The sequence below is a fragment of the Pseudomonas sp. H11T01 genome, from assembly GCF_048515765.1.
Lineage (GTDB): Bacteria > Pseudomonadota > Gammaproteobacteria > Pseudomonadales > Pseudomonadaceae > Aquipseudomonas.
Genome location: NZ_JBLYED010000033.1, coordinates 1 through 57,090, shown reverse-complemented (window position 1 = coordinate 57,090; position 57,090 = coordinate 1). Strand labels below are relative to the sequence as shown.

At 57.7% G+C, this 57,090-nt stretch carries 50 protein-coding genes and 3 pseudogenes (1 of these 53 only partly in view); 13 read left to right on the top strand and 40 right to left on the bottom strand.

The annotated features are described in order from the left end of the window. The 3 genes in view from ACN1C3_RS29195 to ACN1C3_RS29185 are tightly spaced (at most 7 nt apart) and all read right to left on the bottom strand, a layout consistent with a single transcriptional unit that may run on beyond the window. A protein-coding gene (locus ACN1C3_RS29195) for an ABC transporter permease (RefSeq protein ID WP_419119181.1) crosses the window boundary here: on the bottom strand, positions 1-730 show its 5' portion. Its footprint begins 20 nt before the window's first position; only the first 730 of its 750 coding nucleotides appear in the window; it begins with the start codon at positions 728-730; the stop codon falls past the left edge of the window. A gap of 7 nt (positions 731-737) precedes the next feature. Next, entirely contained in the window at positions 738-1,739 is a 1,002-nt protein-coding gene (locus ACN1C3_RS29190) for an ABC transporter substrate-binding protein (RefSeq protein ID WP_419119180.1), read from the bottom strand. Then, the gene (locus ACN1C3_RS29185; protein ID WP_419119179.1) at positions 1,736-2,575 is read right to left on the bottom strand and encodes an ABC transporter ATP-binding protein; all 840 of its coding nucleotides are present in this window, start codon (positions 2,573-2,575) and stop codon (positions 1,736-1,738) included. The genes ACN1C3_RS29190 and ACN1C3_RS29185 overlap by 4 nt, the downstream gene beginning before the upstream one ends. 136 nt (positions 2,576-2,711) lie before the next feature. Between ACN1C3_RS29185 and ACN1C3_RS29180 the strand changes: the two genes are divergently transcribed. Beyond that, positions 2,712-3,461: a GntR family transcriptional regulator gene (locus tag ACN1C3_RS29180; protein ID WP_419119178.1), complete on the top strand. Its 750-nt coding sequence runs from the start codon at positions 2,712-2,714 to the stop codon at positions 3,459-3,461. A 24-nt stretch (positions 3,462-3,485) separates the two neighbouring features. Here ACN1C3_RS29180 and ACN1C3_RS29175 read toward each other — a convergent pair whose 3' ends face one another. The 15 genes from ACN1C3_RS29175 to ACN1C3_RS29105 form a co-directional block, all read right to left on the bottom strand. Beyond that, entirely contained in the window at positions 3,486-5,771 is a 2,286-nt protein-coding gene (locus tag ACN1C3_RS29175) for a molybdopterin guanine dinucleotide-containing S/N-oxide reductase (RefSeq protein ID WP_419119177.1), read from the bottom strand. A 225-nt stretch (positions 5,772-5,996) separates the two neighbouring features. After that, positions 5,997-7,322, bottom strand: coding sequence for an LLM class flavin-dependent oxidoreductase (locus ACN1C3_RS29170; RefSeq protein WP_419119176.1), 1,326 nt, complete (start codon positions 7,320-7,322; stop codon positions 5,997-5,999). A 31-nt stretch (positions 7,323-7,353) separates the two neighbouring features. After that, entirely contained in the window at positions 7,354-8,295 is a 942-nt protein-coding gene (locus ACN1C3_RS29165; RefSeq protein WP_419119175.1) for an aliphatic sulfonate ABC transporter substrate-binding protein, read from the bottom strand. A 79-nt stretch (positions 8,296-8,374) separates the two neighbouring features. Next, entirely contained in the window at positions 8,375-8,590 is a 216-nt protein-coding gene (locus tag ACN1C3_RS29160) for a TOBE domain-containing protein (RefSeq protein WP_007904463.1), read from the bottom strand. A gap of 430 nt (positions 8,591-9,020) precedes the next feature. Further along, positions 9,021-9,737, bottom strand: coding sequence for an ABC transporter ATP-binding protein (locus tag ACN1C3_RS29155; protein ID WP_419119174.1), 717 nt, complete (start codon positions 9,735-9,737; stop codon positions 9,021-9,023). After that, a complete protein-coding gene (locus ACN1C3_RS29150; protein ID WP_419119173.1) occupies positions 9,734-10,582 on the bottom strand; it encodes an ABC transporter ATP-binding protein in 849 nt (282 codons plus the stop codon). Before ACN1C3_RS29150 ends, ACN1C3_RS29155 begins: the two co-directional genes overlap by 4 nt. Next, a complete protein-coding gene (locus tag ACN1C3_RS29145) occupies positions 10,572-11,426 on the bottom strand; it encodes an ABC transporter permease (RefSeq protein ID WP_419119172.1) in 855 nt (284 codons plus the stop codon). Before ACN1C3_RS29145 ends, ACN1C3_RS29150 begins: the two co-directional genes overlap by 11 nt. Next, a complete protein-coding gene (locus tag ACN1C3_RS29140) occupies positions 11,423-12,457 on the bottom strand; it encodes an ABC transporter permease (protein WP_419119171.1) in 1,035 nt (344 codons plus the stop codon). Before ACN1C3_RS29140 ends, ACN1C3_RS29145 begins: the two co-directional genes overlap by 4 nt. Further along, positions 12,454-14,031, bottom strand: coding sequence for an ABC transporter substrate-binding protein (locus ACN1C3_RS29135; RefSeq protein ID WP_419119170.1), 1,578 nt, complete (start codon positions 14,029-14,031; stop codon positions 12,454-12,456). Before ACN1C3_RS29135 ends, ACN1C3_RS29140 begins: the two co-directional genes overlap by 4 nt. Before the next feature lie 169 nt (positions 14,032-14,200). Then, positions 14,201-16,966, bottom strand: a complete 2,766-nt coding sequence (metC, locus tag ACN1C3_RS29130; RefSeq protein WP_419119169.1) for a cystathionine beta-lyase — start codon at positions 16,964-16,966, stop codon at positions 14,201-14,203. A gap of 29 nt (positions 16,967-16,995) precedes the next feature. Beyond that, positions 16,996-17,592: a cysteine dioxygenase gene (locus ACN1C3_RS29125; RefSeq protein ID WP_419119168.1), complete on the bottom strand. Its 597-nt coding sequence runs from the start codon at positions 17,590-17,592 to the stop codon at positions 16,996-16,998. Positions 17,593-17,609: 17 nt separating this feature from the next. After that, positions 17,610-18,446 (bottom strand): amino acid ABC transporter ATP-binding protein, encoded by an 837-nt coding sequence (locus ACN1C3_RS29120; protein ID WP_419119167.1) that lies wholly within the window; start codon positions 18,444-18,446, stop codon positions 17,610-17,612. Continuing rightward, on the bottom strand, positions 18,433-19,221 hold the full coding sequence (locus ACN1C3_RS29115; RefSeq protein WP_419119166.1) for an amino acid ABC transporter permease: 789 nt from the start codon (positions 19,219-19,221) through the stop codon (positions 18,433-18,435). Before ACN1C3_RS29115 ends, ACN1C3_RS29120 begins: the two co-directional genes overlap by 14 nt. Beyond that, entirely contained in the window at positions 19,211-19,945 is a 735-nt protein-coding gene (locus ACN1C3_RS29110; protein WP_419119165.1) for an amino acid ABC transporter permease, read from the bottom strand. The genes ACN1C3_RS29115 and ACN1C3_RS29110 overlap by 11 nt, the downstream gene beginning before the upstream one ends. 85 nt (positions 19,946-20,030) lie before the next feature. Further along, a complete protein-coding gene (locus tag ACN1C3_RS29105; RefSeq protein ID WP_419119164.1) occupies positions 20,031-20,873 on the bottom strand; it encodes a transporter substrate-binding domain-containing protein in 843 nt (280 codons plus the stop codon). A gap of 262 nt (positions 20,874-21,135) precedes the next feature. Between ACN1C3_RS29105 and ACN1C3_RS29100 the strand changes: the two genes are divergently transcribed. Next, entirely contained in the window at positions 21,136-21,996 is an 861-nt protein-coding gene (locus ACN1C3_RS29100; RefSeq protein ID WP_419119163.1) for a LysR substrate-binding domain-containing protein, read from the top strand. Between the two features lie 17 nt (positions 21,997-22,013). Here the strand turns inward: ACN1C3_RS29100 and ACN1C3_RS29095 are convergent, their stop codons facing one another. After that, on the bottom strand, positions 22,014-22,469 hold the full coding sequence (locus tag ACN1C3_RS29095) for an Lrp/AsnC family transcriptional regulator (protein WP_419119162.1): 456 nt from the start codon (positions 22,467-22,469) through the stop codon (positions 22,014-22,016). Between the two features lie 114 nt (positions 22,470-22,583). On the opposite strand from ACN1C3_RS29095, the gene ACN1C3_RS29090 reads away from it, so the two are divergent. Next, a complete protein-coding gene (locus ACN1C3_RS29090; RefSeq protein ID WP_419119161.1) occupies positions 22,584-23,177 on the top strand; it encodes a LysE family translocator in 594 nt (197 codons plus the stop codon). Positions 23,178-23,249: 72 nt separating this feature from the next. Here the strand turns inward: ACN1C3_RS29090 and alr are convergent, their stop codons facing one another. The 6 genes from alr to ACN1C3_RS29060 all read right to left on the bottom strand — a co-directional run bounded on the left by alr (position 23,250) and on the right by ACN1C3_RS29060 (position 29,344). After that, on the bottom strand, positions 23,250-24,491 hold the full coding sequence (gene alr / locus ACN1C3_RS29085) for an alanine racemase (RefSeq protein ID WP_419119195.1): 1,242 nt from the start codon (positions 24,489-24,491) through the stop codon (positions 23,250-23,252). Between the two features lie 346 nt (positions 24,492-24,837). Then, entirely contained in the window at positions 24,838-26,265 is a 1,428-nt protein-coding gene (locus ACN1C3_RS29080; RefSeq protein WP_419119160.1) for an amidase, read from the bottom strand. A gap of 4 nt (positions 26,266-26,269) precedes the next feature. Further along, entirely contained in the window at positions 26,270-26,953 is a 684-nt protein-coding gene (locus ACN1C3_RS29075) for an amino acid ABC transporter permease (protein ID WP_419119159.1), read from the bottom strand. Then, positions 26,950-27,606, bottom strand: coding sequence for an amino acid ABC transporter permease (locus tag ACN1C3_RS29070; protein ID WP_419119158.1), 657 nt, complete (start codon positions 27,604-27,606; stop codon positions 26,950-26,952). The genes ACN1C3_RS29075 and ACN1C3_RS29070 overlap by 4 nt, the downstream gene beginning before the upstream one ends. Then, the gene (locus ACN1C3_RS29065; RefSeq protein WP_419119157.1) at positions 27,606-28,394 is read right to left on the bottom strand and encodes an amino acid ABC transporter ATP-binding protein; all 789 of its coding nucleotides are present in this window, start codon (positions 28,392-28,394) and stop codon (positions 27,606-27,608) included. The genes ACN1C3_RS29070 and ACN1C3_RS29065 overlap by 1 nt, the downstream gene beginning before the upstream one ends. Before the next feature lie 77 nt (positions 28,395-28,471). Then, positions 28,472-29,344, bottom strand: a complete 873-nt coding sequence (locus ACN1C3_RS29060) for a substrate-binding periplasmic protein (protein WP_419119156.1) — start codon at positions 29,342-29,344, stop codon at positions 28,472-28,474. Positions 29,345-29,442: 98 nt separating this feature from the next. On the opposite strand from ACN1C3_RS29060, the gene ACN1C3_RS29055 reads away from it, so the two are divergent. Further along, positions 29,443-30,531 (top strand): GlxA family transcriptional regulator, encoded by a 1,089-nt coding sequence (locus ACN1C3_RS29055; RefSeq protein WP_419119155.1) that lies wholly within the window; start codon positions 29,443-29,445, stop codon positions 30,529-30,531. A gap of 46 nt (positions 30,532-30,577) precedes the next feature. On the opposite strand, the pseudogene ACN1C3_RS29050 reads toward ACN1C3_RS29055, so the two are convergent. From ACN1C3_RS29050 to ACN1C3_RS29025, 6 genes and pseudogenes are all read right to left on the bottom strand, one after another. Next, positions 30,578-30,847 (bottom strand): annotated as a pseudogene (locus tag ACN1C3_RS29050) (ABC transporter); the annotation flags it as partial. A gap of 73 nt (positions 30,848-30,920) precedes the next feature. Then, entirely contained in the window at positions 30,921-32,252 is a 1,332-nt protein-coding gene (locus ACN1C3_RS29045; RefSeq protein ID WP_419119154.1) for a dicarboxylate/amino acid:cation symporter, read from the bottom strand. Between the two features lie 105 nt (positions 32,253-32,357). Then, the gene (locus tag ACN1C3_RS29040) at positions 32,358-33,299 is read right to left on the bottom strand and encodes a D-2-hydroxyacid dehydrogenase (RefSeq protein ID WP_419119153.1); all 942 of its coding nucleotides are present in this window, start codon (positions 33,297-33,299) and stop codon (positions 32,358-32,360) included. Next, a complete protein-coding gene (locus tag ACN1C3_RS29035) occupies positions 33,296-33,691 on the bottom strand; it encodes a VOC family protein (RefSeq protein ID WP_419119152.1) in 396 nt (131 codons plus the stop codon). The genes ACN1C3_RS29040 and ACN1C3_RS29035 overlap by 4 nt, the downstream gene beginning before the upstream one ends. After that, entirely contained in the window at positions 33,688-34,656 is a 969-nt protein-coding gene (locus ACN1C3_RS29030) for a hydroxymethylglutaryl-CoA lyase (protein WP_419119151.1), read from the bottom strand. The genes ACN1C3_RS29035 and ACN1C3_RS29030 overlap by 4 nt, the downstream gene beginning before the upstream one ends. Positions 34,657-34,671: 15 nt before the next feature. Then, a complete protein-coding gene (locus ACN1C3_RS29025; protein ID WP_419119150.1) occupies positions 34,672-35,862 on the bottom strand; it encodes a CaiB/BaiF CoA transferase family protein in 1,191 nt (396 codons plus the stop codon). Between the two features lie 117 nt (positions 35,863-35,979). Between ACN1C3_RS29025 and ACN1C3_RS29020 the strand changes: the two genes are divergently transcribed. Further along, on the top strand, positions 35,980-36,882 hold the full coding sequence (locus ACN1C3_RS29020) for a LysR family transcriptional regulator (protein WP_419119194.1): 903 nt from the start codon (positions 35,980-35,982) through the stop codon (positions 36,880-36,882). Positions 36,883-37,064: 182 nt separating this feature from the next. On the opposite strand, the gene ACN1C3_RS29015 is transcribed toward ACN1C3_RS29020, so the two are convergent. From ACN1C3_RS29015 to ACN1C3_RS29005, 3 genes are all read right to left on the bottom strand, one after another. Then, on the bottom strand, positions 37,065-38,438 hold the full coding sequence (locus ACN1C3_RS29015) for an amino acid permease (RefSeq protein WP_419119149.1): 1,374 nt from the start codon (positions 38,436-38,438) through the stop codon (positions 37,065-37,067). 120 nt (positions 38,439-38,558) lie between these two features. Beyond that, positions 38,559-39,650 carry an ornithine cyclodeaminase gene (locus tag ACN1C3_RS29010; RefSeq protein WP_419119148.1) on the bottom strand — a complete coding sequence of 364 codons (1,092 nt, stop codon included), beginning with the start codon at positions 39,648-39,650 and terminating at the stop codon, positions 38,559-38,561. 23 nt (positions 39,651-39,673) lie between these two features. After that, positions 39,674-40,720, bottom strand: a complete 1,047-nt coding sequence (locus ACN1C3_RS29005; RefSeq protein ID WP_419119147.1) for a histone deacetylase family protein — start codon at positions 40,718-40,720, stop codon at positions 39,674-39,676. A 119-nt stretch (positions 40,721-40,839) separates the two neighbouring features. On the opposite strand from ACN1C3_RS29005, the gene ACN1C3_RS29000 reads away from it, so the two are divergent. Beyond that, on the top strand, positions 40,840-41,331 hold the full coding sequence (locus tag ACN1C3_RS29000) for an Lrp/AsnC family transcriptional regulator (RefSeq protein WP_419119146.1): 492 nt from the start codon (positions 40,840-40,842) through the stop codon (positions 41,329-41,331). A gap of 77 nt (positions 41,332-41,408) precedes the next feature. On the opposite strand, the gene ACN1C3_RS28995 is transcribed toward ACN1C3_RS29000, so the two are convergent. After that, positions 41,409-42,935: an MFS transporter gene (locus tag ACN1C3_RS28995; RefSeq protein ID WP_419119193.1), complete on the bottom strand. Its 1,527-nt coding sequence runs from the start codon at positions 42,933-42,935 to the stop codon at positions 41,409-41,411. A gap of 192 nt (positions 42,936-43,127) precedes the next feature. Between ACN1C3_RS28995 and ACN1C3_RS28990 the strand changes: the two genes are divergently transcribed. Further along, positions 43,128-43,988 (top strand): LysR family transcriptional regulator, encoded by an 861-nt coding sequence (locus ACN1C3_RS28990; protein ID WP_419119145.1) that lies wholly within the window; start codon positions 43,128-43,130, stop codon positions 43,986-43,988. 158 nt (positions 43,989-44,146) lie between these two features. Here the strand turns inward: ACN1C3_RS28990 and ACN1C3_RS28985 are convergent, their stop codons facing one another. Then, a complete protein-coding gene (locus ACN1C3_RS28985) occupies positions 44,147-45,229 on the bottom strand; it encodes an NAD(P)H-dependent flavin oxidoreductase (protein WP_419119144.1) in 1,083 nt (360 codons plus the stop codon). A gap of 214 nt (positions 45,230-45,443) precedes the next feature. Between ACN1C3_RS28985 and ACN1C3_RS28980 the strand changes: the two genes are divergently transcribed. The 3 genes from ACN1C3_RS28980 (at position 45,444) to ACN1C3_RS28970 (ending at position 50,464) form a co-directional block, all read left to right on the top strand. Next, positions 45,444-46,496 (top strand): GlxA family transcriptional regulator, encoded by a 1,053-nt coding sequence (locus ACN1C3_RS28980; protein ID WP_419119143.1) that lies wholly within the window; start codon positions 45,444-45,446, stop codon positions 46,494-46,496. Positions 46,497-46,745: 249 nt separating this feature from the next. After that, positions 46,746-49,574, top strand: a complete 2,829-nt coding sequence (locus ACN1C3_RS28975) for a 2-oxoglutarate dehydrogenase E1 component (RefSeq protein ID WP_419119142.1) — start codon at positions 46,746-46,748, stop codon at positions 49,572-49,574. Positions 49,575-49,696: 122 nt separating this feature from the next. Further along, complete coding sequence (locus ACN1C3_RS28970) at positions 49,697-50,464, top strand: metallophosphoesterase (protein ID WP_419119141.1); 768 nt, start codon at positions 49,697-49,699, stop codon at positions 50,462-50,464. Here ACN1C3_RS28970 and ACN1C3_RS28965 read toward each other — a convergent pair. From ACN1C3_RS28965 to ACN1C3_RS28955, 3 genes and pseudogenes are all read right to left on the bottom strand, one after another. Then, positions 50,430-50,930, bottom strand: a pseudogene (locus ACN1C3_RS28965) (restriction endonuclease); the annotation flags it as partial. The gene ACN1C3_RS28970 and the pseudogene ACN1C3_RS28965 sit on opposite strands and share 35 nt — an antisense overlap. 38 nt (positions 50,931-50,968) lie before the next feature. Beyond that, positions 50,969-51,718 carry a hydroxypyruvate isomerase family protein gene (locus tag ACN1C3_RS28960; RefSeq protein WP_419119140.1) on the bottom strand — a complete coding sequence of 250 codons (750 nt, stop codon included), beginning with the start codon at positions 51,716-51,718 and terminating at the stop codon, positions 50,969-50,971. Then, complete coding sequence (locus tag ACN1C3_RS28955; protein WP_419119139.1) at positions 51,678-52,412, bottom strand: aspartate/glutamate racemase family protein; 735 nt, start codon at positions 52,410-52,412, stop codon at positions 51,678-51,680. Before ACN1C3_RS28955 ends, ACN1C3_RS28960 begins: the two co-directional genes overlap by 41 nt. 154 nt (positions 52,413-52,566) lie before the next feature. Between ACN1C3_RS28955 and ACN1C3_RS28950 the strand changes: the two genes are divergently transcribed. Then, positions 52,567-53,469 (top strand): GntR family transcriptional regulator, encoded by a 903-nt coding sequence (locus ACN1C3_RS28950; protein WP_419119138.1) that lies wholly within the window; start codon positions 52,567-52,569, stop codon positions 53,467-53,469. A 189-nt stretch (positions 53,470-53,658) separates the two neighbouring features. Here the strand turns inward: ACN1C3_RS28950 and ACN1C3_RS28945 are convergent, their stop codons facing one another. Continuing rightward, on the bottom strand, positions 53,659-54,687 hold the full coding sequence (locus ACN1C3_RS28945; protein WP_419119137.1) for a LysR substrate-binding domain-containing protein: 1,029 nt from the start codon (positions 54,685-54,687) through the stop codon (positions 53,659-53,661). Between the two features lie 94 nt (positions 54,688-54,781). Between ACN1C3_RS28945 and ACN1C3_RS28940 the strand changes: the two genes are divergently transcribed. Together ACN1C3_RS28940 and ACN1C3_RS28935 are read left to right on the top strand one after the other, a co-directional pair. Next, positions 54,782-56,323 carry an HAL/PAL/TAL family ammonia-lyase gene (locus ACN1C3_RS28940; protein ID WP_419119136.1) on the top strand — a complete coding sequence of 514 codons (1,542 nt, stop codon included), beginning with the start codon at positions 54,782-54,784 and terminating at the stop codon, positions 56,321-56,323. A 553-nt stretch (positions 56,324-56,876) separates the two neighbouring features. Beyond that, positions 56,877-57,090, top strand: a pseudogene (locus tag ACN1C3_RS28935) (urocanate hydratase); the annotation flags it as partial.

Below are 57,090 nucleotides of genomic sequence, written 5' to 3'. Positions count from 1 at the left end.
GGTAGTGGCGCTCGATGCGCCTGAACACAAAACTCTCCATCAGCCAGGCAATCAGGCCGATCAGGACAATGCCCAGCAGCACCTGACTGCTGTTGCCGATCTGCCCGCCCGTCGACACCATCCAGCCGATGCCTTGGGACGCACCGATCATTTCCGCCGCGACCAATGCCCTCCAGCCCTGGCTGAAGCCGATGCGCAAGGCCGCTGTCACGAAGGGCAACGAGGCCGGCAAGTAGACATGAGCGAGCAGTTGCCAGGGATTGGCGCCCAAGGTGCGTGCCGCGCGGACTTCGCCGCCGCGAATACTCTGCACGCCCTCCTGAATAGTCACCGCCATGGGGAACACCGCAGCAATGAAAATCACCAGCACGATGGAGACATAACCCAAGCCGAAAATAATCATGATCAGCGGCGCCCAGGCGATCGGCGGGATGGCCATGAACAGGCTGTTGAGCGGTGAGATGAAATCGCGAAAACGCGCGGACAGCCCCCCGGCAGTCCCCAGCAGAACCGCGACGATCACCGCTGCGCAGAAGCCACCGACCTCTTCGAGGACACTCGCCCTGAGGTGCTGCCAGAGCGAACTATCGCCCAACCAGCGTACGGCCTCGCGGGCGACATCCCATGGCTGCGGCAAGATGTAAGTGGGAAAGCGGCTGGCCAGGGCCATCCAGATCAACAGCAGGAATGGCAGCGAAGCCCATCCCCAATTCGGTTTTGGCAAGGACATGACAGACTCAGCGCGAGGCTTTTTCCAGGTAGGAGGTATCCACGATCTGTTCGGTCTTGAGCGTGGCATCGATAAAGCCCAGGTCGTGGGAGTAATTCATCAAGCGCTGAATGAATTGAATATCTGAAGGCTGCAAGTCCGCCGACCAGCCCAGTCGCGTACGCGCTTGGGCGACGATGGTTTCTGGAGCAATGGGCTTGCCGTCAGCCCCCTGCACCGGCTCGAGTTTGAACGCCTCGGCGATGATTCGATTCGACTCGGAGGGATACTCATTGAGGAAGGCGATGGCCTTGCGGTGTGCGCGCAGCAGCTTCACCACGTCGTCCGGTCGCTCCTGCAAGGTTTTGGGTAACGCGATTACCACGTACCACGGGTAATTAGGCAGCGCTTGGTTCACGTCGAGCAAAATCCGGCTCGACCCGCGCAGCAACGATTGACTGACGAAGGGTTCCCAGGAAAAGGCTGCGTCGACAATGCCGCGTTCCAGTGCGGCGTTCATGTTGCCGGGCGGCATATCGATGATGTCCAGATCCTTGTCAGGGTTGAGCCCAGCCTTTTCTTTCAGGACATAACCGCGCAGCAGCACGTCCATGCCACTGCCCTTCTTGACCCCGGCCAGTTTTTTGCCCTTGAGCTCATCCAGCGTAGCAATCGGACTCTTGGCGTCGACGATCACCGCGGCCTGACCGTAATTGACCTTCGCCAGAATCCGGCTTTGCAGCCCGCGGGAAAACCATTGGTACACCGGCGGCGTACCGACATAGGCCACATCCAGTTCACCGGCGGCCAGCGCCTGCTGGATCACCGGACCATCGCCCAATGCCTTGAGATCGACATTCAAGCCTTGCTCACGGTAATAACCCTGCTTGTCGGCGATCAACGCCGGTGCATTGGCCATGGCGAAGACATAACCCACACGCAGGGGTTTCTCTTCGCCAGCCATGGCAAATGTGCTGCTTGCCAGTGCGGCAACAGACAATGAAAGAGCAAGCAGCGTACGTTTGATCATGCGGTTAACTCGAGCTGACGGGTTGGGTAAGCCGTGGCTTGCGACACTTCCATGACCTGGGAAATGCGCTCCATCAGCTCATTGCGGTAATCGAGGAACGCTGGCAAGCGACGGGTTTTCAGATTGGAACGAGGACGCGGCAGGTTGATCGCAAGTCCACTATGGATACCGCCAGGGGCAATGTTGAGCACGATGACCCGATCCGCCAGAAACACCGCTTCGTCGATATCGTGGGTAATGAACAACACCGTCTGGCCGAGCTCGGCCCAGATACGCAAGGTCTCTTCATTCATGCTGTTGCGGCTGATGGCATCCAGCGCGGCGAATGGCTCGTCCATCAGCAACACGCTGGGCTCGAGTGCCAGGGTTCTGGCCAGGGAGACTCGCTGCTGCATACCACCGGAGAGCTGATGCGGCAGCCGATGCGCAGCATTCTCCAGACCGACCAGACGCAGGTACTGCAACGCTTGAGTACGCTGCTGCGACTCGCTGGTCTGAGCCGTCATCCGTAAACCGAATCGGACGTTTTCCAACGCGCTCAACCAGGGAAACAATTGCGGAGCCTGAAACACATAGCCCAACTCCGGACGCTCCGGACGCACTGCCGTCTGGTTAATACGGATCTGACCGCTCTGCGGTTGCTGAAAACCTGACAACAAGTTCAGCAAGGTGGTTTTCCCACAGCCGGATGGCCCAAGGATCGCGACGAATTCGCCGGGGCTGGCGTTCAGGCTGAAAGAGGAAAATACCCGATGCCCATTGGGGTAGCTGAAGCTGATGTCATCGACCGTCAGCGTGTCGGCTTGCTGCTGTGCGTAGGGGATGGTTTCGAGCATGGCAAGTGTCGTCAGGTCGTTTACAATGGGAATACCTGACATAATACGTATTAATACAAGTTGTCCCAATAACCTATTTTTATAACCTTAGAAGTGAAGGCTCAGCCGCCCCACTCGAAGGTCACGGAACTCAACAGTGTCCACGTCTATTCTTCGCGACAGCACGACCTCGCTCTACGAACAGATCGCCAACCAGCTGCTTGAAGAAATTCAACGTGGCGATTACGAACCCAGCGGCAAGCTGCCGTCAGAAGCAGAGTTGGGCAAACGTTTTGCAGTCAGCCGCGTCACGGTTCGCCTGGCAGTGGGCAAGCTCAGCGAAGATGGGGTGGTGGAGCGTAAACAAGGGAAAGGCACCTTCGTTGCTGCCAAACAGGTCCGACACGGCCTCGATGCGTTGCGCAGTTTTCATGAAGCCTTGCTGCTGCAAGGGCTCGAACCGAGCATGCGCGTCATCAGCCATACCCTGCAGCCGGTTCCAGAGGCATTGCTTGGCGTGTTTGAAGAAGCGGACGATTGCCTGCTGCTGGAGCGACTGCATTTTGTCGATGACGAGCCCATCGCACTGGGACGCAGCCACCTGCCTGCAGAATTGGCCAGCGTGGTCTGGACCGAGGTCGAACAGCAACCGATCTACTCCATTCTCGAGTCGATCACAGGCTTGGCGGTCACCCGCGCCGACCTGGCGATCCGCGCACAAGAAGCCGATAAAAGCCTGGCCAGTGCCTTGCACGTCAAACGTGGCGCTGCGCTGTTGGTCATGGAGCGCACCTCTTATTTTGCCAACGGCAGGTGCTGCGACCGCACGACCTTCTATATCCGCCCGGAGCGCTATGCCTTTGTCCTCAGTGGCGTCTTCAAATCCAGACCCGCACAGGCAGATTGATCAGGTCCACTCCCAATACGACGGTTAAACCATCAACGGTGGCTCAAAGGCTGTGACGGGCGGCAACGCTTGATCCCACCTCACGATTTCCACAGAGGCGGTTTGCGCCGAGCACCCCTGTGACAGACTCGAAGACCCGATATCCACCGTGATCACGTTCGGGTTGCCATGTTTTTCCAGGCTGTTTCGCTCGCCATGAGCCAACGGATCGAACCAGGCTCCGGTGGCGATTTGCACCACGCCCGGGCGAATCCGGTCCGAAACAATCACCCCGGCCAGAAAGGCGCCACGTTCATTGAACACCTTGACCACATCGCCATCGACAATACCCCGAGCGCGCGCATCATCGGTGTTCAAGGTCAGCGGCTCACGCTGTTGGATTTTCGAGGATCGGCTGTACGCGCCGTGATCGTATTGGCTGTGCAGGCGAGTTTTCGGTTGGTTCGACAGCAGGTGCAGCGGGAACTGCGCCAACGGTTTGTCCAGCCATACCGGATGGCCGGGACAATCGGCGTAACCAAAACCCGCAATGCGCTCGGAAAAGATTTCGATCCGTCCCGAGGGGGTCGGCAGCGGATTCGCGTCCGGGTCTTCACGGAAGGATTTGAGCAATACGGTATCGGTGTCGGGATAGGCGATCTCGAATAAGCCCTCTCGCCAGAATTTATCGTAGTCCGGCAACTCAATCCCATGTTCCTGCGCCCTGCCCCGGGACTCGTCATAAATAAAGCGCAACCAGGCCCCGGCGTCGCGACCTTCGGTGAAGGCTTCGCCAAGACCCAGTCGCTCGGCCAAATCGGCCAGGATCGAATAATCATCGCGAGATTCACCCACCGGTTCGATGGCCTGCTGCATTGCGATCATGAAGCGGTCCGACGCGGAGCTGCCGATATCGTTGCGTTCCAGGGCCGTGGTCACCGGCAGAACGATATCCGAGTACTTGGCCTGGGCGGTCCAGAACTGCTCATGAACAATAATGGTCTCCGGCCGCTTCCAGGCTTCCAATAAACGATTGAGATCCTGATGATGGTGGAAGATGTTGCCCCCCGCCCAATAGACCAGGCGGATATCCGGGTAATGCCGCTGCTTGCCGTTGTAGTCGAAAGCCGCGCCCGGGTTGAGCAGCATGTCCGTTACCCGCGCCACCGGGATGAAATCCTTGACCGGATTGACCCCTTGGGAAAAGCGCGGCCCGGAAAACGCTTTACGACCGCTGCCCGTGTTGTTCATGCAGCCATAACCCAGGCCGAAGCCACCGCCTGGCAGGCCGATCTGCCCGAGCAGGGCTGCCAGGGTCACGGTCATCCAGAACGGCTGCTCGCCGTGCACCGAACGCTGCAGGGAATAGGCAATGTTGATCATCGTGCGTTGGCTGGCCATGCGCCGTGCCAGGTCAGTGATCTGCTGCGCCGCAATGTCTGTCAGCGCCTGCGCCCACAGTGGGTCTTTGGGCTGGCCGTCGGTGTGACCGAGCAGGTACTCGCGAAACCGCTCGTAGCCGACGGTGTAGCGCTGAACGAAGTCCTCGTTGTGCAAACCCTCGCTGACCAGCACGTAGGACAACGCCATCATCAGCGCGGTGTCACTGCCGGGGCGAACCGGCAGCCATTGATTGTTTTTCGGCCCGATCAGATCGTCGCGCAAGGGACTGACGTTGACGAACTGCACCCCCGCCTCTGACATCTCTTCCAGCGCGCGGGTCAGCAGATGTTCGCTGGCACCACCGGGGCTGGTCTGGGCATTTTTCGCCGGCAGGCCGCCGAAGGCAACGAACAGCTCGCAATGCTGCGCCAGGTTTTTCCATGAGGTATGCGCCGCCAGCAGCCAGTCCATGTTGCCGACGATGTGCGGCATCAACACCCGTCCGGCGCCGAGGCTGTAGCTGTCCATGCTGAACACATAGCCGCCGAAAAGATTGAGGAAACGGTGCAACTGACTTTGCGCATGATGAAAGCGCCCGGCACTGCCCCAGCCGTAGCTGCCGCCGAAAATCGCCTGATTGCCATGCTCGGCCTTGACCCGTTTCAGCTCCCTGGCGACCAGTTCCAGCGCCACCTCCCACGACACTTCAACGAAGGGCTCCTGACCGCGCAGCTCTTGATGACGAAGCGTGGGATGAGCGCCGGCTTCAGCGAGATAACTGCGGCGCACCGCAGGCCGCATAATCCGGGTCGGCGAGGTGATGGCCTCGGGAATCGAGGTACCGATGGGCGACGGATCCGAGTCCCATTCCGCCGGCAGCATGGCCGCAAGCTTTCCATCGACGACCTGCGGGCGGTACGCCCCCCAATGCAACGAAGTAAAACTCATGGTGCGATGAACTCCCTGAAGCGGCATCTTTTGTTGGATGAAAAACTCCCTGTCCCTTGTGGGAGCGAGCTTGCTCGCGATGGACTTGAGAGTGCCGCGTTTAATCAGAAAACCCGCGTCATCGTTAACGTCCATCGCGAGCAAGCTCGCTCCCACAGAGGGCTGTGTCCACTCTGATTACCAGCTCTCCCCCAGCCCAAGCAAGCCTTTGGTTTTATGGAGGTGTCAGTCCTTCAATTCTGCAAGCCCCAAATGCTCACGCAAGGTCGAGCCTTCGTAAGCGCGGCGGAACAACCCTTTGCGTTGCAGATGGGGAGTCACGCTTTCGACGAATTCGCTGAACGAGCCCGGCAGATAACCCGGTGAGATCACGAAACCGTCGCAGCCTTCGCCCAGGAACAGCTCGGCCAGTTGATCGGCGATTTGGGCGCCGGTGCCCACCAGTTGCGGCACGCGAACGCTGCTGGCGAAAATCCGCCCCAATTGCTCCAGGGTGGTATCCGCGCCTTGCATCAGTAGCTTTTCGGCGGCGGCCGCGTGGATCAGTGGCGATTGGGCGATGTCGGCCAGGGTCGCGGACAACGGAAAAGGCGACAGGTCGACATTGAGCTGTGAGGCCAGCGTGACCAACCCCAACTCCGGACGCGCCAAGGCGTTGTGCCTATCCCGCTTGGCGCGCGCTTCGGCTTCGGTGCCGCCAATGAACGGCATGACCGCCGTCAACACTTTGCAGCTGTCGGCCTCGCGCCCTTGTTGCACGACCTGCGCACGCACGTCGTCGCGAAAAGCGCGCATGGCGCTCAAGTGCGGGTGAATGGTGAAGATCGCCTCGGCCCAACGCGCACCGAAACGCCGTCCACGACCGGATGACCCGGCCTGGATCAGCACCGGTCGCCCTTGGGGCGTGCGCGGAATATTCAGCGGCCCTTCGACCTTGAACCACTCGCCACTGTGCTGCACCGAGTGGATTTTCGACGGATCGGCCAAGACCCCGTTTTCGCGGTCCAGCTTAAGCGCGTCCGGCCCCCAGCTGCGCCACAGCTTCAAGGCCACTTCGACAAATTCGTCGGCACGGTCGTAACGCAGGTCATGCTCCAGGTGTTTGTCCTTGCCGAACAGACGCCCTTCGCTGTCGTTCATCGAGGTGACGATGTTCCACGCTGCACGGCCCTTGGACAGGTGGTCCAGGGTGGCGAATTCCCTGGCGATGTGCGCGGGCTCGTAATAGGTCGTGGAACGGGTCGCACCCAGGCCCAGCTTATGGGTCTGACCGATCAGGTACGACAGGATCGGCAAGGGGTCCAGACGTGTCGCGTCCTGGGCGCCATAGCGCAACGCCAATTCCCGGGAGCCGCCCATCTGATCGCCGACCGCGAGGCGATCGGCGAAAAACAGGAAGTCGAACAGCCCCTCCTCCACCACTTTGGCGACACGCGCGTAGTACTCGGGCTCGAGGTAATGACCGACTGTTTCCGGGTGCCGCCACACCGCGTGACTGTGGATGACCGGACCTGTCAGCAAGAAGGCAGACAGGTGAATTTGACGACTCATGGCAAGGCTCCAAAGAACTGGACGGGTCTTCTTACTTGATCTTCGGAGTCCAGACGGTGATGTCGGAAACCTTCAGTGGCTTGGGCGTCAGCTTCGCCGCGTAATAGGTGTCGGCGATGCGCTGCTGCTCGGCCAGTTCATTGATCTTGACCGGGACGATGTCGTAACTGCGGCGGGTGTTCGCAAGCTCCACGGTGGCGGGCGGAATGTTGCCCCACAGCGGCCCGAGAATCTGCGCGGCCTCTTGCGGATGCGCTTTGACCCACTGCCCGGTCTCGCGCAGGGTATCGAAGGTGACTTGCAACACATCCGGATGCGCCTCGGCGAACTTCGTGGTCGCCAGGTAAAAGCGGTTGTAGTTGGCCACCCCGTCCTTGCCATCCGCCAGCACGCGTACATGATGATCCAACTGTTGGGTCGCCAGGAACGGGTCCCAGATGACCCAGGCATCGACACTGCCATTGGCGAACGCAGCCCCGCCATCCGGTGCTTCCAGGTAACGCGGTGTGATATCGGCGAGGGTCAGCCCGGCTTTTTTCAACGCTGAAATAAGCAGGAAGTTGCTGCCCGAGCCTTTGGAGACCGCCACGGTCTTGCCTTTCAGATCGGCGACGCTGTGGATCGGTGAATGGTCCTGGACGATGATCGCCTGCGCGCTGGACGACGGATTTTCCCGTGCGTAGTAGGTCAGCGGCGCATCGGCAGCCTGGGTGAACAGCGCAAAGGCGTCGGCCACGTCGGCATGCAAATCGACGCTGCCAGCATTCAGGGAACTGAGCAGGCCGGTGCTGAATTCATGCCAGTTAACGGTGAAGCCCAAGGGTTTCAGGCGCTCTTCCAGCTGGCCGTTTTGCTTGAGCAGAATCCATAGCGTTGAAGAACGCTGGTAACTGATATCGATGGCTTGCTGTGCATGAGCCCCCGCTGCGGCAAGCAGCAGACTGGCGGCGACGATGAGTTTTTTCAACTTCATGAAAGGCCTTAATGTGGTGTTTTCAAGTTCTGTGTAGCAGCTGGCGGCAGCTGCTACGGTTCGCGTCATGGCTTGAATTTCAGAGCTTGGCGATCGAAACCTCGGTGGATTTGACGAACGCAATGACCTCGCTACCGACTTTCAATTCAAGATCGCGCACTGAACGGGTGGTAATCACCGAGGTGACGATTCCGGAGGCGGTTTGCACATCAATTTCGGAGACCACTTCGCCTTCCAGTATTTCCTTGATGACGCCCTTGAACTGGTTCCGAACGTTGATCGCTTTGATGGTCATGATGAGGCTTCCTGTCTGATGTTGAGCAAATCCGCACCGATGTGCAGGCCTTCAAAATGCACCTCGCGAACCAATAACAAAAGGAATAAATAATGATTTATTTATTCCTAAATAGAATATAAAAAGTCACTAAGCTAATACCCGAAAATTATTTATAGATTATTTTTTAGAATCATATGATTCATGGCAGATAGCCCTTCTCTCTAGCTAAATGTCGAGCGTGCCCTGTCAAAGTCCACCAAGAACTCTTATAGAACTAAAAATAACTCTTTGAAATATATGGATTTTTTTTAATAGCAGCCGGTCGACGCTCGATTGGTCCGAGCGGCGTTCCGACGATGGCGACCTCAAGGACGCCATCGCCGGCAAGCCGTGCTCCTACAGGTGTTCTATGCGCGACAGCGCGGCGTCGAAGACGGGGCGGCCCCGCCTAAGCTGAAGTACGTGCCCGCTCAATCAATGCGGCACGATCAAGGCGTTGTTCAATACATCCCTGGTTGATCAGCAACGCCCTGTCGCAGAGATGCGCAACGGTGTTGATGTCGTGGCTGACCAGAATCATGGTCATGCCGGTATCGCGGCGCAGTGCCTGGAGAAGATTGAGTATTTCCGCCTGGACGGTCATGTCCAGCGCCGAGGTTGGCTCGTCGAGTAACAGCAGCTTGGGCTGCAATTGCAGAGCTCGGACAATGGCGACACGTTGGCGCTGGCCGCCGGACAATTGATGCGGGTAACGCTCCAGAACCTCGCCAGGCAAGCCCACTTGCTCCAATGACGCTAACAAACTGGCCTCATCGAAAGGCAGCCCATTGATCTGCCGCGGCTCGCGCAAGCTGCGGCGGATTCGGTGCAAGGGGTGTAACGAAGCATAAGGGTCCTGGAACACCATCTGAACATCCCGCCGCAAGCGGCCAGTGAACGCTCGTTGTGCTTTAAGGGACCGGCCGAGCAACTGTACCCCGCCCTGCCAATCACGGTGCAGTCCAGCGAGCACTCGCAACAGGGTCGATTTGCCGGAACCGGAGCCACCAATCAAGCCAAAGCACTCGCCGGGCTCGATGTGCAAGTCCTCCACCTGTAGTGCTGTGAAATGACTCAACCCGCGCTTGAAACTCACGGTCAATGTGCTGATGTCCACCAGGCTCATGGCCGTTCCTCAAGCAAGCTTCGGTTCAGGGTCGGCAACGAGTCACCATAACTCAGTGCCGAGGGCCGGCAATTCCACAAAGTGCGCGTGTAGGGATGGCTGGCAACCGCCAGATCCGCTGCCCGGCATTGATCGACAATCTGCCCGCGGTACATCACCAGTACCCGGTCGCAATACTTCGCGACCAAGGGCAGGTCATGGCTGATCAGTAGCAGCCCCATGCCCCGCTGCTCCACCAACCCCATCATCAATTCAAGCATTTGGTCCCGCAGGCCGCTGTCCAGCGCCGAGGTGGGTTCGTCAGCGATCAACACCCGAGGATCGTTGATCAGCATCGCCGCCAGCATGACCCGCTGCCCCATGCCCCCGGACAATTCGTGGGGGTAGCTGTCATAGAGTGCCGTCGGGTTCGGCAAACCTACCGCTTCGAGCATGTCCAACACCTTCTCACGGCGCTCACGACGCCCCAGCCGCGTGTGCAACACCAGCACCTCCTCAACCTGGGTGCCCACCTTGAGCACTGGATTGAGGGAGTATTTAGGATCTTGCAGCACCAGCGACAGACGCGTGCCGCGCAGGGCCTGCCACTGCCTGGCGCTCAACCCGAGCAGCTCGCTGCCCCCCAGGCGCAGATGCTCGGCAGTGACCTGGCCGGGACGCGGAACGAGACCCAGCAGCGCCCGCGCGGTCAGTGACTTGCCCGAGCCGGACTCGCCGACCAAGGCAACCTTTTCGGTGCCGACAGTGAAGTCGACACCTTTGACCACCTCGATCGGCTCACCGTCTCGCCCCGCAAACTGCACCCGCAGGCCGCGTACATCAAGTAGGGAATGATCACGTGCCATGGCGAGGATCCAGAACATCGCGCAGGCCGTCGCCCAGCAGATTGAAGGACAGGCTCGCCAGCAGAATGGCAATACCCGGTGCGGCGGCGACCCACCATTGATCGAAGATGACACGGCTGCCATCAGCGACCATCGAGCCCCATTCGGCCGTTGGCGGCTGCACGCCAAGCCCGAGGAAACCGAGCCCGGCAGCGGCCAGAATGATGCCGCCCAGATTCATTGCCACCCGCACGATCACCGACGGCAGACACAGCGGCAACACGTGGCCGAGTAACAGACGCGCGCCGCGTATTCCTTGCAGATGAGCGGCGGCGAGGTAATCGCTGTCACGCAGGACACTGGTCTCGGCCCGCGCCTGGCGGGCATACGCTGGCCAGGCGGTGAGCGAAAGCGCCAGCGCGCCGTTGAGCAGACCGGGACCGAGAATAGCGACGAACGCCAGCGCCAGCACCAATTGCGGGAACGCCATGACCACATCGGTCATACGCATCAGGATCCGCTCGGGCCAACCGCCGTAGAAGCCGGCGGTGACACCGACCAACACACCGATGGGCAAGGTCAACAGCAATACCAGTAACACCAACAGCAAGGTCGGGCGCGCCCCATAGAGCAGCCGTGTGAACAGATCACGGCCAAAACCGTCGGTACCCAACCAATGACTGGCCGACGGTGGCAACAGGCGCTGAGGAATGTTCTGCAGGTTCGGATTGAAACCGCTCAACCAAGGCGCGAACACTGCCACCAACACCAGCAATACGATCAGTGATACGCCCAGGGTCAATGCCGGCGAGCGACGCCACAGTCGTCGCGCAGACACACTGTCGAAGGTCACAGAAAGACTCATAACAACTCCCGAGTTCGCGGGTCGATCATGCTGGCGAGCACATCGGCGACGCCATTGACCACCACGAAACACAGGCCGATCAGTAACGTGCTGCCGAGAATCGCCGGGACATCGCCGGCGAACAACGCGGTGGTCAGATAGCGGCCGATACCCGGCCAGGCGAAAACGGTTTCGGTGAGGATCGAACCTTCCAGCAAGCTGGCATAGGCCAGGGCGACCACAACCACCAGGGTGCCCGCGACGTTCGGCAAGACGTGCCGCATCAGCACACGACCGCGCCCGGCACCTTTGGCCAGCGCGGTGACCACATACTCTTTGCCCATCTCGCCGAGCAAGGCGGAACGGGTGAGTCGGCAAATCCCGGCCATGGCATAGAACGCCAGCACCAGCACCGGCAAGACCAGGTGCGCGAAAGCATTGGCCAAAGCACCCACCTCGCCGGAGCGCCAGGTGTCCCACAGCATCCAGCCGCTGGGCAGCTCGATGCTGTACAAAAACGAATCGTCCAGGCGACCAGGGCCGCCCGCCCACTGCAATTTCGCGTAGAACAGCAACAACATCAGCAGGCCGAGCCAGAACACCGGTACCGAATAGCCGATCAGCGAGAACAACCGCACCAAGGCATCGACCCAGCCGCCCGGTCGCCAGGCAGCGAGCAGACCCAAAGACAAGCCGAGACCGGCCCCCAGCACAATCGCCAGGGTGGCGAGCTCCAGAGTGGCCGGCAACGCACGCTGCAGATCCTCAAGCACCGGCTGGCGGGAGGTAGTGGAAATGCCCAGATCACCCTGTGCCAAACCGTTAAGGTAGCGGCCGAAACGCACTGGCCAGGACTGGTCGAACCCCAGCTCAGTGCGCACCTGAGCCAGCGACGATTCGCTGGCACGATCCCCGGCAATGCGTAATGCCGGATCGACCGGCGACAACGTGGTCAACATAAAGGTGAAGAACAGCAGGCCGATCAGCGTGACCAACAAGGTCAACAATCCCGTACCCGCTACCTGAACCCTGCGTGAGGCACCTACCCTCACTTGGTTTTGCTCACCTGATCGAAATACGGCAGAGAGACGGCGATGTTCTGCAGTACGCCCTGGACCCCATCGTGGACGGCGACCTGGTTTTGCCCTTGCAACGCCACCACGAACGGCGAGCTCTTCTGCACGGCCTGTTGCAACTGACCATATAAGGCGATTCGTTTCTGCGGGTCACGTTCAGCCGCTGCTGCGCGAGTCTCTTCGCTCAGGTGCGGGATATCCCATTGGGTACGCCAGGCCAGGGTTTTGGGTCCATTGGGCACGTTGTAGGTGAAGGTACTGGCGTTCGAGTTAGGGTCCAGGTAATCCATGCCCCAATAGGTAAAGATCAGTTGATAGTCACGGCTACGCATTTTTGCCCACAGTTCGCTTTCCACCAGCGGACGTACTGCGATGTCGATGCCCGCTTTGGCGAAGCTCGCTTGCAGTGCCTGGGCAATGTCAGTGTAGGGAGGCTGGTTGAAGACACTCAACTCGACCTTGGTGCCTTCGGCGATACCGGCTTTTTTCAGGACGGCTTTGGCTTTATCCACGTCCAGCTTGAACGGCGTATCGCTCACTGATCCGGCCAGCCCCGTGGGCAGAAACGCCTGGTGTACGCTGTACTGGTTCTTCAACAAATCCTTGGAAATGCTCTGATAATCCACCAGCCAGCGTGCAGCTTCCCAGAAGGCTGGATTGTTCAAGGCGGGCACCTGAGTGTTGCCGCTATTGATACCCAGGTAGTAGATCATCGACGAGGGGAATCGCTGGACCGTCAAACCCTTTTGCTGCTCCAGGGCACTGAACTGATCGGCGCCCAAATCAAACGCGAGGTCAGCATCACCCTGTACCACCAGTAGACGACGAGTCGCCGGGTCGGTGACGTTTTTGATCACCACGGTCTTCAACTTCGGCGCTGTAGCGGCATGGGGATTGGCCTGCAAGACCACGGCCTCATGGGGTGTGTAGGTGCGCAATGCATAAGCGCCAGAGCCTGCCGAATGATTTTTCAACCAGCCATTGCCCAGGTCACCACCTTGCGTGTGTTTTTCGACTTCCACGGCATCGACAATGAAACCAACGGGCGTGGCCGACAGGATACTCAAGGCGAAGACGCTACCCACCGCTGCCGGCCAGGCGATTCGGACGTGATGCTCATCCACCTTGGTCAGGAAACCGTCAATATTTTCCTCCGTCCAGCCCAACTCACCCAGAATGAACGCAGGTGTTTTGTTCAGCTTGACGACGCGGTTCAACGAATAGATCACGTCCTCTGGACGTACCGGGTCACCCGAGGCGAACGTCGCTCCGGCACGCAACTCGAAAATCAGGCTCTTGTCATCGCTGCCCGCCTGCCAGCGTGTAGCCAACGCCGGGACCAGCCTGGAAGGGTCATGGCGGTCAGGCTCAAGCAAACGCTGGTACAGATTGACCAAGGTGTTGGTCGCGGTAATTTCGAAACTCTCGGCGGGATCAAGACTGACGATATCGTCAATCGAACGCGCCACCACCAGCGTATCCGGCGCGGTCACTGCCCATGCCGAACCGCTGATTGCCATCGCCATTGCCAAAGTCGTAAGACGCCGCATCGTGAATCCCTCAAGATAAAATCACCGTTCCTGGGAGCCGACGATATATTCCATTTAGGAATTAAAAAAATAACCTTTAGTCATTACCTTAGAGCTTTTTGCCGCCGGAAACGGAGGGGATAAATCTGCCGCTCGCACGCCCTCCCCTGATTGAGAGCCGGTTTGCACCTCAGGTGTACGTTGCGGCAGCGAACCCGCGCGTCAAATCCTCAATCAACGCCTCGACGTCCTCAAGCCCGATATGCAACCGCAGCACCGGGTTCAATGCACGATCTGTGGCGCTGTTGCGATCCTGGGTATTGGCGACAGTGACCAGGCTTTCGTAGCCGCCCCAGGAAGCGCCCAGCCCAAACAACTGGAGCGCATCGATGAATCGCTCGACGTAGGTGGCGTCTGCGTCGTCGTGCAATTCGAACGAGAGCAATCCGTTACTGCCGTTGAAATCCCGCTGCCACAGGAGGTAGCCAGGGTGTTCGGGCAAGCCCGGATGGAAGACCTGTTTCACGTGTGGTTGCGCTTGCAGCCAATGGGCGATTTCCAGGGCTTGGCGCTCGTGCACCTCCAATCGCGGTGCCAGGGTTCGCGCGCCGCGCAGTACCAAATAGGCATCGTCGGGGCTGACCGTGCTGCCAAAGGTATCGCTCATGGCCGCCAGCGCCGGCCAGACCTCTTCCCGCGTGCAGACGCTGCCCATCACCACGTCGCTGTGACCGCACAGGTACTTGGTCAGGGCCATGATCGAAATGTCCGCCCCCAGGGTCAGCGGTCGATACAGATAACCCGAGCCCCAGGTGTTATCCACCGCCAGCAGGATGCCACGGGGTTTGCATAGCGCAGCGATGGCCGGCAAGTCGCTCAGTTCGTACAGCAGTGAGCCTGGCACTTCGGTGTAGACCATTTTGGTGTTGGCTTGCAGCTGCGCTTGCAGGTCACTGCCGTCAGGGGTGAAGTAGCTGACTTGAATGCCGAACGGCTGGAGAAAGTCAGCAGCCAGACGCCGCACCGGCGAGTACACCGCGTCGCTGATCAATACATGATCGCCAGGGCGCAAGTACGCCAGGAAGGTGTGGGCGACCGCCGCCAGCCCGGTGCCGAACAGCCGCGAGCGATAACCGCCTTCCAGTTCCGTCACCAAGTCTTCCAGGGCGAACGCCGTCGGATTGCCCCGGGCGCCATAACTCAGTACTCGTTCGCTGTCACGGCGAGCACGGGCGTCGCGCATTTGCGCCAGGTTGTCGAACAGCACCGTGCTTAAACGAGTGACCGGCACGTTGACGGCCCGACCGCCGCTGCCCTTTTCGGTACGCGCCGAATGCACCAGACGGGTGCGAACCCGGGTATCGCGGGTGGCTGGGGATGGCGCAGGCAGCGGCTTGAGACTGGCGATTTCGTCTTCGCTCATTTGCGCCAGCAAGCCGATTTCCCAGGCCAGATACTGACGCGCCGCCTCCTTGTTGCCGGAGTGACGGTCGTGGGTAAAGAACAGAAAATCGATGCACTGGTCAACGGACAGTGTGCTGGCATCCTCCTGCACTCTAAGACCCGCCGTGCGCCAGGCGCCGAGACCGCCGTCCAACAGCCGGATTTGCGCGCGCTGAGCTTCGGGCAATTCCAGTGCCGCGAAAGCAGCCAGCACCGGCTCATCGGCCAACAACACCAGTGGTCGCTGCTCACCGGCCACCCTGGCCGCCAGCAACGAACGGATCGACCAGCGCGACCCGGCGATATGGCCTTTGCGCCAGGCCATGCTCGGACGCAGGTCAATGAGTGCGACCGCGTCATCCTTGAGCGCATCGGCCAATCCCTGTGCCGTGATCAATGGCAACGCCTCGTAGGCGATAGCCTCAAGAGTGGGCAACGCCAGACCGCTGCTCACGCCCCCCGCCAGGACATAAGCCTCATGCCCCAACTGCCGGAGCCAACTGGCGACAATCGGTGCGCGAATGCCGTCACTGTCGATCAGCACCAGTCGCGCCTGACGCACGCCGACGTACAGATCGGTGGATTGAATCAACTGCCCGCCCGGTGTGTGTTGTGCACGCGGCAGACTGCCGGCGGCAAATTCCTCGGCGGTGCGCACATCGCACAGAAACAGGCTACGTCCGGTTTCTTTGGCCCACCGCTCGACCTGAGCCGCCTCAACGGGTTGCACCCCGGCTCGTTCGGCCAGTTGTGTAGCAGCATGTCGCTGCGCGGGCAATGCGGCCTGGGACACCTCGTCGGAATACCGTCGGGTACTGCCATGCTCTAACTGAAAATCTTCCAGATACCAGCCTTGAGTACCGTTTTCCAGGGCATAGATCGGGTTTTTCAAGCCCAGGTTGATCAACGTCTGAGCCCCGATAATGCTGCGGGTTCGACCGGCACAATTGACCACAATCGGCGTGCTGTCGTCCGGCACCAGATCGTGTATGCGATAACCCAATTCGCCGTTCGGACAGCAGATTGAGCCGGGAATGGTCATCTTGCGGTATTCATCGAACGGCCGACCGTCCAGCACCACCAGCGGTTCGCCACGGGCCTGCCATTCAGCCAGCTGCTGCGCGGTGACATGGGGCGTGTGACTGGCCTCCTCCACCAATTCGCCAAAGGCCTTGGAGGGCACATGCACACCGGCAAAAAGCTGAAAGCCAGCTGCCTGCCAGCCGTCGGCACCTCCGTCGAGAACATGCACACGACCATAACCCAGCGCGTGCAGACGCTGAGCCGAGCGCGCCGCAACGGCCCCACCGTCCTGGTCATAGATCACCAGCCGCACCTGAGGATTCGGCGCCAGACGTCGGACCTCCATCTCCAGGCGGCTGTAGGGCAGATTCACCCCAAAAAACAGGTGGGCTTCGCCATATTGGCCGTGCTCGCGCACGTCAAACAGGGCAATTTCCTGCCCGTCGAACAGCCATTGCTGCAGTTGCCCTGGGGTAACGGTCTGGCTCATGAGAGTCCCGTTTGAAAAGTACAGATCGATCATGACCAGGCCTTGATCGACGGCGCCATTTGCGAGGCGTTGTAATTGAGAATGCGCCCGTCGGCCTCGACCCCATAACGACCATTGAGGGATTCCAGCGGCAAACCATAAAGGTGGAAATGCAGAGTCGGTTGCTCGCCTTCGACACGAATGCCGTGCAGGTCTTCGCCGAGAAACGAGATCGATGTACCGGGCTGCACGATCACTTCTTTTTCCAGCTGCAAGGTGGTGAAGCCAGGCTCGCGACCTTCGTCAGTACGGCCGTAGACGTAGTTGATTTCCTGGCCTTCGACGGCGCTGATGATCGCCCAGGTTTCGTGGTTGTGGGGAATCGTGCTTTTGCCCGGCAACAGCGAGTTCAGGTAGAGCGTCGGTGTGTCGCCGTCGTCATTGAGACGGTAGCGGAACGCGGTGCTGCCCTGCCCTGGCACTGGTGCGGGGAACTCGGCGAAATTGAACAGATCGCGGCGCTCAGCCAGGGCTTCGAGCAAGGCGACGATGTCCACCAGCGCGGTGCGGTCGACGCCTCGTTGATTGATGACACGGATTTTCCTGAGGAAGTCCTCGATGACGACGGCACGGTTATCGGTACTCATGAATTAGCTCCTCTGTATTACACGGACAGGCTGTAGCGACTCAGGTTGGTCAACAGGTACGGATCAGTGCCGACGTGGGGCCGGCGTCCGGCATCCCCGAGGGCGTGGCGTAAAAACTCTTGGGTACGCTCACTGGTGGGGTGCTGAAAAATTTGCGTGGCGCTGCCGTGCTCGACGATCACACCGTTCTCAGTGAAGTAGACGATGTCGCTGATCTCTTCGGCGAAACGCATTTCGTGGGTCACCAGCACGCAGGTCATGCCTTCTTCAGTGAGCTCGCGAATCACTGTCAGCACCTCGCCGACGGTTTCCGGGTCGAGGGCCGAGGTCACTTCATCGAACAGAATCAGTTCTGGACGCATGGCCAGAGCCCGAGCAATCGCCACCCGTTGTTGCTGGCCGCCAGACAGTTGCCCCGGATAGGCATCGGCCTTGTGTTCCATGCGCACTTTGGCCAGCAAGGCACGGGCGTCTTTTTCAGCCTCAACCCGGTTGCGCCCCAGCACCTTGCGCGGTGCAATCACCAGGTTCTCCAGCACCGACAAATGCGGGAACAGGTTGTACTGCTGGAACACAAAACCCACGCGCTTGCGCAACTCGATGCGTTGGGCTTCCTGGGCCAGGGTGTGAACCTCGGTAGTGCCGACACGAATGGTGCCGCGCTGGGGCTGCAACAAACCGGTGATGCAGCGCAGGATCGTCGACTTGCCGGAGCCGGACGGGCCGATGATCGACACGGCCTGGCCGCGGTGTACGTCGAGGTCGATGCCCTTGAGCACCGGGTTGCTGGCGAACGACAGGTGCAAATCGCGCAGGCTGACCAAGGGCTCGTCGACGGTTTCAGTAGAAGGCATAACGTCGCTCCAGGCGTTGGGTGAGTCGGGAAATCGGGTAGCACCAGGCAAAGAACAGCACCAGCAGGCTCAGGTAAATCACCACGGTGAAGCCGGTCATGTTCACTGTATTGCTGGCGATCTGTGCGGTGTCGATCACGTCATGCACACCCACCAGGGACGCCAGCGCGGTGCCCATGGTGATCACTGCGTAGAGGTTCATCCACGGCGGCAACATGCGCTTGAAGCACTGCGGCAAGATGATCGAGCGAAAAATCTGCCCACGAGTGAACGCCAGCGAACGAGCAGCCTCCCACTGGGTGCTGGGGATCGAGGCAATGGCGCCACGAAAGATTTCCGCGACGTTGGAGCTCGCTGGCAAGGCCAGCCCAATGGTGACCTTGATCCAGTCCGGGAACGGGATATAGGCGCTGCCGATATGGATCTCGAACGGGAACACATAGGTGGTGAAATAGATCAGCACCAGCCAGGGCGCGTTACGAAACAGCTGCACCCAGATGCGCGCCGGCAAGCGCAGGAGCCCCAGCGGCGACAATGCCAGGGCGCCAACCAATAACCCCAGCAACGAACCCAGCGCGATCGCTACCAGACTGATCAGGATGTTCTGAGCAAACCCCACGACCAGGGCCGGCGACCATTGCAGCAATGCCTTGAACACCGGGCTGGCCGGGGCCACGAAGGTCAGCCAGAGCACCGCGGCCACCAACAGGAAAAGCTTGCCGACATGCCGACGGGGCCAGGCCACCGGCGCGGCAATGGATGAATCAATGGCCATAACCGGGCATCCTCAAACGCGCTTCGAGGTAGCGCCCTACACAATTGACGATGAAGCTGAGCAAACCGAAAAAGGTCAGGATCAGGATCATCAGTTCCAGCACGTTATCGCTCTGGGTCCAGATCATGATCGCCGCGTAGGTGATATCCCCGACAGCAATGGCTGAGGCCACGGCGGTCATCTTCACCAGGTCGATCAGGTTGTTGATCAGCGAAGGCAAGGCAAAGCGCAGGGCCAGTGGCAGTTGCACATTCCACAACAACTGTCGGCTGCTGAACGCCAAAGAGCTCGCCGCCTCCAGCGTCACGGCCGGCACTGCCTCGATGCCGGCACGCAAAGCTTCGGCATGGAACGCGCCCTTGTGCAGCGAGATCACAATCACCACCCAGGCGAACGGGGTCAGCGGGTTGGCCGCGCCGACGGCCTGGGTCAGCAGCATGTTCAGCACCAGGAACGCGCAATACAGTTGAACCAAAGTCGGCGTGTTGCGGGTGACTTCAACAAACACCCGTGCCGGCTTCACCAGCCAGGGGTTGCCCGAGGTCAGCATTGCCGCCAACCCGACGCCGGCCAGCAGACTGCCGACGATGGTGAACAGGCACAGCAGCACCGTGGTCAGCGCGCCCTGCTCCAGACTTCCTCGTTGATAGGCGTCCAGCAGAAAGCCGTAGTTCAGGCCGAACCCGGCGGCCCAATGGACAAAAAGCTCCAACCAGTGACTCATGGTTCGCCCCCTCGGTTCATGCACGACTACCTTGAACGACCGCCGGGCAACACGACGGTCTGTTGAAAACGATGAGGTGAACCGGTCAGGCACCGTTGGCCTGGAACTGTTTCTGCAATTCCACCAAGGCCGGTGACGCGGGGGTGATGCGGTTGCGGGTCTGGGCTTCGATCAGCCAGCCGCTGCGGTGCAGTTCCTTGACGATGGGATCGAGCCTGGCCTGGGTATCGCTTTCTCCGCGGCGGGTCCAGATCACCGAAGGGGCCGGGTTGAGTTCCGGGCTGAGCGCTCGATAGCCCTGCCATTCGGCGCTGTCGGCGATCAATGGGTTGATCAGCGTAGCGTCATGCACCGCCGCGACGCAGTTGTTGCCACGCAACGCGAGCAAGGATTCCGAGGAGCTCTTGAAGGCTTTGATCTCAACACCCAACTCGGTGAGTGGTTTGATGTAGCTGCTGCCCTGGGAAGTGCAGACGGGTTGATTCTTCAGGTCTTCCCAACGGCTGATCTTGCTGTCCTTGAGCACGGCAGCGGTACCGCCGACGCGGTAGAACGGCGTCGGCACAAAACCGAGGATCTCGCCGCGTTCGGCAGTCCATTCCATGTTGGCAATTAGCAAGTCAACTTTGCCCTGCTGCAAAAATTGCACACGATTGGCGGGCAATACCGGCACCAGTTGCACCTCCGCGCCCAGTTGCCGCCCCAGCTCCTGAGCGAGATCGACATTCAAACCCCGTGGCTTCTGGGTGCTCGGGTCGATACTGCCAAAGGGGCCGCCGGACAGTACAACACCCACCGTCAACACATGGCGTTGCTGGATCTTGTCCAGGGTTGCATCCGCCTGGGCAGCACCACTGGCGGCCAGTGAGATCAAGGCACCCAACATCACAGGCAACAATCGTTTAACGGGCGAGCGCTCGAGCAACATGGATTTCCCCTCATGAATGATCGGCGTACCCCGACCTGATGTGTGGGCATCCTAGGTACAGTCCTGATGTAACGGAAATTCAAATATCTAATATCGTTATAACTCTCCGTATTTCAATTTAGAAAAACCCCTAAAACCCCCCGTATTTATTGACGCTTATGGCTATGCCGTAAAAATTCGCCAAAAAACACATAAACAAATATAATGTTTATGTTCATGCCCTTGATATAACTCTTTATAAAAAGTAGCCCTGAGAATGGCCATGTCGACCCCACCTACCCTCGATCTCGAATTACTGCGCACCTTCATTGCCGTGGTCGATCACCACAGTTTTGCCGAGGCCGGCGCGCAACTGGCCCGCACGCAATCGTCGGTCACCCAACACATGCAACGCCTGGAACAACAAGTAGGAGTGAGTCTGTTCGAGAAGCGCGGGCGGCAAAAACAACTCACGGAAGCGGGGTTGCAGTTACTGCGTCATGCGCGACAGATGCTGTCGCTTAACGACGACGCCCTGAACTCCCTGCGCGAAAGCAGCTTGAGCGGTGTGTTGCGCATCGGCTCGCCCCATGACATCGCCGACACCATCCTGCCTCCGATCCTCAGCCACATCGCCCGCTCGGCACCCCGTTTGCGCCTGGAGATCGATGTCGGCCGCAGCCCGTTTCTGATGGAAGACCTGCACCGGGGCAAGGTCGACATGGTGATTTCCACCCGTGAAGACCCAAACCTCGAAGGCTTCGCCTTGCGCACATCACCGGTGTGGTGGATCTGCTCAGCGCAGTACATTCATAACCCCGGCGAACCCTTGCCGCTGATTCTCGTGGATGAGCCCAGCATCTATCGTCGCTATGCCCTTGAGGCTCTGGAGCGCGCCAATATTCCCTGGCGCCAGGCGTATCTGGCGTCGAATCTGATTGGCATCAAGGCGGCGATTCGTGCGGGGCTGGGCGTCACGCCCAGAAGCATGGAAATGCTCGGTCCGGACATGCGCGTACTGGGTGAAAATGACGGCCTGCCGCGCCTGCCGGACGTGACCTATCACTTGTGGATTCGGCCCAACACCGTGAATCCGCTGGTACGTCGGGCCTATGAACTGATCAGAAGCAGTCAGGGGCTCTGACGACCGATGCACTCAGCTTAATAGGGATTAATAGGTAAGCCACGAGTTGCCAGGCGAGTCGAAAGAACAACCGAAGTTTCGGTGCCCCCATATGAATCAAAGGAGGAAATTAACGTTTCCAGCGCAATCAATGAGGGCGCAACAACTTTAAGTACAAATGAAGCATCGCCCGTTACGTGATGGGCCTCTCGCACCTCAGGCATGCCCTCAATGACCGACAACACCTCGGCATAGCGTTCAGCAGGGACGTATAGCCTAATGAATGCTGTCACCGGATAACCAATGGAATGGCTATCGAGTTCAGCTCGATAGCCTCGCAGCACACCTCGATCTTCAAGCTTGCGAACCCGTTCGGCCACAGCAGGTGTTGAAAGACCCACGCGCCTTCCCAGTTCAGCAAAGCTCAACCGAGCATCCACCTGAAGCTCTGCTAAAAGGCGTTTGTCCAAGCGATCGAGAGGTCTGTCGGTCATTGGCATTGAAAACATGGATTGTTAGGTGCAGAGGCCTGCAAACCATCAAATCGCAATGGGATCCGCAGGGGTGAGCCATTCAAAATGGAGACCCCGAAAAAGGAGAATCCTGTCATGTTAATCAAAGGAATACTATTAGGCTTGGCCATTGCTGCTCCCGTCGGGCCGATAGGCTTACTGTGTGTCCAAAATACTTTAAGAGGAGGATTCAAGGCAGGATTTACCACCGGGATGGGAGCGGCGACAGCCGATGCGGCCTATGCATTGACGGCTCTATTTGGACTGACTGGATTATTGACGCTGATCGGTGATACCCGATACTTGCGGATAGCGGGTGCAGTTTTCTTTCTTTACTTGGCCTGGAAAACCTGGCGAAAAAAAGGTGACGTCACCACCACTTCATCAACAACCCGGGATCTTTGGGGTATGTACTCGACAACATGCCTGCTGACACTCTCCAACCCAATGACCATCCTGGGCTTCGTGACGCTTTTTGCTGGACTGGGAGTCAGCCAGTCAGACATGACAACTGGCGCACGGCTTGTACTGGGGGTATTTCTTGGGTCTTCCCTATGGTGGGCGGGCCTTGCGGGAGCCTGCGCGTCAGTCGTGAAACGATTGAACGCCTCTTGGTTAAAGTGGATAGATTACACCTCAGCCTTCCTGCTGGTCGCCTTCGCGTTGACGCTGCTGTATCAAGGGCAGTGACCCGCGACCATCACTGCCAACAGTTGCTACTGCGTGAGCGTTACCATCGCAGTAGCGACTAGACTCCACGGGTTAGTCAGAGACTTTATCTACCACCAGGGTTCTGGGATTGATACTCCCCCAAACGGTAGCAAGGTCCACCAGCAGTGTTCCACTGAGTTCTTCAAGTTCACTCTGGGCTATCTCACTGTCGCCTTGTTTACCGAAGAGCACAACCTGATCGCCAGCGTGTACAGCGGGGATATCTGTCACGTCCACCATGAGTGTATTCATGGAAACCTTCCCTACCACTGGAGCACGCTGCCCATCGATAAGGACAACGCCTTTATTGGTAAACGCTCGACGATAACCATCAGAGTAGCCCACTGGAATATTCGCAAGCTTTGAATCACGGTTCAGTGTCACCGTTCGGTCATACCCCACTGTATTTCCTTTAGGGTATTGATTAACAGACGCCACATATGACTTTACCTGCATGACCCGTTTGTACTCGGCATGCGAAGGTTCCATCATCCCATACAAGGCGCCTCCGGCACGTACCATGTCCAAATGCGACTCCGGCACTTCTAAAGTCGCGTAAGAGTTCGCGGCATGAAGGGTGATTTTGCTTCTATCCATGCCGGCAGTCTTTATCAGCCACGCCGTTTGCTCATTGAAAGCCTTAAGCCCTTGCCGAACATCATCTTTATCCTGCACCGCGAAGTGAGTCATGATTCCGACCAGTTCCAGGTGTGCCAAATGAGTGATCGCCAAGGCTTCTTGCCGACCTTGTTCAGTACTCATTTCCAGACCGTTACGACTCATCCCACCTGCGTTCAACGCCAAGTGAACCTTCAGGCGACGCCCATGCTTTTCAGCAATAGCGGCTGTTTCTCGAGCATAGTCGAGGCTACTGACTAACTCCTCTATCTTGTATGGCAATGCGCCTTCCACCTCGGCCAACGTCGCTGTACGCACTCGGACAAGTTCTCCCTTGAATCCGTTTTCACGGACAATTCGAGCCTCTTCATTGCTGGCAACGCCTACGCAGGGCACTTCCATTTTCATGATAGACGGCATCAATAACCCGACACCATGACCGTAGGCATCCGCCTTGAGGACGGCACAAAGCCTTGATTTATTCGTCAAGGTGTTCTGGAGCGTATGAATATTTTTTTCAAAAGCCGCTTTGTTGACCTCAACCCATGCATTACTCGTTGCTACGGCCCGTTCAGACTTAGCATTGTCCAACGAAAGCAGCGGTGCAGCCTGAACATGCCCCTGTCCTATAATCAGACCTAAAGAAAGAGCAATAACAGTTCGAGTGAAAGGCATACGATACATCTCCGGATACAGAACGTTGTTCATGACAACTAACGATTTGACGACACACATAACCCTGCGCAAGCCACTACCCGTCTAAGGAAATGGCCTGACTTTATTGGCGACGGGAGACGCCGCTGACAGCAACGAAAGCAAACTCAGCACAGGGCAAACAACGTTATTGAAACGCCATCCTTGGAGTTAACCTTTCTGATGAAATCTTTGATAACTCGCGAAATAACTGGGCAGATATATATTAAATTTTTATATGGATTTATAGGTGACACTTTCTAACCCCTACTCTAACTTTGGGCGTTGGCAGGGTGATACCCAGGGATAGTTCAGGCAGTTATATCCATCACGCTACTGCCTTGTCCGCCAGCTCCCAGCCCTCAGGCCGTAGCGTGTGCCAATCGCTGACCTGTTGATAGGCATGGCCGATGCGCAGAATCAGCGGTTCGGCGAATGCCCGACCCACAATCTGCATCGAGACCGGCATGCACTTTTCATCGAACCCGATGGGCAACGCCACCGAACACAGGTTCAGCAAGTTGGCGAACCGCCCTAACAAGGCCAGTGGCGTGCCATATTCATCGACCTCATCCAACGGCACACTGCCAATAGCGTTGGTCGGGAAAGCGCAGGCGTCTATGTTGATCATGGCCTCCTGCATGGCGTGCCGAGCCGCACGACGCTGATTTTGCAACTGGATATACGACGCTGCGTCGATGGCGCGACCACTGAGTACGCGACGTTGAACATGGGGGTCGAAACGCAGATCATCGCGCTCAAACAAGCTACCCAGACTGGCATAACCTTCGGCGCTCATAAGCCCACCCGCGATGCGCATGCACTGCTCCAACGAGGTGGGTAGCGGTTGCTCGATCAGTTGCATGCCCAGCGCAGCCAGCTGCTCGAGCCCCAAATCGTAAGCCTTCAACACTCCGGGAGCGACATGCGCTCGTTCGGCCTGTGGCAACACCCAGATGCGCAAACCGGCTACCGGCTGATTGAGACCGGCAGCGGCGCTGAATACAGGTGCCTGGGCCGAAACCGGATCCAGCGGATCCGGGCCCAGCAGTGCGTCCAGCATCCACGCCGCATCTTCAACGGTGTGGGTGATAGGCCCCACCGAATCCAGCGACGGACACAGCTCGATCAAGCCATGGCGGCTGATAAGCCCACGCGTGGTTTTCAACCCGACCAAGCCGCACATGCCCGCCGGAATCCGCACCGAGCCGCCAGTATCGGTGCCCAATGCAGCGCTCGCCAACCCACTGGCCACGGCCACGGCCGAGCCGCTGCTTGAGCCACCCGGAGCACGATGCACGTTACGGTCCCACGGGTTCCACGGCGTGCCCATCACCGCGTTGGTGCCCCAGCCACCGAAAGCGAATTCGACGGTGTGGGTCTTGCCAAGAATGATTGCCCCAGCACGCTCCAGGCGTTGCACTGCGGTGGCGGTCAAGCTCGATACACGTGGTGCCTGTGCCACTGATCCACCTGTGATGGCCTTGCCATCGATCTCGAACAAGTCCTTGATCGCCAGCGGAATGCCATGCAGCGGCCCCAGGTGTATACCGTTCGCACGCTGGCGATCAGCGGCGATGGCCGCGCTTAAAGCACGCGTGGGATAGGTCTCGACATAGGCATTGAGCTGCTCGTCAAAGCGCTCGATGCGCGCCAGTTGCGCACGAACCAGCGCTTCGCTAGTCAGCGATCCCGCCTGCAGCGCCTGCTGCAACTGGGCAATGCTGTGGGAAGTAACTCGATCTATGGTGCTCATATGTTCAACCTCGCACGGTTTTTCGCCCGCGTGAAAAGTGCTTTTCAAGCACACGCGACAGCATTGAAAGAGGGAAAGCGATCACAAAATAGAACAGTCCTACCAGCAGGAAGACATGCATGGGCAGGAAGGTTTCCGACGCGATGGCCCGCGCCGCCAGCATCAGCTCATCGGTGGCAATCAGGGCGCACAACGAGCTGTCCTTGAGGATCGACACGTAGGCGTTAAGCAGTGGCGGCAACATCCCGCGAATCGCTTGCGGCAGGATGACGGTGGTAAACGCTTTCATCGGCGTCAGTCCGATGGCGATGGCCGCTTCGCGCTGGCCGCGATGCAGCGAATCCAGGCCGCCACGGAGGATTTCCGCGACGTAAGCGGCGCCCTGCAAACCCAGACCGATGACCCCGGCCCAATAGCCGGACAACGTCAACCCCAGGCTGGGCAACGCGAAATACAGGGCCAGCAACAACGCCAAAAGAGGTACGGCGCGCATGCTCTGAATAAAGAACGTGGCCGACCGCTTGAGGATGACGCTCGGGCTTTTCATCGCCCAGGCCAACAACGCCCCCAGCATGGCCGCCAGAGCGAACCCCATCAGGGACAACTCGGCGCTGATCCGTGCACCGAGCAACAGGCGAGCGATCCAGTCGCTCCAGTACTCTGGGTATTGCTGAAAAAAACTGATCATCGCGCGCTCCCAAAATGACGTTCGAGCCGAATGAATCCAACTCCGATCGGTAAAATCATTGCGGCGTAGATGCACATCACAGCCAAATAGATCAGCGAAGTCTGGAAGGTGGAGGTCACCAGATTGCGCGCGAGAAACATGATTTCCGGCACGGCGATGGCCGAGGCGATGGACGTGTCCTTGACCAGTTGCGTGACGTAGTTGGCGAAAGCCGGCAACGTCACGCGCAGGGCCTGAGGCAAGAGGATGCAGCGCAGAATCTGCATCCGGCTCAGACCGACAGCCAGCCCGGCTTCATGCTGACCGACATGCAGCGACTGCAAGCCGCTACGGAAAATATCGGCCAACACCGCGCTGCCCACCAGACTCAAGCCAACGATGGCGGCCAGCCACGCGGGCAAGTTGATGCCAAGATAGGAGAGACCGAAATAGATCAGGAACAGATGCGCCAGCGCGGGAACATTGCGCATCCATTCAATGAAACAGCCGATCGCCCCATGCAACACCCGTGACCGACCGAACGTCAGCAATACCGCCAGTACTAACCCTCCGGCACTCGCCAGGAGCAAGGTACACAGCGCGATTTCCAGGGCGGTGAGCGCGCCTTTCAATAACAAGGGCAGTAGCCCGAGGAAGACTTCAACGTTCGCCATCAAGCGCCCTCCATGGCCATGCGCCCAAGAAAACTGCGGGTGCGCTCATGGCTGGGGTTGTCGATGACCTGTGCCGAAGGCCCTTGCTCAACAATGTGTCCGCCGTCCATGAAGATCACCCGATCCGCCACATCCCGAGCGAATCGCACTTCGTGGGTCACCATGATCATGGTGCGGCCCTCTTGCGCCAGCTCGCGAATCACGGCCAGTACTTCCCCCACCAACTCGGGGTCCAGCGCCGAGGTCGGCTCGTCGAACAGAATGACTTTAGGTTGTTGGGCCAACGCGCGGGCGATAGCGACCCGCTGTTGCTGCCCGCCGGATAATTGCTCGGGATAGACCTCAGCCTTGTGCCGCAGATGAACTTTTTCCAACATGGCGTCAGCCAGCTCATAGGCCTGCTTGCGCGGCATACCCTGTGCCTTGATCGGCCCCAGCGCGACGTTGTCGCGTACGCTCAAATGCGGCCAGAGGTAGAAGAGCTGGAACACCATCGCGATCTCGCGTCGCTGCGGAGCCATTTCCCGATCACTCATCAGACGTACGCGCTTACCGTCCTTGACCTGCCCGATCAACTCGTCGCCCAGCCAGATATCGCCTCGGGTGGGTTTTTCCAGGTAATTGATGCAACGCAGGCAAGTGGACTTTCCCGACCCGCTGGGGCCGATCAACGACAGGGTTTCACCGGCTTTCAACTCCAGGTTGATACCCTTGAGCACTTCCAGATCACCATAACTTTTGTGCAGGTCATGCACTCGCAGCAACGCAGGTTCGGACGGGGTCGACATCTTGGCTAACCTCTTTTTGTTATAGACATGGCGATGAATCGGCACGGGGTATCAGGCCGACTCATCCGCTCAAGCGCTTACTTGCAGCCGGGCAGTGTCCAGTCCGCCGGGCGGTCGACACCCAGCCTCAGGTCCTTGCCTTCCGGGACATACCAGACATCCTGAGTCAGACCGTAGCGGGCACCGATCTTGCGCATTTCACAGCTTTTCCAGAGGGACTGGATCTGCTCGTTCACGGCCGCCACCAGCTGCGGGTTGGCCCCTTTATTGAAGCCGTACACCACCTGGCCCAGCCCTGTCAGCAGTGGGAAATTCGGATCGTTGTCAGTGAAGGCGTTGAAGTGCAGGTGCCACTGCTCGTTGCGGAAAATGGCGTATTGCATGACCGGAGGATCGCCGATCACTGCATCAATGCGCCCGGCGAGGAGATCGCGCACCGCGGCATCGGATGTGTCGTACAGCGCCACTTGTAGCCCCTCGATCTTGCGCATCTCAGGGATGAACGAGAAACCCGTAATGGTGCCGACCTTCTTGCCCTGCAAATCTTTGAGACTGCTCCAGTTGGTCTTGTCGGTCTGGGTGATGCCGTTCTTGAAATAGTGAATCGGGTCGCTCACGGTCATGATCTTCGCGCGCTGCTCGGTCCAGCCCATCGTACCGGCCATCACATCCACGCGTTTAGCCTGCACCGAGGCGATGGTGCCGGCCCAGTCCATCAACGCAGGTTTAACCTTCAAACCCAGCTTCTCAGAAATTTGTTGAAGAATTTCACCGTCGTAGCCGACCATCCGGCTGTCTTGATAACCGGTCCCCGGCATATCGCCAGTGAACGCAATAGTCAGGTTTCCCGGCTCTATCGTTTCCAGTGCGAATGCCGGTACCGAGGTCAGCATGGATACCAGCAGACCCGCATAGATACCGGCAAAACGTTGAACGTTGGGCTTCTTCATCACGCGCTCCTCGATTGTTTTTTTATGAACAGCATGGTGTTGGGCAGGCGCTCATCGTATGGTGATCGGCGGTATAACTGGTTGGATGGTTTGCATGAATGATTGAACATTTGCGACATTTCGGAGATGTACTGCCCAGGGCCTCCAGCGAAAGCCTCGTGGAAGGGCTTGATAATGGCCAGGCACGTCATCTGCCAAGCCGACGCGGCGCCACCGAATTGTCTATTGGCATTGTGTTATGGCCACGCTTCCCCTTGCTGTCACTGTCAGGGCTGACCGATGCGTTGCGACATGCCGCCGATACGGGTGATCAGAGCCGCCCTATACGCTGCCAATGGAAAGTACTTGGTACCCCCGGGCAAAGAGTCATTTCCAGTTGCGGACTGGATGTCCCTATCGACAGTGAACTCACCCATCCTCATCAATTTGATTACATAGTGGTGATTGGTGGACTGCTTGATTCCCTTGAGGCAGCACCCAAGACTTATCCGGCATTTCTGCATCAGGCGGCAGCCGCTGGCGTGCCGTTGATCGGTCTATGCACTGGCAGCTTCGTGCTCGCTCGACATGGTCTGATGGAGGGGCGTACTGCTTGCGTGCATGCCTACCATTGCGACGACTGGAAGCGTCTGTTTCCCAAGTTGCGCTTTGTCAGCAACAGCGACTTCCTCATCGACAAGGATCGGATCACCTGCGCAGGCGGTATCTCGGTGATTGAGTTGGCCATTCATCTTATTGGGGTGCATTGCGGCCCGGATCGGGCCGGCAAAGTTGTTCATCAGATGACGGTCGCAAAAAGCAGCTCTGGCAGTTTCGTCGACCGGCGCAAGGCACTTGGCTATGCCAGTTCGTCGAACAGGCGTCTGCACGAAGCCGTGATGCTGATGGAAAAGCACATGACCGAGCCTTTGGACATTGACGCAATCGCGAACCTTGTCGGTACCAGCAAACGGCAACTGGAGCGGCTGTTTGTCGCTGAAACCAGTAACACTCCAGCCCAATTCTATCGCCAGGTTCGACTCAGGTTTGGCCGATGGCTTCTCGTCAGCTCGGATCGACATATCGGGGAAATCGCTTTCGAATGTGGGTTCGCCGATGCGCCTCATTTCATTCGACATTTTCAGAGTATGTTTGGCATGTCACCTGGAAAATTGCGCAAAGAGTTGATACGAAAAACGACACAGTGACGCTACGACAGACTCGATCACCTGGACACATGCGGACCGATCTACACTCCCGGTGCGACATCTTGTAGGCGGTGTTCGGGCCGATCCAGCGATCCCAAATAGCATCGATCTCCCCCGCCGTCTCCATCGTCATCAAACACGCATTGACCTTGGCCAGAAAAGCCGGCTCATCCCTGCGCATGCCTGCGCCAATCGGCTCAAGTGCCATCGACTCTTTAGCCAGTGCCAACTCGACACCACTCTCCTTGGCTTGATTGACCAGTTTCAGGGCAGTCATGGTGTTGGTCACCAGGCCCACAACCTTGCTTCTGGTGATACCGTTTTAGAAACCCAAAACCGCTCAGCTTTCGTGGACCGGGCGGTCTTGGGGCTGTCTTGCGACAACTCGTTCAGGACTGTACCTCTAGCTCACGGGCACAACCCTTGTGTAATTCGGCCGCCAGCTTCTCTTCGTCCAGCGCCCCTTCCCACTTGGCAATGAACAGCGTGGCAACACCATTGCCGATGACGTTGATCAACGCCCCGCCCTCGGAAATAAACCGGTAGACCCCAAGCACCAGCACCAGCCCCGCTGCCGGAATCACATCCAGGCTACCCAGGGTGGCGGCCAGGGTAATGAACGCGCCGCCGGTGACACTGGCCGCGCCCTTGGAGGTCAGCAACAGAATTAACAACAACGTGATCTGATGCCACAGGTCGAGGGGGATATCCAGCGCCTGGGCGATGAAAATTGCCAACACCGTCATGTTGATGCAGCTGCCATCGAGGTTGAAGCAGTAACCCGAAGGCACCACCAGCCCCACCACCGACTTCTCACACCCCAGTCGCTCAAGCTTGCCCATCAACCGAGGCAATGCTGACTCTGAAGAAGAGGTACCCAGCACCAGAAACAGCTCATCGCGGATGTACTTGAGAAACTGCCACAGGCTGAAACCTGCCAGGCGCGCAACCAGATTGAGAATCACAAACACAAAAAACAGCGCCGTCACGTAGTAGCAGATCAGCAAGTTGCCATATGCGCCCAGGGAACCCACGCCGTACTTGCCGATGGTAAAGGCCATGCCGCCAAAGGCCCCCAGCGGCGAGACATACATCACGATCTTGACCATGCGGAAAAATGCCTGGGCCACCAGATCGATCAGGTTCAGCAGCGGCTTGCCGGCAGCACCGAGCATCTGCAAGGCGAATGCAAACAGGATGGAAATGAACAGCACCTGGAGGATATCGCCCTCGGCAAAGGCGCCAAACACGGTACTGGGTACGATATGGGTGAGGAACCCCACAACACTCTGTTCATGGGCCAGCTTGCTGTAACTGTCGACGGCATGGACATCGAGGGTCGACGGGTTGATGTGCATGCCTGAGCCAGGTTGCATCAAGTTGACCCCGATCAGCCCGACCACCAACGCCAGGGTGGTCAGCACTTCGAAGTACAGCAACGACTTGAAACCGACCCGACCGATGCGCTTGAGGCTCTGCATGCTGGCGATACCGCTGACCACGGTGCAGAAGATGATCGGCGCAATCAGCATCTTGATCAGCTTGATAAACGTGTCGCCCAAAGGCTTCATTTCTTCGCCGAGGCTGGGGTAGAAATGGCCGAAGATGATGCCCAACACAATCGCCAGCAGCACCTGCACATACAGATGGCAGAACACGCGGCGCAGTCGTGAATGGCTTGGGGGTTTTTCGGCAATCAAGGGTGTAATTGTTGTTGTCATGATGGCTTCCTCGCAGGCGTGATGCATTTTCCCAGGCAGTCGGCCGCCGTGTCGGTGCGCGGCCGGTCGCCAGGGAGTGGACCTTCTTATTGGGTGGTGAAGCGTTTACGACACGAGGTTGATCAGGTTCCCCGAGTGGTAGCCCTGCAGGTTGCCAAGGATGCCGTCGGCCAGCCGTTGCAGGCTGCTCTGGCTGGCCCAGGCCACGTGGGGAGTGACGATCAGGTTGGCATGACGGCTGTTGAGCAATGGGTGGTCGGCCGGTGGCGGCTCTTGGCACAGCACATCGAGGGCAGCGCCAGCGAGGCGTCCGGTGTCCAGTGCATCGAGCACCGCCGCTTCATCCACCAACGGACCGCGAGCGGTATTGACCAGCAAGGCGCCGGGTTTCATCTGCGCCAGTTCCCGGGATCCGATCAGGTGTCGGGTACGCTCGGTCAACGGACAGTGCAGAGAAATCACGTCGCTTTGCGCCAACACCGTTTCAAAGGACTGGTAACCCTTACGCACCGGGATCACTCCACGGTGTTCGGCAAAGAGCAACTGCATGCCCAGGGCGCTCGCCAGACGCGCCGTGGCCAGACCGATACCACCCTTGCCGACAATGCCCAGCACGCTGCCCTGCACATCCTTAATCGGCGCACGGTGCACGCAAAAATGCCGCGAATCTGGCCAGTCCCGCGCGGCTGCCGCCTGGTAGGCAAACAGCTGTCGACGCAGGGCGAAGATCGAAGCGATCACCGACTCGGCGACGCTTTGCGCTGAGTAGGCCGGGACGTTACACACCGTCACGGCAAAATCACGGCAGGCCGCCAAGTCAATGCAGTCGTAGCCGGTAGCCGCGACGCAGATGAATCGCAGGTTCGGCAGTTGCTCAAGTTCAGCCCGGCCGATGCGCACCTTGTTGGTGATCACGGCATCGGCATCCCGGGCGGCTTCCACCACTTGGTCCGGCGTCGTGTCGGGGCGGTCCTGCCAGTCCGTGACCCAGGCCGGGCGAGTAATGCTCACGGGCAGGCTGTCGCTGTCGAGAAACACCACTTTCATGCTGCACGCTCCGGCTGGACGGGTTCAGAAATCTCGATCAGGTTCAGGTCCGGATCACGCACATACACCGAACGGATGGGACCTGTGGCACCGGTGCGCAACACCGGGCCTTCGATGATTGGCCATTCGACACGGGTCAGGTGGGCAATCACCTGGTTCAGCGGGATCGAGGCGATAAAACACAGGTCCAGCGCTCCCGGCACCGGCAAGTGCGCCTTAGGCTCGAACTCATGGCCGCGAACGTGCAGGTTGATTTTCTGCTGACCGAAGGCGAATGCCTTGCGCCCGCCAGCGAAGGTTTCCAGCTGCATGCCCATGACTCGCACGTAAAAATCCTCGGCAGCCACGGGGTCGATGGTGGTCAGCACCAGGTGGTCAAGATGGTCGATCATGGATGCAGTTCCTGGGTTCGGGCCGACGGCACCTGTTTTTCCAGACTGGCGACATGGGCGGGTATCGGGTGCAGGTCCAGGCGTTTACCGGCCTTGAGAATCTGGCTGGGAATATCGTGACCGATCAGACCCGGCAACTGCGCGGCGACCGCCAGCACCCGGTCCAGATCAACCCCGGTGTTGAAGCCCATCAACTGCAGCATGTGCAACAGGTCTTCGGTGCACACATTGCCGCTGGCCCCCGGCGCATAAGGGCAACCACCCAGGCCGCCAAGGGACGAATCGAAACGATCGACCCCGGCCTCGATGGCCGCCAGCGCATTGGCCAGGGCCATGCCGCGGGTATTGTGGAAATGCAGGGTCAGTTGCAGCGCTGGAAAACGCACACGTACTGCCCGGGACAGCGCCTCGACCTGACTCGGGTACGCCATGCCAGTGGTGTCGCACAAGGTCACGCCGCGGGCGCCCAGTTCGGCAAAGCGCTCGACCCAGTGCAACACCTCCCCCACCGGTACATCGCCCTGCATCGGGCAGCCGAACACCGTCGACAACGACACATTGATCGCCACCGGGCCGTGGCCGATGACGCTGACCACTTCGCTGAGCTGGGCAAACGACTGCTCGCGGCTCATGCGCAGATTGGAGCGGTTGTGCGGTTCGCTGACCGACATCACCAGGTTGGCTTCATCGATGTTGCACGCCAGGGCTCGCTCGGCGCCGCGCACGTTGGGCACCAGCACGGTGTATTCCACCGCAGGGTTGCGCCGGATGCCCTGCATCACCGCTTCGGCATCCCGCAGCGCGGTAATGGCCTTGGGCGAAGTGAACGAGGTGACCTCGACCTTGGCGAAACCACACTGACTGAGGGCGTCGATCATGGCGATTTTGTCGACGGTTTCGATAAAACGCGCTTCATTCTGGAAGCCGTCACGGGTGGCGACTTCCTGCAAGAAAAGACGTTGCATGTTCATTCCTCTGGTTCAAATGATGCCGCGTTGGCGCCAGTCGGCTTGCTGTGCAGCGTCGATACCGAGCTCGCCAAGAATCTCGGCGGTGTGCTGACCCAGGGTCGGCGCTGAGCGAGTCACGCTGCCAGGCGTGGTGCCAAGCTTGGGGACGATGCCGGGCAAGGTCACCGGTGTGCCGTCGCCCAGGTGACTGTCGAGCAGCATGTCGCGCGCCCGGTAATGCGGGTCCTGGGCAATGTCGGCGGCGTTGTAAATCTTGCCGGCCGGGATGCGTGCCTCGGTCAGAATCGACAAGACTTCGTCGAGGGTGAGCCGTGCGGTCCATTCGGAGATCGCGGCATCGATGCGTTCAACCTGCAACACCCGGCCGTGGTTTTGCGCAAGATCGGGATCGGCCCCCAGATCACGGCGACCAATCACTTCCATCAGGCGTTGATAGATGCTGTCGCCATTGCCGGCGATCAAGGCAAAACCACCGTCACGGCAGCGATAGGCATTAGTCGGGGCGATACCCGGCAAACTGCTGCCGGCGGGCTCACGAACGACGTTGAACACCGAGTATTCGGGCAACAGACTTTCCATCATGTTGAACACCGACTCGTACAACGCCACGTCGATCTGCTGACCGTCACCGTCGTTCTGCTCGCGATGACGCAAGGCGAGCAGAATCCCGATCACCCCGTGCAAGGCCGATAACGAGTCGCCAATGGAAACACCAACCCTGACCGGCGTCCGACCGGGCTCGCCGGAAAGATGACGCAGCCCGCCCATGGCCTCACCGATCACGCCAAATCCGGGACGGTCACGGTAGGGCCCGGTCTGACCATAACCGGAGACCCGGAGCATGATGAGTTTCGGATTCAACGCGTGCAGCGTGTCCCAGCCCAGCCCCCAACTTTCCAGGGTCCCTGGGCGAAAATTTTCTATCAGCACATCCGCGTCGGCCAGCAACTGGCGCACGACCTGTTGGGCTTCACGCTGGCGTAAATCGAGGGTCAGCGAGCGTTTGTTGCGAGATTGCGCGGCCCACCAGACGGAAGTACCGTCGTGCAGCAAGCGCCATTTGCGCAATGGGTCTCCGGTGACCGGAGGCTCGATCTTGATCACATCCGCGCCAAATTCACCGAGCATCTTCGCCGCAAATGGCCCGGCAATGAGTTGACCGAGCTCCACGACCTTGACACCTTGCAGAGGTAACCTCATGACGTTTCCCGTTCTTGTTGAGTACTTGTGACATGGATAATCGACACAAATCGGGCAGATGAAAATTTCATATTTCGCCACTACTCTTTCCAAATTGGAAAACCTCGGATCCCCTTGATGATCAATCCCCTGCATTTCGATCTGTTGTCATTGCGCCTGCTGATCTTCGCCGCTGAATCCGCAAATCTGACGCGTGCCGCCGAAAAGGCCAACATGACGGTCTCGGCTGCCAGCAAACGTTTAGCCGAGCTGGAACGAACGACCCAGTGTCCGCTGTTCGTTCGCCTGCCAAGGGGACTCGAACTGACAGCGGCGGGACAAGGGATGGTTGAACACGCCAGAACAATTCTTGAAAGCGTGAACCGTATGGCGTGCGACGCCAGTGATTACGCAGTAGGCGTGCGAGGGCATGTACGGTTGTTCGCTAACACTTCCGCCGTCGTCCAGTTCCTGCCTGATGACCTGGCGCAGTTCCTGCGAGGAAACCCGAATGTACGCATCGGGCTGGAAGAAGCGCTAAGCGAACCCATTATTCAGGCCGTGGAAAACGGGCGTGCCGATATCGGTATTTTTGCGGATAACGTACCGGCCGAGGGGCTGCACAAGCTGCCCTATCGTAACGACCGACTCGTACTACTTGTGCCCGTCGGCCATGAACTGGCCAATGAGAGCAGCGTGTCCTTCACGGATACGCTCGGCTTTGATTATGTAGCGCTCAACCAAGGTAGCTCGTTGCTGCGCAGAATCACCGACGCCGCCGTGAGTGCCGGCAAGATCCTCAAGGTTCGCATCCAGGTCAGCAGCTTCGACGGCATCTGTCGCATGATTGAGGCAGGCTTGGGTATCGGGATATTGCCGTTGTCATCAGTACGTGCCGAATTGCTCGGTACCCGCTTGATTGCTGTCGCCTTGACCGATAACTGGGCACACCGCACCTTATTTGTGGGTGTCAGCGCTCAGACGCAGCTAACCCCGGAAGCGGCTAAGTTGTTCGAGTATCTGAGCAGCGTGCACGGCTGACAATGGCGTAAGTGCCCCCGTCCACGCACATGGACTACAGACGGCCACATCATCAAAAAAAGCCACTGCCTCATGTGTGCGTGGCTAAAGGCAACGCCACACCGAGATTCGAGTAGAGCCTGGCTCAATGGTCAGCCAGGCTCTAGCCAGCTTGCTCTCATCCCGGACCGGGAATCTCTATTTCAATCAGCACTGAACGACGCAGAAACAGGTTTGCCATTGCGCTTGCGCACGAACAGCCCGTAACACACCGCCAGCATCACCAGCCAGCATGGGCCGATAACGGCGGCAAGGCGCGTTTCCGGTTGCCAGGCGATCAAACCGAGCACCAGCGCGAGGAACAGTCCTGCGACAAGGCTGTCCAGCGGAAATCCGCGAGGAGTCCTGCCCTTTTGAGTCTGCTTTCTGAAGCGGTAGTGGGACAGCAGGATCACGCCCCAGGTCCAAATCGCGCCAAAGGTCGATACCGCAGACAGCCAGATGAAGACCTGTTCCGGCGCGACGTAGTTGAGCACAACGCCCAGCAACAGGCAGACGACAGCCAGTGCCACGGCGTTGGCGGGTACGCCTGCCGTTGATAGCCGCCCCAACCATTGCGGTGCCTGTTTTTGAGCGGCGAGGTTGTAGATCAATCGACTGCTGCCGTACAGGTTGCTGTTGCAGGCCGACAGCGCAGCAGTCAGCACCACGAAGTTGATGATGCCTGCCGCTGAGCGAATACCGAGTTTTTCGAACGTCAGAACGAAGGGGCTACCGGTGGTGCCGATCTCGTTCCATGGGTAGATGCTCAGGATCACGAACAGCGTACCGACATAGAACACGACGACTCGCCAAAACACCGAATTGACGGCCCGGGCCAGCGAACGCTCGGGGTCACGAGCCTCTCCGGCAGTGACGCCGAGCATCTCGATCCCTTGATAGGCGAACATGACGATGGGCAGCGCCAGCAACACCCCTGAAAAACCATTGGGCATCCAGCCACCGTGGGTCCACAGGTTGCTGATGCCGGTCGCTACACCGCCGTTGCCAAGCCCAAAGACAATGACGCAACCGCCGACAATGATCATCAATACAATGGTCACCACCTTGATCATCGCGAACCAGAACTCGAATTCACCGTAGGCCTTGACCGCCATGCGGTTGATCACGCCCACCAGGGCGACTGCCAACAACGCCCAGATCCAGGTGGGCACTTCTGGAAACCAGAGGTGCATGTAGATGCCCACCGCCACGGTTTCCGCCATCGCTCCCAGCAGTGCCTGAAAGCAGTAGTTCCAGCCGGTTATGTACCCGGTCATGGGGCTGATGTAGTCCTGAGCGTAACGACTGAACGAGCCCGCCACGGGGTTGACCACGGCCATCTGCCCCAGGGCGCGCATGATGACGTATATCGCCAGTCCAGCCACCAGATAGCTGAGCAGGATGGCCGGCCCGGCAATGCGGATGGCGGTGGCCGAGCCCAGAAACAGGCCCACACCGATGGCGGTTCCCAGGGCCATTAACTTGATGTGGCGTTCTTCCAGGCCACGGTGCAGCTGTTCACGATGTGCGGACATGAGATGTCTCCACGGCTTTGTTCTCCAGGAAGGACCGGATCGCTAGTACAAGCGTCAGGCCCGAATGAGTGGCAGCCAGAATTTTTATTGTTTTTTCGTTGTTATCCGTCGCGACGTGAGTCACTGCGCGACGGTTTGCTCTAGTGAATGAGCGGTAGCATTCGGTCGCATTGAGGGGCGGTTCCGGTTCCGGTTCGTGCCTAATGCCAGGCCGTAAAGGTCCTTGGGATCGTTCGGCAACGGCACCAGGCTAATAGGCACACCGATGTCATGAATCAGTGCCTGGTCCAGCAGGTAGCGCAGTGCCGAAAGATCCTCGAGCGCAAAACCCACCGAATCGAAGACGGTGACCTGCTCGCGGCATTGTCGGCCGGGTTCCTGACCGTTGAGGATCTGCTGGAACTCGATCACCGGGAAGTCTGCGGGAAGTTGCTGGATGTCGCCTTCGATGCGGGTCTGCGGGGCGTATTCGACGATCACCCGGGCGGCGCGCAGGATATCGGCGTGGAGTTCGGTCTTGCCGGGGCAATCGCCGCCGACCGCATTGATATGCATCCCGGGCTCGATCATCTCCGGCGTCAGGATGGTTGCGTTGGTCTTGTCCGCTGTCACCGTCGTCACGATATCGGCACCGCGAACGGCACTGGCCACGCTGTCGGCGATGATCACCGTCAGGCCCGGCGTCGAGGACAGATTGCGCTTCAGCTTGTGTGAAGCCCGTGGATCTATGTCGTAGATACGTACTTCATCAATGCCCAGCAGCCCATGGAATGCCAGCGCCTGGAACTCGCTCTGTGCGCCGTTGCCGATGATTCCCATCGAGCGCGAATCGGGCCGCGCCAAGTACCGAGCGAACAACGCCGAAGTCGCGGCAGTGCGTATCGCGGTGGTCAGCGTCAGCTCACTGAGCAGCGTCGGATAGCCGGTGTCCACTTGGGCGAGGACGCCGAAAGCCATGACCGTCAACATCTCCACCGAGGTGTTGCGCGGGTGTCCGTTGACATATTTGAAGCCGTACAACTCGCTGTCGGCAATGGGCATCAGCTCGATCACCCCGTCGCGGGAATGGCTGGCGACACGGGCGCTTTTATCGAACTGCGTCCAACGTCGATAGTCGGCCTCGATGTACGCGGCCATGCCGGTGAGCATTTCGTTCACGCCTACGACGCGCATCAGTTCGCAGACATCCTTCACATCGATGTATCGGGTCATCACCAGTCTCTCTCTTGTGGTTATTACCGTGAGGCTGAAGCGCTTGCCTGCTCATATCCCAGAAGCACGTTCACCGCGTTGACGCCAATCTCGTCAACCATGTAGCCGCCCTCCATCACGAACAGGGTGGGCACGCCGACACAGGCGATCAGTTCGCCCATCGGCAAGTAGTCTTCGCTGCGTAGCTTGAAGTGGCTGATAGGATCGTTCTCGAAGGTGTCGACACCCAGGGACACCACCAATTGGTCGGGCTGAAACGACTTGATCTTGTCGATCGCCCTGGCCAGCGCTTGTTGGTACAGCGCCCAGTCGGTACCGCGGGGCAACGGCAGGTTGAAGGTGTAACCCTTGCCGTCGTCGACGCCGGTCTCGCTTTCGTAACCGGAAAAATACGGGTAGGAGATCGAAGGCTCGCCGTGCAGCGAGACGAAGAGCACATCGGCCCGGTCGTAGAAAATGTTCTGCGTGCCGTTGCCATGATGGAAGTCCACGTCCAGTACCGCGACACGCCGTGCCCCTTGATCGAGTAGACGTTGGGCGGCAATCGCCGCGTTGTTGAGGTAGCAATAGCCGCCCATGTACTCACGCGCAGCGTGATGTCCGGGAGGACGGCACAGCGCAAACGCGCTGCTGTGACCGGCAAGGATCAGGTCAGCGCCAGTGAGCGCCACATCGGCGCTGCCCTTCACCGCATCCCAGGTCGTCGCCGTGATCGGCGCCCCGGCGTCCATGGCAAAGAAGCCCAGCTTGCCGTCGATGAATGCAGGTTCGACAGCCGTGGCCAGATCACGCACCGGCCATACAAGCGGTAAGGCGTCGTGGGTTCGACCGGTCGCCGACCACTGCGCCCAGGCGGATTCGAGAAAGCGGACATAACGTTCGCTGTGTGCCCGGACATAGCAAAGCCGGTCATAGGAGGTGGCATCGATAACCCGACCGAGGCCGACTTCCGTGACGCGGGCCAGGACGGTGTCTGCCCGGCTGGGTTTCTCGAAGGACGGGGCAAGGGTGCCATCCTTCAGCTCGGTGCCGTGGTGCAGGCGGTGTGCTGGGTTGAATACAGTAAGCATCGCTCTCTCGTCATGAAGTGGTGACCAGAAGAGTTTGCCAATTTCATGCGAAATAACTTTGCTGACTTTGCGCAAAAGTCGTAAAAATACGCAAAGTCTTTCCTGCCTTAAGGTGAATTATGAAAAATAAAATCTCACTGCCTGATCTGGACCCTACAGACCTGCGCATGCTCGCGTTATTGCAGGACGATGCCACCCTCTCCAGTGCCGCGCTGGGAGAACAGCTGTCGCTAAGCGTCACGCCGGCATGGCGCCGACGAAAGCATCTGGAAGAGCTGGGGGTCATTCGCGGATACCGGGCCAACCTGGACCGCCGTATGCTGGGCTACGGGGTCATGGCCTTCGTGCAGGTGCGTTTCGAGGGCCACGCCAATGACGCGCCGGACCGGTTCGAGGCATTGGTCAAGACACTCCCGCAAGTGCTGACCTGCCACAAAGTCACGGGCGAAGCAGACTACGTATTGACGGTGCTGGCGCGGGATCTGGATGACTACGGCGACTTCGTCGAGCACGTACTGCGCCGTCAGCCGGGCGTGGCCGCCATCCAGTCGAGCCTTTCGCTGCGGGAGGTCAAGTACGAAACACGGGTGCCATTGGATTCAGGGACGTGATGAAGATATAGGCAGCTGATTCCACAACAGGAAAAGCGCAAGTGCCGTCAAACCGTACACAGTCCTTCGGATGACAGTCACTGCTGAGAATGAACGGCTTTGCTCGAACGAAAGACCCAGCAGCTCGCCACCACTAGTACCCATGCAGCAACACCGCCATAGAGCATCACCCAGCCAAACCCATGCGCCAAAGCGGCGTTAGCGACATCGACCGGAATCGTAGTCCCCTGGACAGTCTGCGCCAACACGGCAGAGTTGCCGGCTGAAATATTCTCCGCCAGCAACCTCAATTGCACTTCATCGGGCGAGCCAGATAACTGGTTGCGCAGGGAAGACAGGATGCCTTCCACCAAGATGAATCCCATCAGCGCGATATTGATTGCAAGACTGATCATACGAGCGCTGATATCGATGCCCGATGCCATACCAGCACGTTCACTGGGCACCGATCCGGTGGTGGTATTGGTAACAGGTGTGTTGGTCAGCCCCAGTCCAATCCCGGCGATCAGGCAGCCTGGAAGCATTGTCAGCCAGCTGGCATGCGTGACACTGCTGCCCCATTTCATCAGCAGGAACCCCAAACCTATGGTGAACAAGCCTGCGGGAATCACCACGTCAGGTCGATAGCGCAGCGCCAGCCGCTCGCCCAATGGGGGGACAACCAGCGTCGGCAGCGTATAGGCCAGTAATGCCAGACCGGTGCCTACACTGGCGTAGCCCAGGCTATTTTGAAAGTACAGAGGCAGGTAGATCATGAATGGCCAGAAGCTGAAGTTCATGCCCGCCGACCCCAGCAACGCACCCGAGAAGCGGCGAATGCGCAATACAGAGAAATCGAACATGGGATCGACATTGCGCCGCTGCGCGACGACAAAGACGATGAAGCTGACCGTTGCCACAACCAGGCTGGCGATGGCCGAACCGCTGGAAAACCCCACCCCCGCTCCCTGAGTGATGAACCAGGAAAGGCCTAACACTGCCACCGACAGCGAAATAATGCCCAACACATCCAGCCTGCGACGCTGCGGATCGCGTGATTCGTCGACACCAGCGATCACCAGCACCAGCGCAAGCACGGCAATGGGCGCATGCACCAGGAACACCCATTCCCAACTCGACAGCGCCACGATAGCTGCGCCGATAATCGGGCCGAACCCCAGACCGATGCCGAACACGATCCCCCAGGCACTAAAAGCTTTGCCACGCGCAGCTCCCGACTGGAATCGGTGAGACAGCACTGCCACCTGACAGATCAGCATGGCACCACCGGACATCCCCTGCAGGAATCGGCTGGCGATCAACACGCTGGTGCTGTGCGCCCATCCACAGCCCAGAGAGGTAATGCCGAAAAGCATCAGGCTAATGATAAACACTCGCTTGCGCCCATACCGATCCGCCAGTGTGCCGGTGGCCATCAGCACCGTGGTGCAGGCGATGGTGTAGGCATTCATGATCCACTGCATATCTTTGAAATCGCTGCGCAGAACCGATTCAAGAGTGGGCAGGATTACCGGCACGCTCGAGATTTCCAGGCCGAACATCAGCGAGGCCAAGCAAACGGCGGCTATTGTGAAAACATCTTTTTGCGACGAAGTGAACTGCATCGTGATCTTCCAGATCAAGTTGATAGGCGCTGGCAAGACCACCCTGAACACCATCAGGGAGAAGACGCGATAGCCTCGCCAGCGTCACCCGGCACACGTCCAAGTGACCGGCCACATTCTGGAAGTAATTAAAAAATGACAGAAATGATTTAATTTCGTAAGTTTTATTAATATTCGTCATGAGTGGACTTAATGGACTTCGACCCAGCTCTATTGCGTGCTTTTGTCGCGATCAAGGAAACCGGTAGTTTCACTCGTGCCGCAGAGCGGCTGCACTTGAGCCAGTCAGCGATCAGTCATCAGATCCGGCGTTTGGAAGAACAGGCAGGTACCACGCTACTGGTGCGCACCACCCGACGTTTGACGCTGACAGAAGATGGCGAAGATTTTCTGCGCCATGCCGAACACGTCCTCAGAGCGCAAGACGCCCTCTCCCGGCGTTTCGAAGCGTCATCGGTATCCGGGGCCGTGCGCTTCGGTGTGCCAGAAAACTTTATCGGCGACGGCCTGCCGCCGTTACTGACTCGGTTCGCCAGACAATTTCCCGCAGTACGTCTGGATGTCACCGTCGGCACTTACCTCGATCTGCGCGCACTGGTCGATGCCGATGGGCTCGATCTGGCCGTGGTCATGGCATTGCCGGGCAGTCAAGCCGGCGGTACCGTGCTGCGCGAAACCCGGTTTGTCTGGGCCGCGGCGCAGAGTTTCGACTTTATCGGCGATTCCCCTTTGCCGCTGGCGTTTGCACCAGCGCCCTGCGTGCACCGCCAGGTGGCCGTAGAGGCATTGGAGAGTTCCACCGTGGATTGGCGGGTCGCCTTTACCTCTCCAAGTCAGCAAGGACTGCGGGCGGCGGTATTGGCGGGGCTTGCCGTCACCGCTCTACCGCTGGGAGATCTAGAGCCCGGTATGGTGGTGATTGACGGTCAACATGGCCTGCCACCGCTGGTGGATGCTGATTTCAGACTGATATGGAGTGTCACTGGAAAGACGCCTGCGGCCAATGCATTTGGGCAGCTGCTGGTGGAGATGTCTGAGTCGCCATCGATCTAGCACAAGCAGTGTCTCGATCTGAGCGACCTGCTCCATTACCTCGCCGACCAATGAACATCCGCTTACTTTCAAACTTAAGCCGTCAGCGTACTTTAAAAATACGCTCCAACGAATAACATCCCCCTCCAGCGATCAGCAAAAAACTGAGTTCCCTCCCCTCATTGATGCAAACAGTATTTCGCAAAAATTTTCGGAGTGTCTCTAACGATTTCGTCCATTAACTCTCGTGCGTTGTCGTGACTAATCAGAGAAACGGATTGCCCTGCTGACAGAGAAACGAAGTCATCGTGGCCTTGTATTAGCGCCGCTCCTAGATTCCCCATGAACCAGGCCTGGATAGGATAGGGCGCAATGTTTGAGCTGCTGTGACTCATCTCGGTAGTCATCCTGTTCGAAATGCTCCTCGCCAAGCGCCCAGTGAAGGCTTTCGTCAGCGTCGTAGATCCCGAATGACTCTCGCGAAGGGCCTTGCGATGGGGGGAACTCGCTGCTGACTCTTTGCAGGCAAGAAACGCAGTACCTATCTGAACGCCGTGAGCCCCCAAGGCAAGGGCTGCCGCCACACCGCGTGCATCAGCTACGCCACCGGCAGCGATAACGGGGATCCCCACGTGGTCCACGACCTGGGGAATCAAGGGAAATATGCCCGTAAGGGATTCTTCAGCCGATCTCAGGAACGACCCTTTATGACCACCGGCTTCGAATCCTGATGCAACAATGCAATCGACGCCTGCATTTTCCAATGCTTTCGCTTCCTGCGCAGTGGTCGCCGTCCCCATCGTCAAAATACCCAATGACTTGCAGGCAGCAATAATGGCGGCAGGAGGAATACCGAAAACAAAACTGAAGACGGGTGGTTTAATTTCGAGCATTGCATCTAGCTGGTCGCCCAGATCAGGGATAAAGCGCTCAGGCGGGGGCGGAACTTCCTTTCCAAGTTCCGCGTAGTACGGACGCAAAAGCTCGCCTGCTTGATGAACGCCTTCGGGGCTTGATCCCGTCTCTTCACCGTTAGACATCCAAAGGTTGATGGCAAACGGTTTACTCGTAGCAATACGAATCTGCCGTGCCACATCAATCATTTGCGCAGGCTCGAGTGACTGCATACCAAAGGACCCTAAGCCTCCAGCATTGGATACAGTACTGACCAGTTCAACGGACGAGGGACCGCCACCAAAGGGACCTTGAATAATGGGAAACCTGATACCCAACAATTTTGTTGCGGGCGTGTCGTACCACATCGGCATTAACTCCGTTTATCGGCGTATTCACAGTTGGGACTAGCGTAGGGGCAAATCGAGACACGCCGATTTTTTGCGCATTCACTTTAGAGCCAATGAATAGCGATTTCTGGCCATTTCCGAACGAGATGGTCTGAAGACCTTGAGATCTCTCGGAGCCATCAGCAGGATATGGGGCGTACCATTCAACAGACGGCCGATCAGGATGGTTCAGATGAAACTTGCGCTGGTTGTTTTTGATGGTGTCCAGGCGCTGGATGTAGCAGGTCCACTCGATGTTTTTGCGGAAGCGAATTCGTTCCTGCCAGAAGGTCAGCGTTATGACGTCTCAATGGTAGGGGTTCGGCCAGGAAATGTACGGTGCTCGAACGGGATGGAGATTGCCGTTCCCTATAATTATCAAAACTATCCGGGCAATTGCGACCTTCTTCTCGTGGCCGGAGGCCCCAGAATGCCGGACGCACGGCCAGAGGAAGGCTTTCTGGATTGGCTTCGGCGTCAGGCGGATGGATCTCGACGATTTGGATCGGTGTGCAATGGAGCATTTCTATTAGGTCATGCCGGCTTGCTTGATGGACGCGAAGTGACCGCACACTGGAATGATGTTCAGCGCCTTGAAGATCAATTCCCTCTTACCTTGATCCGGCCTGACAAAATCTTTGTACGCGATGGAGATCTTTTCACCTCTGCTGGCGTATCCGCAGGCATTGATTTGTGCCTGTCGTTGGTCGCCGAAGACTGGGGTAATGAACTTGCAGTAACCGTCGCAAAACGCCTGGTTGTGTACATCCACAGAGAGGGCGGACAGTCACAATCGAGCCCATTCCTGGCCTTGCGCCCCGAAGAGGACTCTATCGTCACTACGGTGATGCGCTATGTGACAGATCACATCGGTGAAGCGTTCTCGATGGAGCAACTGGCGGATGCCGTATCGGTGAGTCGTCGTACTTTTTCGAGAATTTTTTCCAAGTACGCGGCTGTTACGCCTGCAGTTTTCGTCGAACAGGTGCGGGTTGACCACGCTCGAAAAATGCTTGAAGACACGGATGACCCACTAAAAACGATTGCATTCAACTGCGGCTTTCATAATTCAACACATATGCGCATGATTTTTTCACGACGGTTGAATACCACACCGAAAGAATACCGGAGCAACTTCAGAAGTACCGAGAAAAGCGCAAAAACAATAAACAAGGAAGCCTCGCAGGCGATCAACCACACCACGAAAAAATCGAAGCAGCATAGAGTAGGAATCGCTAGCGGATAATCACCCATCTGGCGGTGCCCGATACGCAACGATGGCACCGCCCCTCGTTCACATCAAGTTTATAAAGCATTGCTTTTAGGCCAGATTCAATTGTTTTTGAGTCAAACGCGAACAGGTCTTGCTCGGGCGAATGCTTGGCCGAAAATCGACGTGTATTGGCCTTGAACAGCAACACCTACTACCTGTCTGAAGTTACTTTTTCGTTAGCATCGCTCTAACTAATCCAGGGCAGAGAAACGAGGAGTCACGATGCAAAGCCAAAAAACTTCAGTCTTACATGGTGGCAACGCCGCCTATGTCGAAGAGTTATATGAGCAGTTTCTCGTTGACTCCTTGGCCGTTTCAGATCAATGGCGCACCTATTTTGAATCACTTCGGCTGCCCCTCCCAGAGGGTGGGCTTCAGATAGATGACATCGCGCATTCGCCGATAGTTGAGCAATTTGTACAGTTTGCGCGACGTGCCGGGCGCAAGGCTTTGTCGGTCGCTGCGCCAGACCTGGAAACTGCTCGCAGACAGTTGGCAGCTCAATCATTAATCGCAGCCTTTCGAATGGTCGGCGCACGTCGTGCCGACCTTGATCCTCTGCGATGGGCTCCATTACCTCCCATGCCGGAGCTGTCGCCGGTGTTTCACGGACTGGAAAGCGCCGACTTAGCAAAAAAAATCGAGCTACCTGGCAATCAATTCTGGAAAGGCGAAGCGTCTGTCGCTGATCTGGTATCCGCATTAGAGGCAACGTACTGCGCAACGTTAGGCACAGAGTTCACGTACCTGAGCGACCCGTTGCAACGCGATTGGTGGCAGAACCGTCTTGAGTCCACACGATCAAAACCGACGCTCGGCCCCGAGAAAAAACTTCGAATTCTTGAGCGCCTTTCGGCGGCGGAAGGGTTCGAGAAATATCTACATATCCGGTACACCGGTCAAAAGCGATTTTCACTGGAAGGCGGCGAATCCTTGATCGTCCTTCTTGACGAGCTCATCAGCCATGGTGCAAAAAATGGTGTCCGTAATGTCGTAATGGGCATGGCTCACCGTGGTCGTTTAAATGTTCTGGTCAACACGGTTGGCAAGCCACCGGCTTATCTGTTCGATGAGTTTGATAACAAAGCTGCGAATGTTCTGCCGGCGGGCGATGTGAAGTACCACAAGGGGTTCACGGGGAACATAGAGACGCAAAACGGTCCTGTGAAAGTCGCCTTGGCCTTCAACCCTTCTCACCTGGAAATCGTTAACCCGGTTGTTCAAGGAATGGCTCGTGCCCAAAGCGAGCAGTACGAAGCCTCTGAGCGTGGCGCCGTGCTGCCGGTGGAGATCCATGGCGATGTGGCGATTTCCGGACAGGGTATCGTCATGGAAACCCTGAGCCTGAGTTACACCAAGGGGTATGGCACCGGCGGTACCGTACACATTGTGGTGAACAATCAGATTGGCTTTACCACGTCTGATCCACAGGAAACCAGGTCTTCATTTTTCTGCACCGACATTGCAAAATTGATTGAGGCGCCGGTCTTGCACGTGAACGGGGATGATCCTGAGGCCGTTGTCAATGCAGTACAGGTCGCACTCGATTTCCGCAAAGAATTTGGCAAAAGCGTAGTCATCGACCTGGTCTGCTTCAGGCGCCACGGCCATCAGGAACAAGACACACCGAACATCACTCAGCCGCTGATGTACCGATCGATCGGTGCCCATCCGGGCATACGTCAAATCTATGCAAATAAACTGGTCGCTTCGGGGCTGGTCACTGACGAGCAGGTTTTGTCCATCGCGCAGGCTTACCGCGACGGTCTAGAAAGTTCTCAGTCTGACGCTATAAATGAAAGTACGGAAAATACCTCCATGGCCGTAGAGACGGCTCAACACTTCTCGCAATGCCCGAAAACCAGCGTTTACTCAGCGCCGCCACTGGAGCAAGTCAAAGCGCTAGCTGCTCGTATCTCAGAACTTCCCGCGGATTTCAAATTGCACCCTCTTGTCTCCAAGGTCATCAATGGCCGGCGCGAGATGGCAATAGGTTCAAAACCGTTAGATTGGGGCATGGGTGAACACCTTGCTTTCGCATCAGTGTTGTCTGCTGGTGTCGATGTGAGGCTGAGTGGGGAGGATTGCGAGCGAGGTACTTTTAGCCATCGGCACGCCGTTTTAAATCCGCAGAATCGTGAAGTACGTGGACAGGGTAAATATCGGCCTTTGGATCATGTGGCCCCAGGGCAGCAGGGTAATTTCACGGTCATCAACTCGGTTTTATCCGAAGCCGCGGTCTTGGCCTTTGAATACGGTTACACCATTGCTCGTCCTGACGCATTTGTTCTGTGGGAAGCTCAATTCGGAGATTTTGCCAACGGCGCGCAGGTAGTTACCGACCAATTTATTGCCGCTGGCGCTGCCAAATGGGGCCAGCACAGTGCATTGACCCTGTTGCTGCCTCACGGGCAAGAAGGTCAGGGGCCGGAACACGCGTCAGCCAGACTGGAGCGATACCTGCAATTATGTGCGCAAGACAACATGCGAGTTTGTCAGCCTACGACGCCGGTTCAGTTCTTCCATTTGCTGCGACGTCAGGCTTTGCATTCCGTACCCAGGCCGTTGATTGTGATGACTCCGAAATCCTTGTTGAGGCATCCAGATGCTGTGAGCGAGCTGGAGGAGTTCACCAAGGGATCTTTTCAGGAGGTTATGGGTGAGCGGTTTACCACTGCTGCGCAAGATCAAAAGGTGACCCGTGTGATCGCCTGCTCGGGAAAAATCTACTATGACCTGTTGGCACACCGCCGCGCTGTCAATGCTGAACATATCGCTTTGGTTCGCCTGGAGCAGCTCTTTCCTTTTCCTTGCGAGGCGTTGGCTAATGAACTCGGTCGTTATAAAAATTTGAAATCGATGGTCTGGTGCCAGGAGGAATCCCGTAATCAAGGTGCCTGGAAATTCGTCGATGATTATCTGCGTGACATTACCCCGGAGTCGGCCTCGCTTCGTTATGCGGGACCACCACCAGGCGCATCCACGGCACCAGGCAATATGACGATGCACGTTGAGCAACAACGCCTGGTCATTCAAAGCGCGTTTTCTTAGGGAGCGACTTGCTCCCTCTCGTCGCCATTCTGCTATCGAGAGGGAGTCGCCAAGCTTGTCGCAAGAGGTGATCAACGCGTAAGTTGAAAGGGCTGCCATGTAAAACCGATAGGAGTTGATCAATGCGCATCGCCCTGCTGTCCGACATCCACTTGTCCGTCAACGCATTACCTTTTCCCGATGTGGATGCCGATATTGTAGTGCTCGCCGGAGACATCTCCCGACCGGCAGCGGCCATTGAGTGGGCCAAATCCTGCCCTGCTCCGGTCGTATACGTGGCAGGCAATCACGAGTTTTATGGCAGTGACCTGATCTCTACTTACGAGCACTTGAACAGGTTGTCGCAAGGCACACAGATCCACGTATTGGAACGTTCGGAGTATGTCCACAACGGCGTGCGGTTTTTGGGTTGCACCCTGTGGTCTGACTATCGTCTTTTCGATTCCGCAGAGGACCGGGCACAGGGCATTGATCTGGCGACGAAGCTCATCCGGGACTTCACCCACATAAAAATCTCGCCCGATTTTGAAGACCTGTTCAGTCCCGCAATTTCCCAACTGGTTTTTTTACAGACAGTCGCCTGGCTGGAAGACTGCTTCACCAACAACAGAACCATTCCCACCGTGGTGGTTTCCCATTTCGCACCAACACGGTTGAGCATCAGCCCGCTTTTTGCGAGTTCGCCGATTAACTCGAGTTTTGTTTCAGACCTCGAAGACCGGATCAAAGACTGGCAGCCGGCACTTTGGCTACATGGCCATACCCATGGGAGCTTTGACTACCAGGTGGGCAATACCCGCGTCATTTGCAACGCCCGGGGCTATGCAAAAGATGGCATTAATGAAAATCCTGAATTTAATGGCTCATACGTGATTGACCTGGATATCTGAGGCAACACGACGCGGTCACATCCGCTTGACCGCTTGCGGCGAGTGCCCTGTGGACGAAGCCTTCGGCCTTCTTGCGCTCAACGAAAGCCCTCACATAGGCCGCACCCGCTTCACACTGGAGAGGCACGGCCATCGCCTGGCGAATGGCGGTGAACGCGCCCTCCAGCACCCGATAACGGGAGTCAGCCGCGGCCACCTTCTCCAGCGGCTGACGCACACCCGCCGCGGCGTCCAAGCCTTTGTCGAAGAACAGGTCCACCGCTGCCGCTGACGTTTCGGCCCGTTCCAACTGGGCGCTTTTCAAGGTGCGCGTCAGGAACAGGTCATAGGCGGCGCCCTTGCCGACAGCGAGCCGCAAGCCTGGCTGATCGAGATCAGCGACTTCACGATAAGGCGCGTCAGCTGCTACCAGGTAAGTGCCCTCGATGATCACATAAGGCTCGCTGAAGGCGATCTGTTCTTCGCGATGGGTGTAGCCCGAGTGTCGTTCGCAGGTCGCAAGCACTAGGCATTTAGGTGTTTAATCCAGTCGAGGCTCGCAACGGTAGAGCCGGAAGGACGGTACTCACAACCGATCCATCCTGAGTAGCCACGCCGCTCCAGCTCCGCGAACAAGGCAGCAAAGTTGATGCTCCCCGTTCCCGGCTCGTGACGACCCGGGCAGTCGGCAATTTGCACATGGACGGTTCTGTCATAAAACCGGGCCAGAACATCTGCTGCGTCTCCCGTCAGAAGCTGGGCATGGTAAAGATCGAGAATCAGCCCGACACTCGGGAAGGTCTCCAGCACCTGTTGCGCCTTGCTGAAGTCAGACATGAAATAGCCCGGCACTTCCTGAGAACTGATCACTTCGATAAGAGGCCGCAAGCCCTGATCTTCGAAGTACTTGACTGCATACTCCAAATTGTCGCCGAAGATGACCGGTGCCTCTTCCTGCGTCGTCACTCCAGACATGATGTGGACATCCGAACACGCCAGCGCCTTTGCATAGCTGGCGGCCTGGACCAAGCCAGCACGAAACTCTTCTTCCTTGCCTTCCAGGGCAGCAATGCCTTTGGTAACACCGGCCGGTGCGGCGAACTGAATCAACGGCAAACTGTATTGAGCCAGGTGATCGGCCAGGAGACTCGCGTCGAACTCATAGGGAGACGGAAACTCCACCGCCTGAAAACCAGCTGCGGCGGCGGCTTCGATGCGTTGCAGAAAAGGCAATTCATTGAATTGAAAACCGAGATGAGCATTGAACTTGAGCATTGGGTAAACCTCCATCCTGGGAAGAAACGTAATCATCAGCCTGGAGCATCCTTCGTAGCTCCAGCACAGCACTATCGGGAGTGGTCAATACAGGCAGACCAGAGCGAGCCTGTGCTTGCCCTGCGGCGCTCGTCATCGAAAACTGGGCGAAACAGATCAGATCGCAGGCCCCGACCTGACTGGCCATTTCCGCGATGGCGGTATCGTGACTTTCTTTGTTCCCTTCACTCAGTGCCTGCATTGCACCCGGGACAAAATAAGGCACCACCTCCAGCGCTCGACCACTACGCTCAGTCACTTGCTTGAACTCAGCCATTATCGAGGTGATGGTAGGTTCGAACGTCGCCAGCACGGCAACACGCGATGCTTGCGTTAGCGCCAGGTTGATCATGGCTTCGTTCGGCTTGAGTACTGGAATGGCAATGTCAGGCTTGCATAGGTCGATGGCATCACCGAAAGCCGAGCAAGTAAAAAGAATGGCGTCCGCTGCGCTTTGTACTGCGTAGTGGGAAAGCGTCAGAAAGCGCGCCTTCATACTCGTGGTTAATCCGCCCTCCTCCACTCGGTCTCGGGACAACGAGTCTTCGAGCAGATTGACGATCTGTGCCTGGGGCCATAGCCGGGCAAAGGCCGCCGTGATGGGATCGATCGCCAGTGCGGTCGCGTGGATCAGAAAAATGCGTGGAGCCTTCATGCTCATGTGCCTCGACAAGGTTATTCGACAAGTCCAACAGCGCTCTTTGTGCAGATACCCGCATCCTCTTCGTATGGTATTTTCCAACTCCAGTCCGATGGGGGCATTTGCCCCAACGGGAACGGACTGAAGCTAACCATTCGAGATAGAGCCTGTGATCAAGAAAGACCTCGCCTTGCAGTTGGCCCCACGCGTCATCGACATGGTTCGCGCCCGGTCGATGAAAGCCGGTGAGCCGTTGCGCGAGCAGACGTTCGCCCAAGCGCTTGGTGTTTCGCGTTCGCCTATTCGGCGAGTGTTTGCCTTGCTCGCCGAGTGGGACCTGGCCATTCAGGAGCCCAATCGTGGCTACTTTCTGAAACAGGGCGCAGGGCAGATTCAGGAAACAACATTCCCTCTCGCCAGTGATCCTTTCGAAGACTTTTACCTTCGCGTAGTCGACGACATTCTTGGCGGCGAAATACCTGCCCACTTTTTCGAAGCGCAGCTGTTGCGCCGTTACGAAGTGCCTCGTGGACAATTGCTCAAGGTATTGAACAGGCTGGCCAGCGAAGCCATGGTGGAGCGCAAGCCAGGGCAAGGATGGAGTCTCAAAGACTTCGTGCATAACGCCCAGACATACATCCAAAGCTACCGTTTCCGTATGGCCATTGAGCCGGCCGCTCTGCTTGAGCCCGGTTATCAGATCAATCACGCCGCGTTTGCCAGGGCCAGGCAGCAACAGCAGGCCATGCTCGATGGGGATATCTACACCTTGTCCCGTGCCCAACTGTTCCAAGTGGGCGCCCAGTTTCACGAACTGATCGTGCAGTGCTCCGCAAATGTCTTTTTCATCGACGCCATCCGCCAGCAAAATCAACTCAGGCGTTTCATGGGCTACAAAGCCAACGTCGATCGCACTCGTCTTATGGCGCAATGCCAGGAACACATCCATTTGCTCGACCTCATCGAATCTGATCGGCGTGAAGAAGCCGCGCAATTTCTCTGGAGGCATCTGGACGAAGTGGGCCGACTCAAGACTCATCAGGACGTCATGCCAGAAGATGATGGGAAATAGAGCGCACCACTGACACCCTGTTACCGATCGACACTTCGTCAGAGTGCTCTCCAATAATGTGCCAATCAGCTTAGCACAATTGTTTCCTATCAATACAAGATACAAAAATAGCCAATCCGCACGATAAAGCCCTCGGGAGTGGTTCGTGCCTACGACGCGGTTACTGGCAAACAACTCTTTGGTTGCGAATCACTTCTTGCTGGCGGGCTGCGCAGCTATCAAGGAGTCAGTAATGTCCTCTTGTGCTCTCCCTCGGCCAATCAGCCAGCGTTGAAATGCCCGACATTGCGCTTTCTGCAGAGTGTTAGGGTGCCAACTCAGGTAATACGGCGAGGGAAGAGGCATGGCTCGCTGCCAAGGAATGATCAAGCGCCCTTCATCGATGTCACGGGCAATCATCGAAAACTGCGCCAGCACTATTCCCTGGTGATCGATGGCGGCTTGAATAGCCATGCTGGACGAAGAAAAACTACGACGTATGGCAATCGTCTGCTCGACGGCAGCGCCTTCCAGCTCAAACCATTCGGCCCATGAGGGGGGTGAGTCAAATTTCGGTCGCGAATCGATACGGATAAGTGGGTATTGGAGCAGGTCACCGGCATGCTCCACATTGCCTGGATGGCCTAAAAGCGTCGGTGAGCATGCCGGCACCACACAATCGCGGAACAGTACAACGCTATGCCCTGCATCTTGGCCAGGGTCGCCATAGCCGATACGAAAATCTGCGTTTTCCTCCTCCGACGTATCCGCCAGCGTGCTGTCCAGATAAATGTCGAGATCACCATTCTCATGCTGCCAATCGTAGGTGAGAGGCGCCAGCCACTTGGTCATGAGAGAAGGCAGGCCACTGACATACAAATTGTTGGGGTTTTTCGACCGCTCTACTTCGGAAACGGCGGCTCTCAATTCTTCAAATGCTATAGAACACCGCGCATGAAAACGCTGGCCAATGGCGTTCAGCCGCAAGCGCTGTCCCTCCTTGACCGTCAAGCTCATGCCCAGCGCCTCATCAAGCAACTTCATCTGCTGACTCACCGCGCCCACGGAGATATTCAATCGCTTTGCGGCTTGGGATATACCGCCGCAGTGACCGACGGTTTCAAATATTTGGAGGGCTCGTAAGGGCGGTAAGCGGTTCATGGCGATGCAAAGCTCTCGAAGGCGTTTTAAGTTTAGAAATTCTATTAAAATTGACAGAAATTGCCATATTTTCTTCATATCGGAATCGCTTTAGCCTTCTCCCACGCTCAATCGAGCGACGGCCTGGCCGGTCCAGCCCCCCCTCAATCATTTCGTTTCTCGGGAGTTCGCAATGAAAGTTCATCCTCAGCAGATCACTCAGGTCATCCTCGGCGATAGAGAGCCCTCCATCGAAGAGTTCGTCGCGGTAGCCCGTTATTCGGCCAAGGTGTCGTTTTCCGAGACCTACAAGAACCGTGTGAAAAAGTCCCGTGGTTTGGTCGAGCGTTTTCTCGATGAGAATCGCTTGGTCTATGGTGTGACCACTGGGTTCGGCGATAACGTTCGGCATGTGATTTCGCCGCAGAATGCCAAGGAGCTTCAGGTCAACATCGTGCGCTCCCACGCCGTTGCAGTGGGCGAGCCGCTCAAGCGTGAACAGGTTCGTGCTATCCAGTTGATGATTCTGATCAGCCTTGGCAAAGGATTTTCGGGGGTGCGCTTGGAATTGTTGGAGCTGATTGCCGGCCTGCTCAACAACGAAGTCGTGCCGTTTGCGCCAGGCGAGGGTTCGGTGGGCTATCTGGCCGTCGAGGGGCACCTGGCCTTGGTCCTGCTGGGCGAAGGCAAAGCCAGGGTCAATGGCGGCGAATGGGTGGATGGCGCCACCGCACTGGAACAGGTCGGCCTGCAACCGACGGACCTGCAGTGCAAGGAAGGGTTGGCCATGCTCAATGGCACCACGTCAGTGACCGCCATCGCTATTCTGGCGCTCTACAACGCCATGCAGACAGCCTCGCTGGCCGATGTCGCCGCAGCCCTTTCGCTGGAAGCGTTAAAGGGTACGATTCGCGCATTCGACCCTCGCTACCACTCTATCAAGGCGCACAAAGAGCAGGCGCAAACCGCCAGGGATATAAAGGCGATGCTGCACGATAGCCAACTGATCGCCGAAAATATTGATTACCGGCTTCAAGACGCCTATAGCCTGCGTGCCATCCCCCAGGTGCATGGCGCTTCGAAAAGATTCATCGATCACGCCCGGGAAAATATCGAGAACGAAATTCACTCCTCGGGCGACAACCCGATCATCTACCCGCTTGAGGACGGCGACGGCATTGCCATTTCAGGCGCCAACTTCGACGGCACCTACATCGGCATGTCAGCGGATTCGTTGTGCGTGGCGCTGGCCAACCTGGCGAAGATTTCCGAGCGCCGTATCGACCGCATGGTCAACTCGCACTTCAGTGAAATGCCGGCCTTTCTGGTGCGCAACCCGGGCCTTAACAGCGGGTACATGATCCTTCAATACACGGCGGCTGGCCTGTATGCGGAAATGAAGACTCTATCATTCCCCTCCTCTGTCGACAGCTTCTCGACCTGCGGCAACCAGGAGGATCTGGTCAGCCTCGCTTACAACGCCGTCATCAAGGCTTACAAGGTTTCCGAAAAACTGGAGTCGGTGCTTGCGATTGAATTGCTGGTGGGTTGTCAGGCTTTGGACTTCCATGATGTACACAAGGCCTCTAGCGTCACTAAGGCGGTTTATGATCTGGTACGTAGTCGAGTACCGGTCGCCGACAATGACCGTGCCTTCTATTCGGATATGGTAAGTGTCACCGAACAGGTACGTAGCGGTGAAGTTCTTACCACGGTGCTGAAAAACCTGAAGTAAATTTGTTGTACTTCAAGGCTGTCCTTTGGCTGTCTAGGTTTCGCTGCATCTCGACGACCGAAGGATTGCCTTGGGGCAGAGCCTGGATCCGTATCACCGTTTTCGGAAGCATGCGGGGGGCACGTCCTCAGCGTGGTCATCGATCAGCAAGTCTGGGAAATCTAGTCTGAAAGAGCCGATTTCGGCCCTGGTTTGAAGCCGTTTCCAAAGCGCACCAACATCTCTCAAAATGTTACCGAACGCCCCAGCGTGGCGCAATTCCACGCTAAAAATAACAGTCGTCACATCTTCGAAAAGCCTCTCAAAAGAAATCGCCTCCCGCCAAACCCTTGTCCCAAAGCCGTTCAAGCCGAATCCTAAGCTTTATTGAACGGCGATCCAACAAGTTGGCCGCTTGATTGCATACTCTTGTATGTACAAGTAAAGATGTGTGCATAAGAGTCGCTAAAACCTCTTCGCACCTTCAACTATTCCGCTTGTAGCGCAGCCCCTGCGCGCAGGCTTGCTCTCCCGCTGCCGGGCTGGTTTGGATTGATCGCTGAGGAGTTTTTTCGTGACCGAGAATAAAACTACGAAATACCGTGATGTTGAAATTCGCGCCGCCCGTGGTAACAAACTGACCGCCAAGAGCTGGCTGACTGAAGCGCCGCTGCGGATGCTGATGAACAACCTCGACCCGCAAGTCGCCGAGAACCCTAAAGAACTGGTGGTTTACGGTGGCATCGGTCGCGCTGCACGTAACTGGGAATGCTACGACAAGATCGTCG

Excerpts from the sequence above, each read along its gene's own strand:
- ACN1C3_RS29190 (WP_419119180.1), bottom strand. The coding sequence starts at position 1,739 with ATGATCAAACGTACGCTGCTTGCTCTTTCATTGTCTGTTGCCGCACTG.
- ACN1C3_RS29185 (WP_419119179.1), bottom strand. The coding sequence starts at position 2,575 with ATGCTCGAAACCATCCCCTACGCACAGCAGCAAGCCGACACGCTGACG.
- ACN1C3_RS29175 (WP_419119177.1), bottom strand. The coding sequence starts at position 5,771 with ATGAGTTTTACTTCGTTGCATTGGGGGGCGTACCGCCCGCAGGTCGTC.
- ACN1C3_RS29170 (WP_419119176.1), bottom strand. The coding sequence starts at position 7,322 with ATGAGTCGTCAAATTCACCTGTCTGCCTTCTTGCTGACAGGTCCGGTC.
- ACN1C3_RS29165 (WP_419119175.1), bottom strand. The coding sequence starts at position 8,295 with ATGAAGTTGAAAAAACTCATCGTCGCCGCCAGTCTGCTGCTTGCCGCA.
- ACN1C3_RS29160 (WP_007904463.1), bottom strand. The coding sequence starts at position 8,590 with ATGACCATCAAAGCGATCAACGTTCGGAACCAGTTCAAGGGCGTCATC.
- ACN1C3_RS29155 (WP_419119174.1), bottom strand. The coding sequence starts at position 9,737 with ATGAGCCTGGTGGACATCAGCACATTGACCGTGAGTTTCAAGCGCGGG.
- ACN1C3_RS29150 (WP_419119173.1), bottom strand. The coding sequence starts at position 10,582 with ATGGCACGTGATCATTCCCTACTTGATGTACGCGGCCTGCGGGTGCAG.
- ACN1C3_RS29145 (WP_419119172.1), bottom strand. The coding sequence starts at position 11,426 with ATGAGTCTTTCTGTGACCTTCGACAGTGTGTCTGCGCGACGACTGTGG.
- ACN1C3_RS29135 (WP_419119170.1), bottom strand. The coding sequence starts at position 14,031 with ATGCGGCGTCTTACGACTTTGGCAATGGCGATGGCAATCAGCGGTTCG.
- metC (WP_419119169.1), bottom strand. The coding sequence starts at position 16,966 with ATGAGCCAGACCGTTACCCCAGGGCAACTGCAGCAATGGCTGTTCGAC.
- ACN1C3_RS29125 (WP_419119168.1), bottom strand. The coding sequence starts at position 17,592 with ATGAGTACCGATAACCGTGCCGTCGTCATCGAGGACTTCCTCAGGAAA.
- ACN1C3_RS29120 (WP_419119167.1), bottom strand. The coding sequence starts at position 18,446 with ATGCCTTCTACTGAAACCGTCGACGAGCCCTTGGTCAGCCTGCGCGAT.
- ACN1C3_RS29115 (WP_419119166.1), bottom strand. The coding sequence starts at position 19,221 with ATGGCCATTGATTCATCCATTGCCGCGCCGGTGGCCTGGCCCCGTCGG.
- ACN1C3_RS29110 (WP_419119165.1), bottom strand. The coding sequence starts at position 19,945 with ATGAGTCACTGGTTGGAGCTTTTTGTCCATTGGGCCGCCGGGTTCGGC.
- ACN1C3_RS29105 (WP_419119164.1), bottom strand. The coding sequence starts at position 20,873 with ATGTTGCTCGAGCGCTCGCCCGTTAAACGATTGTTGCCTGTGATGTTG.
- ACN1C3_RS29100 (WP_419119163.1), top strand. The coding sequence starts at position 21,136 with ATGTCGACCCCACCTACCCTCGATCTCGAATTACTGCGCACCTTCATT.
- ACN1C3_RS29095 (WP_419119162.1), bottom strand. The coding sequence starts at position 22,469 with ATGACCGACAGACCTCTCGATCGCTTGGACAAACGCCTTTTAGCAGAG.
- ACN1C3_RS29090 (WP_419119161.1), top strand. The coding sequence starts at position 22,584 with ATGTTAATCAAAGGAATACTATTAGGCTTGGCCATTGCTGCTCCCGTC.
- alr (WP_419119195.1), bottom strand. The coding sequence starts at position 24,491 with ATGCCTTTCACTCGAACTGTTATTGCTCTTTCTTTAGGTCTGATTATA.
- ACN1C3_RS29080 (WP_419119160.1), bottom strand. The coding sequence starts at position 26,265 with ATGAGCACCATAGATCGAGTTACTTCCCACAGCATTGCCCAGTTGCAG.
- ACN1C3_RS29075 (WP_419119159.1), bottom strand. The coding sequence starts at position 26,953 with ATGATCAGTTTTTTTCAGCAATACCCAGAGTACTGGAGCGACTGGATC.
- ACN1C3_RS29070 (WP_419119158.1), bottom strand. The coding sequence starts at position 27,606 with ATGGCGAACGTTGAAGTCTTCCTCGGGCTACTGCCCTTGTTATTGAAA.
- ACN1C3_RS29065 (WP_419119157.1), bottom strand. The coding sequence starts at position 28,394 with ATGTCGACCCCGTCCGAACCTGCGTTGCTGCGAGTGCATGACCTGCAC.
- ACN1C3_RS29060 (WP_419119156.1), bottom strand. The coding sequence starts at position 29,344 with ATGAAGAAGCCCAACGTTCAACGTTTTGCCGGTATCTATGCGGGTCTG.
- ACN1C3_RS29055 (WP_419119155.1), top strand. The coding sequence starts at position 29,443 with ATGATTGAACATTTGCGACATTTCGGAGATGTACTGCCCAGGGCCTCC.
- ACN1C3_RS29045 (WP_419119154.1), bottom strand. The coding sequence starts at position 32,252 with ATGACAACAACAATTACACCCTTGATTGCCGAAAAACCCCCAAGCCAT.
- ACN1C3_RS29040 (WP_419119153.1), bottom strand. The coding sequence starts at position 33,299 with ATGAAAGTGGTGTTTCTCGACAGCGACAGCCTGCCCGTGAGCATTACT.
- ACN1C3_RS29035 (WP_419119152.1), bottom strand. The coding sequence starts at position 33,691 with ATGATCGACCATCTTGACCACCTGGTGCTGACCACCATCGACCCCGTG.
- ACN1C3_RS29030 (WP_419119151.1), bottom strand. The coding sequence starts at position 34,656 with ATGCAACGTCTTTTCTTGCAGGAAGTCGCCACCCGTGACGGCTTCCAG.
- ACN1C3_RS29025 (WP_419119150.1), bottom strand. The coding sequence starts at position 35,862 with ATGAGGTTACCTCTGCAAGGTGTCAAGGTCGTGGAGCTCGGTCAACTC.
- ACN1C3_RS29020 (WP_419119194.1), top strand. The coding sequence starts at position 35,980 with ATGATCAATCCCCTGCATTTCGATCTGTTGTCATTGCGCCTGCTGATC.
- ACN1C3_RS29015 (WP_419119149.1), bottom strand. The coding sequence starts at position 38,438 with ATGTCCGCACATCGTGAACAGCTGCACCGTGGCCTGGAAGAACGCCAC.
- ACN1C3_RS29010 (WP_419119148.1), bottom strand. The coding sequence starts at position 39,650 with ATGACCCGATACATCGATGTGAAGGATGTCTGCGAACTGATGCGCGTC.
- ACN1C3_RS29005 (WP_419119147.1), bottom strand. The coding sequence starts at position 40,720 with ATGCTTACTGTATTCAACCCAGCACACCGCCTGCACCACGGCACCGAG.
- ACN1C3_RS29000 (WP_419119146.1), top strand. The coding sequence starts at position 40,840 with ATGAAAAATAAAATCTCACTGCCTGATCTGGACCCTACAGACCTGCGC.
- ACN1C3_RS28995 (WP_419119193.1), bottom strand. The coding sequence starts at position 42,935 with ATGCAGTTCACTTCGTCGCAAAAAGATGTTTTCACAATAGCCGCCGTT.
- ACN1C3_RS28990 (WP_419119145.1), top strand. The coding sequence starts at position 43,128 with ATGGACTTCGACCCAGCTCTATTGCGTGCTTTTGTCGCGATCAAGGAA.
- ACN1C3_RS28985 (WP_419119144.1), bottom strand. The coding sequence starts at position 45,229 with ATGTGGTACGACACGCCCGCAACAAAATTGTTGGGTATCAGGTTTCCC.
- ACN1C3_RS28980 (WP_419119143.1), top strand. The coding sequence starts at position 45,444 with ATGAAACTTGCGCTGGTTGTTTTTGATGGTGTCCAGGCGCTGGATGTA.
- ACN1C3_RS28975 (WP_419119142.1), top strand. The coding sequence starts at position 46,746 with ATGCAAAGCCAAAAAACTTCAGTCTTACATGGTGGCAACGCCGCCTAT.
- ACN1C3_RS28970 (WP_419119141.1), top strand. The coding sequence starts at position 49,697 with ATGCGCATCGCCCTGCTGTCCGACATCCACTTGTCCGTCAACGCATTA.
- ACN1C3_RS28960 (WP_419119140.1), bottom strand. The coding sequence starts at position 51,718 with ATGCTCAAGTTCAATGCTCATCTCGGTTTTCAATTCAATGAATTGCCT.
- ACN1C3_RS28955 (WP_419119139.1), bottom strand. The coding sequence starts at position 52,412 with ATGAAGGCTCCACGCATTTTTCTGATCCACGCGACCGCACTGGCGATC.
- ACN1C3_RS28945 (WP_419119137.1), bottom strand. The coding sequence starts at position 54,687 with ATGAAGAAAATATGGCAATTTCTGTCAATTTTAATAGAATTTCTAAAC.
- ACN1C3_RS28940 (WP_419119136.1), top strand. The coding sequence starts at position 54,782 with ATGAAAGTTCATCCTCAGCAGATCACTCAGGTCATCCTCGGCGATAGA.